We start from the raw sequence: 57,671 nt of genomic DNA, 5'->3' as shown, positions 1-57,671 counted from the left end.
CAAGCTTAAACGCAGCTAATGCTGCAGCTTCTAGTTTGTCGAAGTCTTCACATACAAAATGATGTTCAACCTCGTATAAAGTCTCAGGGTTTGAGCCATCTTCTAGCAATGAAGAAACGATGTCTTCACTTATTTCACGCCAGTTTTCCATTATTTCAATCTCGCTTTTGCATCTAGTTCAGCTATTCTTTGTGCCATTTTAGCATGGATCCGTACCGCATGATCCCTTGCAGGAATTTCTGGGTCTAAATACTCAGGCTCAAGCATATCTATATATACTTTCCCGTTGTTCCAACGGTTTAACTTTATTTGTTCGTGTGTAGAGCTCATACATACTGGGATAATCGGCACATTGGCGCTTATTGCAGTATGAAAAGCGCCTGTCTTAAATGGTAACAACCCTCGTCCATAACTTCTCGTCCCTTCAGGAAACATCCAAACAGATAGCTTAGATTCAGTGATCTTTTTAGCTGACTTTGAAAGAGTCCCAAGCGCCTTTGAGCGATTACTTCTATCAATTAAAATATTGCCTGATAACCAATACATTTGGCCAAAGAAAGGGATCCACTTTAAGCTTTTTTTGCCCATGCTCACCGTGTTTTGAGGCACAATGGCAGGTAAAGTAAACAAATCATAGTTATTTTGATGATTTGCGATGTACATTGCAGGCACTACATCTTTGGCTTTTTTATGCCTTGTTATAACCAGTTCAACCCCAATAAATCGAGACATGTAGCCATACCACCTTGCAATTGTATGGACATTGTTGGCATGAAATGGGCGTACAATACACAATAGCAATCCTACAATACCGCTAGTAATGATAAATATTGCTAATAGAAGAATTCGTATAATGGCAATCAATTTAACCACTCCAGAACTAAAATCTGGCGCATTATAGTAAAATTAGCGAACACTTGTAAGCTCAAAGAAGTGATAGTTTAAAGAATGCGAGAAGCTTGAGAGAATATGCCAGTTAAAGCATTGATTTAAAATTAAAAATAAAATGCCGCTAGGACAGCGGCATTTCACACACGATTTATCATAAGTTGCAAATAATTAGCTCATGGCACTTTGCAACTTTTTCATTGCTGATTTCTCTAACTGGCGCACACGCTCTGCTGAGACATTATATTTCTCAGCAAGCTCTTGTAGAGTTGCCTTTTCATCAGCAAGCCAACGCGCACTAACAATGTCTTGAGAACGCTCATCAAGCGTTTTCAGCGCCGCAAATAAGCGGTTATGTGATTGCTCTTGCCATTGCTCTTGCTCAACCTCTTCAGCAAGATCACTGCTGGTATCAGTTAGGTATTGCACTGGTGAAAAGCTGCTTGTCTGCCCTTCATCTTCATCAGCGGACAAGTCAAAGCCCATATCTTGGCCAGCCATGCGTGATTCCATTTCACGCACTTCCTTCTCACTTACACCAAGCTCATTAGCAACTGTCGTCACTTCATCTTGGTTAAACCAACCTAAACGCTTTTTATTTTTGCGTAGGTTAAAAAATAATTTACGCTGCGCTTTGGTAGTCGCAACTTTTACAATACGCCAGTTTTTTAGTACATATTCATGAATTTCAGCTTTAATCCAATGCACTGCAAAAGAAACTAGTCGCACACCTACACTTGGGTCAAATCGTTTTACCGCTTTCATTAATCCGATGTTACCTTCTTGGATTAAGTCTGCTTGAGGTAAACCGTAGCCTGAATAACTTTTCGCAATATGTGCAACAAATCTCAAATGAGACATGATCAGTTGCTTAGCCGCGTTAAGATCCCCTTCCTCCTGAAGGCGTGTCGCAAGTTCTTTCTCTTCCTCAGCGCCAAGCATAGGTATTGTGCTAACCGATTGAAGGTAACCTTCAACGCTCGCGCTTTGTTGCCCAGTTAGTGCTAGTGCGTATAAATCTTTAGTCATTTTTCACCTCAGTGATAAACCGTTCGTGTATGTTTAGCACTCTAACATCTAGAGTGCTAAATGCAATCTACTTTATCTATGGTATAAAATCAACCTTTTTATACCTTCATCAAAAATAGAGAATAACCATATGAATTAAAAGAAAAATAAAAACAATGATTGATAAATATCAACGATATTATTTTTTTATGACAACGCTAAACTCATCATCTTTTTACGTTTAGCGCGTTAACTAACCTGAGCTTCAGGTTGTAAATGCCTCTCTAGCAGCTGGTTATACCAATTATCTAAATTAAGCTTGCTATTTTGAGGCGAGAAAACTTTGTCGATAACACCGCTTCCGCCTCCTGCTATTGCCAAAGTACCTACATTCACGTAGGCAAGGCAAAAATTTGGCTACATTAGTATTAGACCTTATCCGGCTCTATTTCTTTAATATAACGCTGTACAGAAAGAAAAGAGCCAATAAACCCTAGTGTGACTGCAGTGCCAAGTAATACTAAAAGTTCGTTACCTACCAGGCCTTGCAATACGAAGCTACTTTGATATACGCCCACCACCGCTGAAACAGCAGACTCTAACCACCACAGCATAAGGGCGACACATATAAAAGCAACTAGCCCACCGACTATGCCATACCATACACCAGTCCAAAGAAACGGCGCCTGAATAAACGCATTGGTTGCGCCAACGAGCTTTAATACTTGTATTTCTTCTTTTTTATCCATAATGGATAATCGTATCGTATTACCAATAATTAAGATAACTGCACTAAGTAACAGGAAACCTACAGTAATAACACTTTCTTTTAGCAGTCCTAGTAGCGCATTAAGTCGCTCAAGCCATTCAATATCGAGCTTACCAAAGTCAACTTCACGTTCTTTTTCCAGCTTGGACAAAAGCTCAGCTGCGGCTTGCGGCTTTCGATATCGACTTACTGGTGTCACTAAAACAACATCGGGTAACGGATTTTCATCTAAATAATTAAGTGCTTGGCCAAAACCTGACATAGTTTTAAATTCTTCGAGTGCTTGATTTTTACTTACCAGCACGACTTTTTCTATCTCAGGGTAGAGTGCTAACCGTTTTACCAAGGTTTGCGTTTGTGCCTCGGACATCTCTTCTTTCACAAACAGCGAAATTTCTGATGCTTCTTTAAAACCACTACTTACTTGCTGAACATTTTTAACAACAACATAAAGGGTTGCTGGTAAAGTTAGGCTTAACCCAAGCACCAAAATAGTCATCAAAGAAGCCATCGGGGTACGCCACATTTCACCTAAGCTTTGCACCCCTTGACGAATGATCATTAAGCAAAAAAAGTAAAAATGGTGAAATATTGACTTTTTATCTTGTTCAATCTGATTTCCACGGCCTTTAAACAGCAAGCTCATAATAAATTCTCCGCTAGAGGATCTTGCAACATGCGTCCTTGATTCAGTGTAAAGCTGCGATACTTCATTCGGGCGATCAGGCCAAGGTCATGGGTCGCAATTAATACTGAGGTGCCATGATGGTTAAATTCCTCGAACAGGTTCAAGATTTCCATAGACAACTCAGGATCTAAGTTTCCAGTGGGTTCATCTGCGAGTAGTAACGGCGGCGAATTTACGATAGCTCTTGCAATCCCTACCCTTTGTTGCTCTCCTCCTGATAGAACACTTGGATGACATCTTAACTTGTCTAGCAAACCCACTTTGTCTAATGCAGCATGAACTCGTTTGGTGATCTGTTTATGATGTGTACCTTCGATAACTAATGGCAAAGCGACATTATCAAAAACACTATAACGTTCTAGTAGGCGATGGTTTTGAAAAATAATCCCGATGTCTCTGCGTACAAAAGGAACTTGCCTGTTAGTTACTGTGTTCAGATCTACACCGTTTATATAAACGTGTCCTGCCGATGGTCTTTCCATTACGCTAACCAGCTTCAACAATGTACTTTTACCAGCTCCACTGTGACCGGTTAAAAATGCAAGCTCTCCATTAGCTAGTTCAAAGCTCACCTTTTCAAGTGCTTTATGTCCACCGGGATAAGTTTTGCTAACTTGCTCAAATTTAATCATGCTGGCCTCTTATACTTATTATTGCCGTTGGCGCTCTGTCCTTGGCTATGGTAGCAATTAGGCAATCGACAAAGCGGGCAAATTTGCCCGCTTTATTATTGAACGCTTTACTTATTCTTGACTGAATAATGCCTCAATGAAGTCATCACTCTTGAAGGTACGTAAATCATCAATTCCCTCACCAACACCAATGTAGCGAATTGGTACTTTAAATTGATCTGCTACAGAGAAAATCACCCCACCTTTTGCAGTACCATCCAATTTAGTCAATGTGATCCCCGTCAGTCCAACTGCTTGATTAAATAGCTTAACCTGACTAATAGCATTCTGGCCTGTTCCAGCATCAATAGTAAGCATGACCTCGTGAGGTGCATCGGGATCTAATTTCTTCATTACCCGCGCTATTTTTTCAAGCTCCTGCATCAAATTATCTTTATTCTGGAGTCGACCTGCTGTATCAGCTATTAACACGTCAACATTTCGTGCTTTCGCAGCTTGGAATGCATCAAATACCACCGAAGCTGAATCTGCACCTGTGTGCTGTGCAATCACTGGAATGCTGTTTCTTTCGCCCCAGACTTGTAATTGCTCAACCGCAGCGGCACGGAAAGTATCACCCGCAGCTAACATAACCGACTTACCTTCACTTTGGAATTGCTTTGCAAGCTTACCAATTGTCGTTGTTTTACCAACGCCGTTAACACCTACCATTAAGATAACATAGGGTTTTTTGTCGGATGGGATTTCTAGCGGCTGTTCAGCCGTTTTTAGGATTTCCGACATTTCCTTTTTCATTAAGTCATACAGCGCTTCACCATCTTTGAGCTGCTTTCTATCTGCGGCGTCTGTTAGGTTATCGATTAGCTTCATGGTGGTTTCTACACCAATATCAGCCGTTAACAATTGAGTTTCAAGGTCTTCAAATAACTCATCATCAATCTTTTTACCTTTGAAGATTGAAGCGAAACCTGAGCCAATATTCGCTTTGGTTTTTAATAATCCCTTTTTAAGACGAGAGAAGAACCCTTCTTTTTTTGGCTTTTCTTGTGCTTGGCGCTCTGCCTCTTCACGCTCAGCTGCTTCTTTAGCTAGTTGCGCTTGGCGCTCTGCCTCTGCACGTTCGGCTGCTTCTTTAGCTAGTTGTGCTTGGCGCTTTGCCTCTGCACGCTCAGCTGCTTCTTTAGCTAGTTGTGCCTGACGCTCTGCTTCTGCACGTTCGGCTGCTTCTTTAGCCAGTTGTGCTTGGCGCTCTGCCTCTTCACGCTCGGCTGCTTCTTTAGCCAGTTGTGCTTGGCGCTCAGCCTCTTCACGCTCAGCTGCTTCTTTAGCCAGTTGCGCTTGGCGCTCTGCTTCTGCTCGCTCAGCGGCTTCTTTAGCCAGTTGTGCTTGGCGCTCTGCCTCTTCACGTTCGGCAGCTTCTTTAGCCAGTTGTGCTTGGCGCTCTGCTTCTGCACGCTCGGCTTGCTCTTTCACCAGTTGTGCTTGGCGCTCTGCTTCTGCACGCTCGGCTTGCTCTTTCGCCAGTTGTGCTTGGCGCTCTGCTTCTTCACGCTCAGCTTGTTCTTTCACTAGTTGTGCCTGACGCTCTGCTTCTTCACGCTCAGCTTGCTCTTTCGCCAGTTGTGCTTGGCGCTCCGCTTCTGCACGCTCGGCTTGCTCTTTCACCAGTTGGGCTTGGCGCTCTGCCTCTTCACGCTCAGCTGCTTCTTTGGCTAGTTGGGCTTGGCGCTCTGCCTCTTCACGCTCAGCTTGTTCTTTCGCCAGTTGTGCTTGGCGCTCTGCCTCTGCACGCTCAGCTTGTTCTTTCACCAGTTGTGCTTGGCGCTCTGCTTCTGCACGTTCAGCTTGTTCTTTCACTAGTTGTGCCTGACGCTCTGCTTCTTCACGCTCAGCTTGCTCTTTCGCCAGTTGTGCTTGACGCTCTGCTTCTGCACGCTCAGCTTGCTCTTTCGCCAGTTGTGCTTGGCGCTCTACCTCTTCACGCTCAGCTGCTTCTTTGGCTAGTTGGGCTTGGCGCTCTGCCTCTGCTCGCTCAGCGGCTTCTTTAGCCTGTTGGGCTTGGCGTTCAGCCTCTTCACGTTCTGCTTGCTCTTTGGCTAGTTGTGCCTCACGTTCTGCTTCTTGTTGCGCTTTATCGGATTTTCCAAAGCCTAACCAAGATAAAAACTTATTTTTTTTTCCCATATTCACTTACGACCGTGTTAGATAAATTGCATAAACCCAAAGCAAAGTGTCGATGATCTTGATACCATACTTGAAAATACCAACCTGCTTAGACTTATTGCTGCAAGTTGGATTGAATTCACACTTAATTTTGAGCTTGAAAGGCAAGCCGAGGTTGGCAACCTTAGTGCTTAGACAAAATTGTGAGCAAGTGTACCATGTTCCGTGAGGATGAAAAATCCTGATACCGTGAACCTTTAATAAAGAAGCAAATTACGTCGCTATGAGAAAATCTAAGCCCAAATCTAATCCTAAGCAATCAGGTTTCATTCGCTTAATTAGCGGAAAACACAAAGGTCGTAAATTACCTGTTCATGATGTAGAGGGACTGCGTCCAACCACCGACAGAATGAAAGAAACGGTATTTAATTGGCTTATGCAAGATGTTAGAGATGCCAAAGTGCTGGATTGTTTTGCAGGTGCAGGAAGCTTAGGCTTTGAAGCAATATCTCGGTTTGCAGCCCATGGAACATTTATTGAACTTGATAGAAAGGCAGCAACTCAACTTACAGCTAATTCGACCTTACTCAAGCTCGGTAATGTTGAAGTTATAAATCAAGATGCACTGACGGTGTTAGCGAACAATCCGCAACAACAGCAATATGATCTGGTGTTTATCGACCCCCCTTTTCGTAAAAACTTGGTCTCACCGTGCTGTGCATTGCTTGAATCAAGTCATTGGCTTAGTGAAGAAGCTTTAATTTATGTTGAGTTTGAGCAAGATGCGCAGCCAGATATTCCTTCTAACTGGAAAATAAAAAAGGAAAAGCAGGCAGGACAAGTGATTTGCCGCCTTTACCAACGATAAATTATCCGAAAAAACCTAGACCAGAGCGTCACATGACAGAGACTCTGTGTTTAGCTATAATTTAAGCTTTACATGCGGTCTTGCTTCAGATTACAATACCGCACCATTTTTGAACCAATTGGCTAGTTTTTAGCCAGATAGAGCTAAGCTCATTAATTAGGTAGGTGAATTTTTAATGCCAGTAATTAAAGTAAGAGAAAACGAGCCGTTTGACGTTGCACTACGTCGTTTCAAACGTTCATGTGAAAAAGCAGGTATCCTTTCTGAAGTTCGTCGTCGCGAGCACTATGAGAAGCCAACTGCTGAGCGTAAGCGTAAAAAAGCTGCAGCTGTTAAGCGTCACATGAAAAAGCTTTCTCGCGAAAACGCACGTCGCGTTAAATTATACTAATTAGTATTGGTCTTGTATCAATGAGCTTATTAGTTACGCTAAAAGACGCGCAAAAAGAAGCGATGAAAGCCAAAGACAAACTTCGTCTTGGTGCGATTCGTGCGGTACTTGCTGAAATTAAACAGCGAGAAATCGATAACCAAACGACACTAGATGATGCAGGAATAACTGCTGTTTTAGTTAAATTGGTAAAGCAGCGTCGCGATTCTTATACCCAGTACAAAGATGCAGGGCGTGAAGACTTAGCTGAAATCGAAGCTACTGAAATTAGCGTACTTGAGACTTTCCTTCCTAAACCACTTAGTGAAGATGAAATCATTGAGCTAATTGATGCCGTGATTGCACAAACTGGTGCAGCTGGTATGCAAGACATGGGCAAAGTTATGGGCGCTATCAAGGCAAAAGCTGAAGGTCGTGCTGACATGGGCAAAATGTCTGGTTTAATCAAACAGAGACTTACTGCCTAAGCCCACATACAAATGTATGATTGAAAGTGAACCGAGCCTTGTGCTCGGTTTCTTCGTTTTAGGCGTCACGCATATCAATGCAGCGCTGATAATACCAATTTTCTTAATTAAGTGGTCTATTTTGAGGCGAGGAAATCTTGTCGATAACTCCGCTACCGCGTCCTGCTATCGCTTTGGTACCTACATCCACATAGGCAAGGCAAAAATTTTGCTATTTAGTTGTTCTAAATGAGAAATTTTTAACGCGGTTAGCGTCAGATTTATTCCTTCAAATTGAGCAAGTATTAAGTCAAATTGGTATTACTCCTTCAAGTTGAGCAAGTATTAAGTTTAATTGGTATAACATACCGCAATTGAATTAAGTTGATTTTTTATCGCCGCAACTTGATATAATAACCCAATCACTTGGTTAACTTCGGAACGTAGATGAAAGGTAAAATCCCTAGGCAGTTTATTGATGACTTACTAGCAAGGGCAGATATTGTCGAGCTAATAGACGGTCGTGTGGGATTGAAAAAAGCCGGAAAAGACTATCAAGCCTGCTGCCCTTTTCATAATGAAAAAACACCATCGTTCACGGTATCGCGAGATAAACAGTTTTATCACTGCTTCGGCTGTGGAGCTAACGGCAACGCAATTTCTTTTTTGATGGAGTATGACAAACTTGAGTTTGTAGACGCCATTGAAGAGCTTGCTGCGCTCTTAAATTTGGAAGTTCCAAGAGAAAATGCCCCACAAGGGCCGCAACGTTCAATGGCCGAAAAAAAGTCAGATTATGACTTAATGCTACAGGCTGCCAAATTTTATCAACATCAGCTCAAACACCATAAAAACGCCTCGCAGATTATTGAGTATGTGAAAGGCCGTGGTTTAAGTGGCGAAGTTGTACAAAAATTTATGATAGGTTACGCCCCACCTGAGTGGGAATCCTTGTGTAATCAAATTGCACGAAAACCAGAACATAAACAACAGCTGCTTGACCTTAAGCTGGCCTCTGAAAAATCCGCAGGCCGTCAGTTCGACTTTTTCCGTGATCGACTAATGTTTCCAATCCGCGACAAACGAGGCCGAGTTGTCGCATTTGGCGGCAGAATAATGGGAGCGGAACAAGGACCTAAGTATCTAAACTCCCCTGAGACCCGTATTTTTCATAAAAGCTTTGAGCTGTACGGCTTTTATGAAGCCAAGCAAGCACATAAACAATTAGACAAAGTATTGATTGTTGAAGGCTATATGGACGTCGTTGCATTAGCTGAAAAGGGCATTGACTATGCCGTCGCAGCGCTTGGCACAGCAACGACAGCCGAGCATATGCAAACCCTCTTTCGAAATACAGATAAAGTTATCTGTTGTTACGATGGTGACAGAGCTGGACGTGATGCGGCATGGCGAGCACTAGAGCATGCTTTACCTAACCTCAAAGATGGTAAGTCACTCCAGTTTGTGTTTTTACCAGATGGTGAAGATCCTGATTCATTAGTTCAACAAGAGGGTAAAGAAGCATTTGAAGCACGATTAGATAAGGCAACTGATTATACACAAGTCTTATTTACCAAACTACGCGAGCAGTGTGACTTAACAAATGATGCAGGCAAATCCAAATTACTCACAGATGCGATCCCACTGATAAATAAAATTCCCAGCGAGTACTACCAAGAAACACTATTGAATACCTTGGCGCGATTAATTGGCCGAACTCGAGAGCAACTCAGTGCAAAATTAGCGAATAACAAACATCAAAATAAGATTGAGCGACAATTTAAAGTAACTCCAATGCGAAGAGCCATAGGCCTTTTACTACAACACCCAAATCTGGCACAAAGTGTAGAATATATGCCTGAACTGGCGGAAATGTCGATCCCGGGTATTCAACTCTTACTCGGCCTACAATCTTTGTGTCATCAAAATCCAGCGATCAATACGGCTCAACTGCTTGAACATTACAGAGAGCAGTCAGAATTTGATGCTTTGAAAAAGCTTGCAGTTTGGCAGCATGGGGTTGCTGAAGATAGGTTAGCTGATGAATTTAAAAATACTTTTCAGTTTATTGAAGACCAGTGTTTAAATTATCGCCTTGAGACCCTATTTATCAAAGAGAAAACCGAAGGTTTGAGTAATGATGAACGACTCGAGTGTGCGCTATTAATGCAAGCGCTTAAACGGTAGAAGTTCTAGTCAATAGTAATTTTCGGTGCTATAATGTTCTATTCACTGCGTCATCAAAATTTAGCTGTTAATTAGCTGGCGCCTGTTGTATCAACTTTTCAGAGTGGAAGCAAATTTCTCTATGGATCAATCTCCTCAGTCACAACTCAAACTTCTGATTCAGAAAGGTAAAGAGCAAGGTTATTTAACTTTTGCAGAAGTTAACGATCATCTTCCACAAGACATCATAGACTCAGATCAAGTAGAAGATATCATCAGCATGATCAACGATATGGGTATTCAGGTCTCTGAAAATGCGCCTGATGCTGACGAGTTGATGATGCAAGAAACCACAACAGATGAGGATGCTGCTGAAGCAGCAGCTGCGGCACTAGCGACAGTAGAAAAAGAAATCGGCCGCACGACTGACCCTGTTCGTATGTATATGCGTGAAATGGGTACTGTTGAGCTTCTAACACGTGAAGGCGAGATCCAAATCGCCAAGCGTATTGAAGAAGGGATCAATCAGGTACAGATCTCTGTTGCAGAATACCCTGAAGCTATTACTTACCTTTTGGAGCAATGGGATAAATACGAAGCTGAAGAAATGCGCTTAAGCGACATTGTTTCTGGCTTTTTTGATCCTAATGCTATTGAAGAAGATGAAGCACCTATTTCAGCAACACACATCGGTTCAGAGCTAAGCGATGAAGACTTAGACGACGAAGACGATGATGTTGATGACGACGATGAAGACTCAGATGATGCAGATACAGGGCCAGATCCTGAAGAAGCACGTGAACATTTTGAGCATCTTCGTACACTTTACAATAATGCTCGTGAAATATTTGAAGGTAAAGGCCGTTCACATCCTGATGCACAAGCTGCAATTCAGGAGATTGGTGATCATTTCCGTACTTTCAAACTAGTTCCTAAGCAATTTGACCGCATGGTAAATAACATGCGTGACATGATGGATAAAGTACGTGTTCAAGAACGTATCATCATGAAACAAGCGGTTCAAATAGCAAAAGTACCAAAGAAAACATTCGTTAAGCATTTTGCTAATAATGAAACTGACACCGCTTGGATTGATGCGGAAATCGCATCAGGAGAAAAGCACTCAGCAAAATTAGCTGAAGTGAAGCCAGAAATCGAACGTTGTGTAAATAAGTTAAAGGTGTTTGAAGAAAGCACTGGATTAAGCATAGAGCGTATTAAAGATATCAACCGCCGCATGAGTATTGGTGAGGCCAAAGCCCGTCGTGCCAAGAAAGAAATGGTTGAAGCAAACTTGCGTCTTGTAATTTCAATCGCGAAAAAGTATACCAACCGTGGTTTACAATTCTTGGATTTGATCCAAGAGGGTAACATTGGTCTAATGAAAGCGGTTGATAAGTTCGAATACCGTCGTGGTTATAAGTTTTCAACTTATGCAACTTGGTGGATCCGTCAGGCCATTACGCGCTCTATCGCGGATCAGGCTAGAACAATCCGTATCCCAGTGCATATGATTGAAACCATCAATAAGCTGAATCGTATTTCACGTCAAATGCTCCAGGAAATGGGTCGTGAACCTAGTCCTGAAGAATTGGCAGAACGTATGGTAATGCCTGAAGATAAGATCCGTAAAGTACTGAAGATCGCAAAAGAGCCTATCTCAATGGAAACACCAATTGGTGATGATGAAGATTCGCATCTTGGTGACTTTATCGAAGATACCACCATTGAATCACCGATTGATTCGGCGACAATGGAAAGTCTTCGTGGTGCAACCAACGAGGTACTTGCGGGACTAACAGCACGTGAAGCAAAAGTACTGCGTATGCGTTTCGGTATTGATATGAACACCGACCACACATTAGAAGAAGTAGGTAAACAGTTTGACGTAACCCGTGAGCGTATTCGTCAGATTGAAGCAAAAGCACTTCGTAAGCTTCGCCACCCTTCTCGTTCTGATCTATTAAAGAGCTTCCTAGACGTTAAAGGCTAAGAAGTAGCAAATAAGATTAAGGCCGCTATCAAGCGGCCTTTTTTATACTAATTGGATTAAATAGGTATACAAACATGGCTTGGATCCAAATTCGAATTTATGCCGATAAGGCCGACGCTGATGCCCTAAGCGATATGCTAATGGATATTGGCTGCCCTTCTGTGACATTTATGGATAGTAAAAATAACCCGGTTTATGAGCCAAAACCAGGTGAGGTAATTTTATGGCCAGAAACAACCGTCATTGGGCTATTTGAAGCCAACCATGATATGCAGGCTGTCGTCGATTACCTGCAATCACAACACGATAAGCCACTAAATTATAAACTTGAGCAGCTAGAAGACAAAGACTGGGAACGTGAATGGATGGATAACTTCCACCCTATTAAGTTTGGTGAAAGATTATGGATTTGCCCTAGTTGGCGCGACATACCTGATCCTAGCGCTGTAAATGTACTACTAGATCCTGGTCTTGCATTTGGTACAGGGACACATGCCACCACCGCACTTTGCCTCAAGTGGCTCGAACAACAAGATCTCAGCGGTAAAACCGTCGTCGATTTTGGCTGCGGCTCAGGCATTTTAGGCATTGCAGCGATAAAACTTGGCGCAGAGCGCGTGATTGGTATTGATATAGACCCTCAAGCTCTGGTTGCGAGTCGTGAAAATGCAAAGCGCAATGGTGTAGAAGAGCAACTGGAAGTCTACTTACCAGAAAACCAGCCTGATTTTAGTGCTGATATTGTAGTCGCTAACATTCTTGCACAGCCTTTAAGAGAGCTCCATGAGATTATTCTTGGCTTCTTAGGCAATGAAGGCGCGATTGCCATGTCTGGTATTTTAGAGGAGCAAGCTCAGTCTGTGGCAGATGTATACGCCCCCTTTATCCACTTAGATGACATTGCTCAAGAAGGAGAATGGACTCGAGTTAGTGGGGTTAAAAAGTAACAAGGTAAGAACTGGCTTACGTTAGCTAAGTCAACACCGCTTACCTGCACACTCGCTGTTCATAAAGTTAGTAACTTTTAACTGCTAAAGCCTGTAATTAACAGGCTTTACTCATTTTTTACAGCTTATTATTTAAACTCATATTAGAGTAAAAATTGTTTTTAGGTTAAATTTCAGCCGATTTTTCCTAACTCTCAGCTTGTTATCAAAAGTCAACCCATAAAGTTCAAAAAAAAAGCAATTATGTTCAATTTATAACCTTTGATTTTTGCAAAAAAAACCGTAAACTTAGCGCCCCTTGAGGAAAGGCGGATTAAACTGTAGTGCGTATTGGTCCATACCAACTTGAAAACAATCTTATCGTAGCACCCATGGCGGGCATCACTGACAGACCGTTCAGACAACTGTGTCGGCGTCTAGGTGCAGGACTTGCGGTATCTGAAATGTTGTCTTCAAATCCTAAAGTGTGGAAAACCGATAAATCGCAAAATCGCATGGATCACAGTGGTGAATCTGGCATTCGCTCGGTGCAAATCGCAGGAGCGGATCCAGAGCTGATGGCGCAAGCAGCACAATTTAATGTCGCCAATGGTGCGCAGATCATAGATATAAATATGGGCTGCCCCGCAAAGAAAGTGAACAAAAAGCTTGCAGGCTCAGCGCTATTGCAACACCCCAAGCTGGTAGATGAAATCATCTCTGCGGTGGTGGCTGCCGTAAAGGTTCCCGTGTCGTTAAAAATCCGTACAGGGTGGGACACAGACAACCGTAACGGCGTTGAGATTGCTCGCATCGCTGAACGTCGTGGCATTGCTTCGCTAGCAGTACATGGTCGCACAAGAGCATGTATGTATAAGGGCGATGCAGAATACGCTACGATCAGAGAAATTAAACGTTCAGTATCAATCCCTGTGGTTGCCAATGGTGATATCACGTCACCAGAGAAAGCGAAACAGGTACTGGAATACACGGGTGCAGATGCCATTATGATTGGTCGAGCCGCCCAAGGTCGCCCTTGGATTTTCCGAGAGATAGACCACTATTTGAAAACCGGTGAACACTTGCCCGAGCCTGAAATAGCAGAGGTTCGAGCAATTTTGATGGAACACTTAGTTAACCTCCATCAGTTCTATGGTGAACCAATGGGAGCGCGCATCGCACGCAAACATGTATCTTGGTATTTGCAAGCCCATGACCAAGAAGGTCAATTTAGGCGAGTATTCAATGCTCTTGAAGCGCCTGAGGCGCAAATCGAGGCATTAGAAGACTATTTTGAAACATTAGGGTAAATATATTTTTTGCCCTGCAAGCTAACTAAGAAAGAGACATAACGATGTTCGAACAAAATGTGACTTCTCCATTTATTACTAACGCTCATGTTCAGTCACAAGAGAAACCGCAACCTTTGCGCGATGCAGTTAAAAAAGCTGTACATCACTACCTAAAGCAGCTTAATGGTCAAGACGTACAAGACGTTTATGAGTTAGTTCTTTCTGAGCTTGAAGCACCTCTACTTGAAGAGGTTATGACTTATACTCGTGGTAACCAGACTCGTGCAGCGATCCTTTTAGGTATCAACCGTGGCACACTTCGCAAGAAGCTAAAAAAATACGGCATGAACTAAGCACTGCTAGTAAAATTTAGTTGATAAAAAAGCACCTTTTGGTGCTTTTTTATTGTATAAAATTCAGCAGCTAGCGGACATTTATCCTTTGCATGTCGCACTTTTCTCATCTTTAACTCGCCTTTTAACATCGTCATCTTAACAATAATGCGCTAAAATACCGGCTTTCTAAGCTAGCCCTTAACTAATCATTGAGGAAACCTGAACCATCATGGATATACATCGTCCAATTCGTCGCGCCCTTCTAAGCGTGTCAGATAAAACCGGTATCGTTGAATTCGCAGCAGCTTTAGAAGCTCAAGGCGTGGAAATTCTATCAACTGGCGGTACTTGCAAACTACTTGCAGAAAATGGCATTAAAGTAACAGAAGTATCTGATTACACAGGCCACCCAGAGATCATGGATGGTCGCGTGAAAACGCTTCACCCCAAAGTGCATGGCGGTATTCTCGGACGTCGCGGTCAAGATGAAGACGTAATGACCGAAAACAATATCTCAGCAATCGATATGGTAGTAGTCAACTTATACCCCTTCGCACAAACGGTTGCGAAAGCTGACTGTAGCCTAGAAGATGCAATCGAAAACATAGATATTGGTGGCCCGACTATGGTTCGCGCTGCAGCTAAGAACCACAAAGACGTGACCATTGTTGTCAATGCGAGTGACTATGGCCGAATCATTGAAGAAATGAAGGCAAACACAGGCTCTACGACATACAAGACACGTTTTGACCTTGCTATTGCCGCCTATGAGCATACCGCCCAGTATGACGGTATGATTGCAAACTACTTCGGCAAAATGGTTCCTGATTATACTGAGGAAGCCTCTGAAGAGACTAAATTCCCACGTACTATCAATATGCAGTTCACGAAGAAACAAGATATGCGCTACGGTGAAAACTCTCACCAAGATGCCGCTTTCTATGTTGAGAACAATATCGAAGAAGCATCTGTAGCAACCGCTAAGCAGCTGCAAGGTAAGGCACTATCTTACAATAATATCGCAGATACCGATGCCGCACTTGAGTGTGTGAAAGAGTTTGATAAACCAGCTTGTGTTATCGTAAAACATGCAAATCCTTGTGGCGTTGCTGTAGATGAGACAATCTTGGCAGCCTATGACCGCGCCTTTAAAACCGACCCAACCTCTGCTTTCGGTGGCATCATCGCATTCAACCGTGAGTTGGATGGTGACACAGCAGAAGCGATTGTTGCTCGTCAATTTGTTGAAGTAATTATTGCCCCGAGTATTTCAGAAGAAGCAGCGCAAATTGTTGCTGCAAAGAAAAATGTTCGCCTGCTTGAATGCGGCCAATGGTCTACTAAGACCACAGGCACTGACATCAAACGTGTTAATGGTGGTATCTTAGTACAAGATCGTGATCAAGGCATGGTTGGCTTGGAAGACCTGAAGGTAGTTTCAAAACGCCAACCGACCGAACAAGAGCTAAAAGATCTATTATTCTGCTGGAAAGTCGCTAAGTTTGTTAAGTCAAATGCGATTGTTTATGCCCGTGACGGTATGACAATCGGTGTAGGTGCAGGTCAAATGAGTCGCGTTTACTCAGCTAAGATAGCTGGGATCAAAGCCGCAGATGAGAACTTAGAAGTACCAGGTTCAGTGATGGCATCTGATGCTTTTTTCCCATTCCGCGATGGTATAGACGCCGCCGCAGCTGCGGGTATTACCGCAGTTATCCAACCGGGTGGCTCTATGCGTGACGAAGAAGTGATAGCCGCCGCAGATGAAGCGGGAATGGCCATGGTATTCACCGGAATGCGCCACTTCCGCCATTAATCAATAAAGCGCGAAACTGATGAGTTTCGCGCTTTTTGTTTCAGCTAATTTCCAGTATTCTGGCTACAGCATGATCATAACAGAATGAAGGAAACTAACGATGAATCTAAGTATGAAACCTCTTATCGCTGCTGCCGTGTTTACGACTCTTGTAGGCTGTAACGCGACAGAATCAAACTCAAACCAAGCAGTACCAAGCGCAATTGCAACAGCCGTTGCCAACGACAATCGTGCAGAGAAAAACACAGCTCGCGATCAATATAGAAACCCAAGTGAAACGCTTGCTTTTTTTGGTATTGAACCTGCTATGACTGTGGTAGAGATTGCCCCAGGCGGTGGTTGGTATAGCGAAATCTTAGCACCTCTTGTTCAAGGCAAAGGCACATACTACGCAGCGCATTTCCCTGCTGATTCAGATGTTGGTTACTATCAACGTTCATTAAAAAGCTACCAAGAAAAAGTGGCAACCAACCCAGATTACAGTGAAGTTAAGATCACCGAGTTTGCACCAATTACACATAGTAATATTGCACCAGCAGGCAGCGCCGATGTGGTACTAACCTTCCGTAATGTCCATAACTGGTACATGGGTAAAGGTGATGAAGGTGTGCTTAGCGCATTCAATGCTTTTAACAAAGCCCTGAAACCTGGTGGTATTTTAGGTGTAGTTGAACACCGTCTACCAGAGCACCGTGATACTGAAGACCAAAAGTCTTCTGGTTACATGAAGCAAAGTTATGTTATCGATATAGCCAAAAAGGCTGGATTTGAGCTGATTGCAAGTAGTGAAATTAACGCAAACCCATTGGATAGTGCAAACCATCCTAAAGGGGTATGGACGCTACCTCCACGCTTGGCGCTTGGTGATGAGAAAGCCGCGCAATATAAAGCGATTGGAGAAAGCGACCGCATGACCTTAAAATTCAAAAAGCTTTAATAGGAAAATTTCGCCATGAATGTACTCGTCATTGGCAGCGGTGGACGTGAGCACGCGCTTGCATTCAAAGCCGCACAAAATCCATCTGTAAAAACTGTTTTTGTCGCACCTGGTAACGCAGGTACAGCGCTTGAACCTAAGCTTGAAAATGTTGCTATCGGTGTTGAAGATATCGATGCTTTGGTCGCATTTGCTAAAGAAAACAATGTGCAATTGACTATTGTTGGTCCTGAAGCGCCATTAGTTATTGGTGTTGTTGACCGATTCCGTGAAGAAGGCCTAGCTATTTTTGGCCCGACACAAGCGGCAGCACAACTGGAAGGCTCAAAGTCGTTCACTAAGGACTTTTTAGCACGCCACCACATTCCAACAGCGGCATATCAGACTTTTGAAGAGATAGAGCCTGCGCTTGCTTACTTAAAGGCACAAGGCGCACCTATTGTTGTCAAGGCTGATGGCCTTGCTGCTGGTAAAGGAGTCATCGTGGCTATGACCGAAGCGGAGGCGGAAGAAGCTATTCGCGATATGCTGGCGGGTAATGCCTTTGGTGAAGCCGGTAGTCGCGTTGTTATCGAGGAGTTTTTAGAAGGTGAAGAGGCCTCTTTTATCGTCATGGTTGACGGTAAAAATGTACTCCCTTTTGCCACCAGCCAAGATCATAAACGCGCCTATGACGGCGATAAAGGTCCAAATACCGGTGGTATGGGAGCCTACTCTCCAGCGCCGGTGGTCACACCGGACATTCATGATCGTATCATGGCTGAAGTGATCAACCCGACGGTTGAAGGGATGGCAAAAGAAGGTCACCCATATACAGGCTTTCTTTACGCTGGTTTGATGATCACAGCTGACGGCACTCCCAAAGTTATCGAGTATAACTGCCGCTTTGGCGACCCAGAAACACAACCAATTATGTTACGTCTTCAATCAGATTTAGTTGAGCTGATTGAGGCGGCTAACCGAGAAGAACTGGATCAAACAGCAATTGAATTCGATCCACGAGCTGCGGTTGGCGTTGTACTTGCTGCTAAAGGGTATCCTGGTAGTTACCCGAAAGGAGATGCTATATCAGGCCTACAGGTAAGTTATCCTGAAGGTGAAAAAGTATTCCATGCCGGTACTAAACAAGATGGCGAACACGTTGTGACTGCTGGTGGTCGAGTTCTATGTGCAACCGCACTTGGATATACGGTAACTGAAGCACAAAAACGTGCCTACTCTCTAGTGAAAGATATTCACTGGGAAGGTGTGGAATACCGTACCGACATTGCATATCGCGCGATCGCACGTGAAAGCTAATTCACGTTAAGCTTTGCTAGGCCAGCTATTGCTGGCCTTTTTAGTTTATGTACTTCGTTCACCTTGATTTGCTATGGTATCCTACCCTTTTATGAGCATTTTTAGGGGCAAAGATGCAAGTACAAGGTACACTCAGCAAGTTAAAATCTACGCTTGTTGAACCTATTCAATATCAATTACCGGTTGGGGATAACTTAGTATCACTTAATGATTACTTCGGAAAACCCATCACGCTAACCTTCACTGGCAATATATTTTGTAGTAATTGTGGTAAAAAAACCAAAAAGAGTTATTCCCAAGGGCACTGCTATGTGTGCATGAAAAAGCTCGCAAGCTGCGACATGTGTATTATGAAGCCTGAAACTTGCCACTTCGATCAAGGCACCTGTAGAGAGCCAAAGTGGGGGGAAGAAAACTGCATGATCCCACACTATGTCTATTTAGCGAATACTTCAGGACTAAAGGTTGGGATTACTCGCCATACACAAATACCAACGCGCTGGATAGATCAAGGCGCGACGCAAGCATTACCGATTTTTAAAGTGCAGACCCGTCATCAGTCAGGGTTAGTGGAAGTAGCACTGGCGCAGTTTATTGCTGATAAAACTAACTGGCGTAATATGCTCAAAGGGATCAACCCTGAAGTAGACCTCAAGGCAGAAGCCGCTAAGCTTATTCCACAGATCCAAACCAAACTCGATGAGCTGGCCGAACTCTTTGGCGCGACAGCTATTGAAGTGCTAGATGAAGAGGTGGTCGACCTCACTTTCCCTGTGGAGCAACATCCGAGCAAAATCACTTCATTTAACTTTGACAAGGATCCCGTGGTATCTGGTGTACTTGAGGGGATCAAAGGTCAGTACCTGCTTTTTGATAACGGCGTGATCAACATCCGTAAGTTTAGCTCCTACGAGATCACCTTCTCTGACGAGTAAAACGCCTGCCAGTCGTCTTCTGTAAGCGGTTTACAGAAGACATACCCCTGAATAGTATGACAGCCTAGCTTACGTAGATAACGCTTTTGTACTGGCTTTTCTACTCCCTCTGCAACAACTTGTAAATTAAGTGCTTTAGCCATAGCAACAATTGCCGCAACAATCTCACTATTACCATACTCATCAGGCACTTTTGCAATAAAGCTAGCATCAATTTTGAGTATATCTATAGGGAGTTTAGCTAAGTAGCTCAATGCGGAATAACCAGTGCCAAAATCATCAATTGCTAGCTTTACACCAAGCTCTTTGAGCTTTTTCAAGGTGTATTTCGCCTCCAATAAATTACCAATAAAGCTATTCTCAGTGAGCTCTAACTCCAAATACTTCCCTTCGACATTGTGTTTTTTTAATGCTTGGGCGACACATTGATAAAGATCCCCCTGAGTGACATGTGACGCCGAAATGTTAATCGCTAAGCGCCTTATCTCCATTCCAGCTTGTTGCCATTTAGCTAAGTGCTGGCAAGCCTTATCTATTACCCATTGGTCAAGACGGATTATTAGCCCAAGCTCTTCTGCCAGTGGAATAAACTGGGCCGGTGATATAACGCCCAAGTTTGGGTCACGCCAGCGTAGCAAACACTCAACACTGGAGATGCGACTGCTAGTTAAACATTGCAATGGCTGAAAATGCAGCTCAAACTCACCATTTTCCAAGGCGTTTTGAAAACGACTGAGCATAGATAAACGCTCAAATGAACGTGCATTCATCGACGCTTCGAATAACTGGAAGGAATTACGCCCGACTTCTTTGGAGCGATACATAGCAACATCGGCATGCTTCAATAAAGTTTCGGTATCATGGCCATCCTCGGGGTAAATAGCCGCCCCCATCGAGGCCGTCGCAGCGACCTGCATATCACCAAGTTGAAAAGGGTGCGACAACGCCATTAAGATTTGATCTGCAAACTCAATGACCTCCGACATACCGTTCACTTCGCTCAGTAGCACGACAAATTCATCACCACCAAGTCGCGCCAACGTGTCCCCTTCATTCAAAATAGACTTTATCCGCTCACTAACCTGTACTAATAACTCATCTCCAGCGCTGTGGCCAAGAGAGTCGTTCACTTCCTTAAAGCGGTCTAAATCTATAAACATCACGCTAAGCTTTTGCTTGTAGCGGTGTGCGGATGCCAACGCCATAGAAAGTCTATCGTAGAATAAGCGACGATTAGGCAACCCGGTCAATTCATCAAAATAAGCCAAACGAGCAATTTTTTCTTCTGCATTTTTTCGCTCCGTAATATCGCTAAAAATGGCGGCGTAGAGCATGTCGTCACTGTAAGGCTCTCTGATCTCAATAATCGTGAGCCATTCAACATAGATTTCACCGCTCTTTTTACGATTGCATATCTCGCCTTGCCATACCCCTGTTTCTCTGAGCGTTTGCCACATACTCTGGTAGTAAGATTCATCATGTAAGCCAGAGCTTAATATACTGGGATTTTTGCCAAGCACTTCGTAATCTTTATAACCGGTTAGCGCACTGAATGCCGGATTGATCTGAATAATTTCGCCCGAACTTTTGGTGATCATGATGCCATCCAAAGAGGCATCAATGATACGATTGGCAAGATATAAATTCTTCTCAGATTTTTGCAGTGCAATATCTCGCTGCACCAATACCTTCTCTAATTCACTGCAATACGCAGTTTCAATTTCAGTTAGTACATTCTTCAGTGCTAATAAGCCAATAACTTTTTGAGATTCGGGACAAGTGACAACTAGATGCCGAATAGAATTTACCGTCATCATGCGGTAGGCATCAAATAAACTATCCTTTGGGGTCATTGCCAGCATCGGGTAACTTGCCAAATTCCAACATGGTTGACGCCAATCGGGGTTGAGAATGATGTAGGCAATATCTCGTTGGGTGATGATCCCATATTCATGTAAAGCATGATTATATACCAGCACCGCAGTGAGCTTTAATTCACACATGCTACTAATCACATCAGAAACGCAATCCTGGCTGTCTAACACGACAATATTTGAATCAAAGTGTTGCTCAATTGGCCGAAAGTGCAGGTAATGGTCTAGTCCTTGGCTGCGAACAATATCCGACAACGACACCACACCACAAGGAATATTATCAAGGTCAATGACTAATAGATGGCGGATCCCCAGCTGATGAAACTTAACAGTGGCTTCGCTCAATGTTTTATCTATCTGAATTTTTTGTACCGGAGAGGTCATCACAGATTTGATAGGTACTTGAGCAAAATTTGGATCATTAAAGTCGAGCTTAACGCAATCGGACTCAGTCCAAATACCGATAATATCATCAGCACGAGTAACAAAAATAGAACTCACTCGGTTTGCTTGCATTTGTGCAACCGCATCATGAAGACTCGTTTGCTCATCGCAACATAACAAGCTATTGGTAAATACTTCTTTGATCTGTAACTGACGTGAATCACCAACCATAAGCACACTCTCGCAATATTATTCCAATTTGAAGTATACTGAGCGTCGCTGTTGATAACTTGACCTTGAACAAATAATGACGATAAAAAATTATCCAATCCTACTGGTATTAGACCAAAGTATAGAGCTTATTGAGGATGATAAAGCGCTATCAGACTCTATTCATATGCTTGATGACGCCACCAAGAGCAATGCCGTCGTTATCGCATCGAATGGCAGTTGTACCAATTTACAGGGGCATGTGGTTGATACCATAGAGCTGCCTGATTTAACCAGTTTAGTGCAACAGTACCTTATTGACGAAGGACAATGTTGTGTTAGTAAAATACAATTGCAGAGTGTTCAGCAAGCTTTTGCGTTACTAAAGTAATTCACCCTCTTCTACTAACGCTTTGATGTGCGTCACGGCACTACGGCCAAGTGAAGACAGATCGTATCCACCTTCTAAGTAGGAGATAATACCTAAGCAGTGTTGTGATTTTGCTAACGCAACAACTTGTTCAGTAAACCATTGATAGTCCTGCTCAACTAGTTTTAGTCCTCCCATATCATCTTCAAGATGACCATCAAATCCGGCACTAATAAAGATAAGCTGTGGTCTAAATGTTCCTAGTTTTGGTAGCCACTGCTGTTGAAATAATGCTTTTAAATCATTGCCATCAGCACCTGCTGCCAATGGAGAGTTAATTAAGCTTTGATGGTTTTCAATCGCGGTATTAGGATAGAATGGATACTGAAATAGTGAACAAAACAGAATGCTAGGATCGTCTTTGAAAATATCTTGAGTACCATTGCCATGGTGCACATCAATATCTAAAATTGCAATCCGCTCAACCCCCTTGGCTTTTGCGTAAGCCGCAGCAATGGCGACATTATTAAAGACACAGAACCCAGAGGAAGTACTTTGATTAGCATGGTGTCCTGGCGGCCTTACCGCGCAAAATGCGGCATCGAGATTACCAGCAATAACTTCGTCTACCGCTAATATTCCAGCACCAACAGCACGCTCAATTGCTTTTAGCGAGTCAGGGCACAGCCATGTATCACCGTCTAATGACGCCAGTCCTTCATTCGGGATCTTGTCTATCACCTCTTTAATCATGGCTTGATCATGCACCAAGGCATAATGCGAGGTGTCAGCTTTAATTGCGGCTTTATGTTCTACGGCTATATCTAATCCAGAGGCCAGTAGCCTATCCGATATCGCATCTAATCTGGCCGGACATTCGGGATGTTCCTCTGTCATTTTATGCTTGCGGCAATAAGGGTGGGTGATAATTGCAGTACGCATCGTAGAATACATCCTCGCTTAGTGTATGACTCTGTTGAGTCCAGTCATTGCTCCTTTTGACTATATCAAAGCCACCTCTTAGTGGCTTTGATACTTTGGTATATCCTAATGCGCTGCAGGCGCAGCCTTAGCCTTTAATTCAAGGTTGTGAAAATCAAAACTAAAATCGGTGATTTGAGGGTTTACAAATTCCATTTCAGCTGACTCTACGCGTTGTGATTTATTAATAGTAAAGTTGATATAGGCGTCAGCCTCAAGTAACGGCTCATCCCAGCGTACCACAAAAGTATTGCCACTGAGATGCTCAAGCTTTCCTTTTAGCCGTTTAGTGTGCGTAAAATCAATTCGCAGTACATTATCAAGTTGCTCTATTATCACATCACCGTACCATGAGCTTACCAAAGTTCCGGTGTAATTTTGCAACGGCAATGATGGCTGCGGCGCCGTTACTTTGGCAATGCCTGCTTTGGCGTACTTTTCTTGCTGAGCTTTAAAATAGTCATCAGCAATAAGGTTGACCCAATCTTTATCTTCTAACCCTAGGGCATCCTCAAATACTTCATTAATAATCGCTGATAACGCAGCATACTTTTGCTGATTTGACAGTACAACAACACCCAGCTTCTTCTCTGGGATCATTGCAACCTGAGAGACCATGCCTAAAATACCGCCGCCGTGGCCTACTTTTTTATAACCGAAATAATCTTCAATCGCCCAGCCTAAGCCATAACCTCTAAACTGCTGGTGATAAAATGATGCCGCTTTTTTGGCTGGTATTCGTGTTATATGAGGGTGCCACATTTGTACTTGCTGAGCAGCTGAAAATAATTGCTCGCCGGATGGCAGCTGCCCACCAGCTAACTGAGTTTGTAGCCACTTTGTCATATCATCGACATTGGACGCAATGGCACCCGCCCCTCGAAAATCTTCAAGATAGTTAACAAAAAATGGCGTCAATTTACCCGACATAGGAATATGTCCCGTTGCCCAGTTCGTGTTATCTGATGGGATCCGAGAAAACCCTGCTTTGGAATCATCCATCTCCAATTTATTGAACATTTCTTGCTCAACAAAGTCGCGCCAGTTTTTACCACTCACTCGACTGACAACTTCACCGGCTACCACAAACATGAGATTGTTGTAGGCGTATTGACTGCGAAAGCTGGAATCTGGTTTAAGGTGTGAGATACCAGCAAGTAGTTCAGGCATGGTTTTATCTGTATCAGGCCAGATCATTAAATCTCCGGCCCCTAAACCTAACCCGCTGCGGTGACTTAATAAGTCGCGAATGGTCATTTCTCGAGTGACATAGCTATCGTAAAGCTTAAACTCAGGAATATGCTGAACAACTTTATCATCCCAGCTTAATTTTCCCTGATCAACCAACATTGCCAGTGCTGCGGCAGTAAAAGCTTTGGTATTAGATGCGATCCCAAAAAGCGTATCAGCATTGACGTTAGCAAGCTTGTGTAAATGTGTGACCCCAAAGCCTTTGGTCATCACAACTTTGCCATCTTCAACAATACCTATCGCTAAACCCGGTATATTGAACCGCTTCATCGCTTCTTCGACGGCACTTTCCACATCTTGTAAATTTACAGCTGCACTTGCAGGCGGTGTCAGTATACTTGCAGCAACCAAACCAGTTGTGATGAGCCATTGTTTTATTTTCATTACTATTCCTTGGATTTATTACAGCTCAACCATTTAAATGCGAGCGTGAACTTTATATTAATCGCAGCGTGACTGATAAATCGCTAACTCTTGTTTTTGTCTATCTTTATTTTCATCAATCCTATGGGGCTGCTGTAATATAACGTTTTGATATTCAGATGGAAAGTGATGTTCTTTGCTCCCTTCAAGTACGTGCTGAACATACCAATCAAAAGGCAACTCATCATCAATAAAGGTATTGGCAATGTAGCACCAAGCCTCCACAACGCTACCATTTTGCATTACGACAGGTACACTGCGGCAGTCATAGCGCTCGCCTTCAATTTCATCCAAACGTCGCTTCTCTTGCAGGTTCAGCGTGTATAACACCCCATAAACTCGACTGTTAAGTCCTGAGCATGGCACGATATTGCACTTTGCTGAGCCATCTGTACTTAACATATCAAAGGTCAACCGATACCCGTTTAGCACGCCAGTTCCCAATAGCTCAGCTTCAGGCAATCGTGATAATAACCGAGCCGTGGACATATTCGAACCAAAGCTAAAATTAATTATGTTTTTGTCATTCATTACACCACCAGCCTTATTGCGAGTAATAACATGATCACACCGATCCCGCGATCAAACCAATGTCCAGCTAGCTGAAAAAAGTGCCTGACATTTTTTTTTGATAAAATAACAGCCAGTAAAGAGAACCATAACCAAGTTGCCAACGCCATGTATATGCCATAAAACAGCTGCACACTACTTGGAGTACTTGGCTCTATGACCAAAGTAAAAAGCGATAAAAAGAACAGCGTCGCCTTTGGGTTCAGCGCATTAACTAAAAAGCCACGCTTCAACGCATTCCAATTAGACTCAGTAACAGTGTGCTCAGTCATATTTTCATGCTCTGAACTGGGTTTTGCATATCGCAACGCTTGGACACCAAGATAAGCCAGATATAGCGCGGCTATATATTTCACTACTGTGAACAAGGTTTCAGATTGAGATAGCAGTAACGCTACGCCCAATAAGCAATAACTGACATGTACTAAAATACCCAAGCCAACCCCAAAACTTGTCCAAAGCGCATTTGCTCTACCTTGCTGTACACTTTGCTTGAGCACTATCGCAAAATCAGGACCTGGGCTTGCTACTGCAAAAAAGTGAGCAAGCGCGATTATGATAAATTCATCAAGATAAGCGGGCATGAACATGTTCCTGTAAAGCAAGTAAGTCTATACGCTCAGAGCTATCCATCATCATCTTAATTTGCTTCTTGGCTTTTTTAAACTGGCCGACCAAATGTGGTTTGAGATGTTTATGACCATCCTTTGCACCTTTAAAATGGCACACCAAGGCGTGGACGAATATGCTTTGCTGCTCAGTCAGTGCTGCCTGACGATTTGCGTACTGATTATAACAAGAGCCACACCCTCCCCTAAAGTGATACACCGTATTAGAAACCATCACGCCAAAACCAAAAAAACCGGCAAGCACATCACTTGCAGCATCCAGCTGTTCCTGCCCTCCCGGCGGTAATACTCCCCGCTGTAAAATCAGTACCTTTGCTAGCACCCCAGCTAGGCTCGCAACAAGATCCTGTGGCTGATTAATTTGATTCGGATTATAAGACACCGCTATCGGAGTTGAAGCCTCTGAAATGACAGCTTGATCACCACGCCACCGCCCAGCTACCTGCAATTTTGCCATATGCGTCGTTTGCATTTGTGCTGGCGATACCAGATGAATTGGCCATTTTTGTAAACCTGCATATGACTTTACTCGGGAAAAAACAACAGCAGCCATTTCTTCAATACTCGAAACAGGATCGGGGAAAAAGTGTGGGGTCGGTGTAATAATCTGCGTGTCGCTTAAAAAGTATTCTCCATCAAAGTGTTCAAATGCCCAAATAAAGGTATCGACCAACCACTGAGTTTCTTCTTCACTGAGTAACGGGGAGAATTTAAATAAGGACAGCATGCTAATAATTCACTCTTTTGTGGAATAACCCCAGATAAATAGCATAAACTCTACGACTAATGCAAAAACATGGAGTTTCACATGCCTCACTTTATTCTCGAACATTCGGATAATTTACCAATAGAAACCGAAGCCTTAGTATCACAAGTACAGCAATTCGCTTGTGCGTGTGGTCTTTTCGATCCAGCTTCAGTTAAAACACGTGCAATGTCATTCGAGCATTTTCAACTAGGTGATGGCAAACAAGGATTTATTCATTTACAGATCCATTTAATGGCGGGTAGAACAATAGAGCAAAAGCAGGCGCTTACCGAAGGGGCGTTAACACTGTTGCAAGCTAAAGTATCCAAACAGTTTGCGCTGAGCGTGCATTGTTACGATTTATTACCTGAAATCTATCGCAAAAACTAATTTATTATTCGAGCTATTTAACTATGAAATTTCCATGTAGGTTAGAGAAGTTTTTGAGCCATGTTGCTGAAATGCCTCGCAGTAAGGTCAAAATCAATATTAAAAAAGGTCTAGTTACCGTCAATGGTAACGTCGTCAAAAAAGGCGATATCCAAGTTACCTTAGCAGATCATATAACATTTGCAGGTGTTCACCTACAGTACCTTGGCTTACGCTATTTTATGCTCAATAAGCCTAAGGGCTATGTATGTGCAAATAGCGATGAGTTACACCCAACAGTCTTTGACTTGCTCGATGAGCCTAACTTAAAAGATTTTCATGTGGCAGGTAGGTTAGATATCGACACAACTGGTTTAGTATTGCTCACCAACGATGGAGATTGGTCACATCAAATTACCTCCCCTAAAAAGCAAAAGTTTAAAACTTATGTTTTAGAAAGTCGTGATGAATTGACCGACACAGCTTTGATCCAGCTCGAGCAAGGTGTTGAACTTCATGGCGAAAAACAAGCTACGTTACCGGCAAAAACAGATCAAATAGATAAATACGCATTACGCTTGTCTATTTGTGAAGGAAAATACCACCAGGTTAAGCGAATGCTTGCCGCTGTAGGTAATCAAGTTGTTGAACTACATCGGGAAAATATAGCTGGTATCACACTTGATCCAACGCTTGCAGAGGGTGAATACCGCACACTCACCGATGAAGAAATTAGCATAATTAATGCAAATTAACTCTCAAATTTCCGGTGTATGAGTAAATATCATCTCGAAATAGTCCGTGTAGCATATTAACCCACTTACAACTTCCCCCTAAACATGCTAAATCATTTAATAGAGTATTTTTAGGGGGCTATCCTGTGTTTTCCAATTTCACACTTAGAGCAAAAATAATTACCTTTGCAGCGGCAATATTTGTTTCTTTGCTTGCCGTCGCCTTTGTTGGTCTTCAAGCACTACGCCATGCCAGTGAGAGCGATAATATTGCTCGCATCAATCAGCTGATGAAAAGTACGGTTAACATAGTGAAACAATTTGAACATTTTGCACAACAGAACCTATTGACCGAACAACAAGCCAAAAAAATGGCAATTCAGGTCCTACGAGAGAACAAATATCACGACTCTGAATACGTTTATGTTGTTAATGATAAAATGGATTTTGTTGCAACCCCCCATGATCCTCAGCTTCATAGCACTAGCTTTAACGATTTTAGGGATGCTTCAGGAAAGAGCATAGGTGGTATGGTCAAGCGCCTGGTGGGTAATGAGGTTGATCAGATCATTACTTATCATTGGACATCATTACGGGACGGTGAAATTGTCGATCTTACCTCGGTAGTTCAGAAAACACCTCGGTTTGGCTGGTATGTTGGCACCGGAATAAGTTACAAAGAAGTCAATGAACGCTACTGGGATACTGCTATCTGGTTAGTTGCATTGTCTTTAGTAGTGGCAATTATACTGACCACGGCGCTAGCACGATTTGGTTTGTCTTTGAGTCACAAGTTGGGGGCAGAAATAAACGATGTATTGACCATTGTAAAGCATGTTTCTAGAGGAAACCTCACCACCCCTATTAATACCGCTAGCTGTAAAGACTATAGTATTTTAGCCGCAATGGCTTACATGCAAGACGGCCTAAAGGGAGTCGTTGAAGGGTTAAAACAAGCAAGTTGCGCATTGCAGACGCAAACGTCAGACAGTGAATCACGTTCAATTCAATTGGAGCAGCTCACCCATAGCCTCAGTTCAGAAACACAAATGGTTGCTTCTGCAATTACTGAGCTTACTGCATCAGCTCAAGCCGTTGTTGAACATGCTCAACAAGCAGCAGGCTCAGTACAAGAGGCTGAACGCCAAGGAAATGCAGCGGATAAACTCACAGCTCAAGCCGCGCAAGAGATTGCATTATTAGAGCAGCAAATTGACAGCGCTGGTAATAACATCCAAGTACTCGACGAAGAAGTATCAAATATAGCGAACGTCCTAACCGTTATTCAATCCATTGCTGAACAAACTAATTTGCTGGCACTAAACGCTGCCATAGAGGCTGCAAGAGCGGGTGAACAAGGGCGAGGCTTTGCCGTAGTTGCTGATGAGGTCAGACAGCTTGCACAACGAACACAAACCAGTACCGAAGAAATTCGCAATATGATCACCAAGCTGCAAAGTGCAACACAGGATGCAAAAGCCTCGGTAAACCTTAGTATTGCAACCAGTGAAAAGACCGTTAGCATGTCTTCTGATGCCTCTAAAGCACTAGTTCAAGTCGCCGATTCTTTAAAATCTATTTTACATATGAGTCATCAAATAGCACAAGCCGCGCAAGAACAGCTCAGTGCAGGTGAAGATACGGCGCAGCGAGTCGTCACAATATCAGATACTGCGTCTCAAACTGCTAGCGTTTCAGAAAAAGCCCACAAAGCAACTGATACCATTAAAGCGCTTTCTAGCAATTTAGAAATTGAGGTCGCAAAATTCAGAATATAACAATATGAATTTATTATTTTTTTTAATAAACTAGCTCAAATTCTGATTTATCAAGGCTATTACTTAAAAAAAATCTTTAATTTTTCATTCACCTTGTGTTTATTTGGTGTTAAGTTTGTACTGGTCGGAATTGTCGGTTAAGTAGTCTGGGCGACTTTCCGAAATTGCGTTTAGCGCAATTAGAGTATCAACCTCAAACACTTTGATTGCTTGCACGTCAAGTAAATTCAATAAGGACTATGTAATGCAAAAGCTAAATTTGAAAGAATGCAAAAAGGTTTCTGGTGGCGGTATTTACGAACCAACCGACCCTAACGCACAAAAAGAAACTAGCAAAGACTAGTGTGGTGCTATGAAGAAAAATTTCTCATTAGGAGACCTACTGATACCTTATGCAATTGTAGCAGTAGGTCTCTTAGTCTTATATGACATTCGTTTTCACTTCTACATTATTTATGTGCTTATTGTCTTAACAGTCTTTATTTTAGGGGCTCGATTAAAAGACGTTAATATTTGCGCACTCTCCCTGTTAGCAGTTGTTCCCTTTACCCTAGAAACTGCGGTTTTTTCGTCTGGTTTGATTAGTTTAGACTCTTCAGACAAAGACCAACGGCTCCTTCAGAATACTCTTATTTTTGGAACTCACTTTTTAATTGCGTTAATGGTAGTTTTTCCATTGACTTATCGTGTCGAGATCACCAAAAAGCTGTTCCCAAAATTAAAAACACGCTACACCTTTGCCGATGCAATTATGCCTTGGCTGGCGATTTTTAATGTTTTTATGAGCTTCGCAGCCTTAATTGAAAATTATTTTAGAAATGCCAAAGGCGTCGAAATGACCATTTTCTTTTATAGTTTTGATGTTAGCGGGTACTTAATTTACAGTGCTAATTGTCTAATACTACTTATTTTAGCCGCAATTACCTACAAAGAAGAATATGACTACGCCCTCCCCAGTCTGCGTAAAAAGCGCTAGACACCTGTTAGGAGTAGCAAAGCACTAAGTTTGCTACTTCTTCAGTGATATTTTTCCCTTGTATAGCGTTTTGTTATCAAAGATAAAGAGTATTATGAAGTCGTCGTATGCTTACGCTATTATTACCCTGCATTTTCGAGCCGAACCGTCGACACAGTGGGTTTGCGTCGATTACAAACGAATAAGTAACTGTTTCGGTATCGTTTAGCTTCTTTTTTTGCATCAGTTGCCAATGCCGCCACTTGATGGGAGTTAAAGCAGTGCTGTAGATCTGGACGCACTAAACCGATTGATAAAGTCAATAATGGTACAAACTGCTTTTGTCCTTCGCGGTTTGTTGCCCAATAGCCTCCCGCGTTGACATGCTCAGGGGTAAAAAAAGCTGTGGATTTAGTTTCAAACTCAGCAATAATCTCATGACATAGTGCTTGCGCATCATGATTATCAAATACCACCATAAAGTCATCCCCCCCTATGTGACCTACAAAACTTGGGCTGTGGGCACAAACATCCATGGTCACCTCAGCTAAAAGCTTAATGACACTGTCACCGCTGGCGTACCCATATAAATCGTTAAACTGTTTAAAATGGTTTAAATCAATATAAGCCAAAGAAAAGTCATGATTCGAACGCAGTCTTTGCTCTATCGCTTCGTTAATCGCGACGTTACCAGGTAGCATGGTTAATGGATTAGCATGCTGAGCATGACGTATTTTTTCCTCGGTAATGTGCTTTAGTATGTCTCTAAGCGGCGCTAAGCCAAGATAACAGCCATTTCTGGTGATAATAATATGGCGACGAATATCAAATTCGTGATCGGTAATTTGCTTACTGACGGAGTCAAGCTCTTGCTGTTCATCAACCACCAAAGGCTGCTTGTCCATTAATTTAATCACTGACTTTTTGTCAAATAGCGCGTGACCATAAGGTGCTGCAAAAACTTCTGTTAATTGATCTCGATGTAGCAACCCTATTGGCTCTCTCACATCATTCACAACCGCGATGCTAGCCAAGTTTCGATCTTGCTCAAATAACCTATGTGCATCAATACATTGTGTACACTCATGGATAGCATTTATATCTTTGGCCAGCCAACCGATAGCCATAGACTGCTCGAACCGCCCAGGTACAGCCGACGGATCTGAGTGTAGTGACTTAAACACCTCAAGCTCAGTAGGCGGTTTCATTTCAGGTTTAGCAAGTAAAAAGCCCTGTGCATTAACAATACCCAACTGTTCAATTAGCTTTAGTTCTTCAGCTCGCTCAATTCCCTCTGCAATCACTTTAGTGCTGGTGGCTTTTGCCAACTCTATTATCGACTTCAAGAACTCTCTTTTCACTACACTCTGATCGCAATGATCGATAAAATACCGATCGACCTTAACGTAATCAGGACATAGCTCTGACCACTTTCTTAGTCCCGAATACCCGGCTCCCAAATCGTCAATTGCAATTTGAAATCCAAGCTCTCGATAATGTGTAATAGTGGATAGCAACAAATGTGCATCATCTACTTTATCTTGTTCTGTGACTTCAATTACAACACGTTTTGGGTCAAGCCCGTAAATTTCCGTGAGGTGACGTGTTTCACCTTTGGGGTGGGAAGGATCTAGTAACGCTTTGGGACTAACATTTAAAAATAATTTACCGGGTAAGTTGTGCGACACGAACTGCTTAATCGCACTATCACGACAAATAATTTCTAGCTCAGATAATCGCTCTTGCTGACTTGCGATTGCAAACAATTTATCTGGAGACTCCAGTGATGAACCCGGAATACCACGGCTTAGTGCTTCAAATCCTAAAATTTGACGCCTCGCAAGATCATAGATGGGCTGAAAAAGTGTAGATATCGCTTTTTCTTTTATTATTGTATTGAGTAGTATCGTGCGCGAAGACTTCACAGGATCAGGCTCACTGTAAAAACATAATCGCGCACGGTAGCAACTGTGTATGACAGTTACATGTCAATCGGGTGAAATGTACCCAATTTAAAGTTGAATTTACTTCACCTTTAAATTGGGTGAGTATTAAGACAAGGTAGTGTCGCTTACTTCAGTGCTCTTTCAACTTGATCAAAATGCGCTATTACTTCAACAATTTCCATCTCTGCGCTTTTATAATCTTCAGGCCCTTTAAAGCCATTCATAGCTATCGCTTGAACTGTCGCAGGGTGAACTAATAGGTCTTTGGCATGGTAACAAACTGGGTCGTCGAATTTTGGTAACTTACCATCCGCATGATAACCACTTTCAATTTCTTCCAAAGGTAATGTTGGGATGATATCTGCTGCCTTGTCTAAAGCATCAAGATAGGTCTGACATTGAGGATACTTAGCGACGAATTCGTTCAATAGAGTGCGTGATAAATTCACCAACTCTGCTGACTGAGCCTCTAAGGCTTTATCTTCTTTCTCTACACGAATATTGGCTAATAGTGCCTCGGCTTGCGTTTTATACATACTTAGCGAGTCAGTCGCTTCCTGCACGGCAGGCGCTACTTTTTGCTCTGGCTGAGGCTGCTCTGAGCATGCTGTAACTAAGGCTAATACACTAACTGCCATCATGAGTTTGTACATGATAATCTCCTTTATTGATAACGATTATCATTATACAACAATGTAATTTTTTAGAAACAATTATATGCTAACAAAAAAAGCGGCTAAGTTAGCCGCTTTTGATATTTAACCTGAGGTTTGGATAAGGAGTGTTCCAACTCACTGTTGCTAAGCCACAACTTAGTTTTTCCTTGTCTACCCAGAGAGTTTTAGAGAAAACACCGCTCCCGCGTCCTGCTCTCGCTAAGGTACCTACATCCTGTAGGCAAGGCGAATTTACGAACCAACAGCTGGCTATTGGAAGTGAATTCAACGCAGTTAGCGCTAAAACTGGCTGCTAGAAAGGCATTAGTTATCCGCAGCTCAGGTTATTTACTCTATAGTCTGTAGTTAAGGCATGGCGTCTAAATCCGCACCTTCTTTTTCAACTTCTACTGGGATCAAGTCTTCTTTGCTCACACCCATTGCAACTGCAACAGAACTGGCAACATAAACTGATGAGTAAGTACCGATGAAAACACCAAATAACAGGGCGGTGGCAAAACCATGAATGGTTTGACCACCCCAAACAAATAGTGCTACCAACACGAGAATCGTCGTGATTGAGGTGACTAATGTACGGTTAAGTGTCTGCGTCAAAGAGATATTAATAATCTCTAATGTGTCATCAATTCGGACTTTGCGGAAGTTTTCACGAATACGGTCTGACACAACGATTGTATCGTTCAAGGAGTATCCTATTACGGCGAGTATCGCTGCTAAAATTGTTAAGTCAAACTCAAGACCAAGAATGGAAAATAATCCCATCGTTAAGACAACATCGTGGAAAAGTGCTGCCACAGCACCTACAGCAAAACGCCATTCAAATCGAAAAGCAACATAGATTAAGATACAGATAAGCGCGGTTAGCATCGCCAAACCGCCCTGCTCTTTAAGATCTTCACCCACGCTTGGCCCGACAAACTCAATACGACGCATAATAACGCTTTCATCTGCTTGTTTAAGTGCAGCTATCAATTGATTACCAAGTACTTCAGCCTTAACATCATCGCCTCTTGGCGCTAGACGTACCAGCACTTCTTGGCTAGACCCGAACAACTGTACCGAGGCATCAGCAAAACCATTTTCGGCCAACACGCTACGCACCTTGGCTAAATCAGCCGGTTGTGAGAAGCCAACTTCAACCGCGGTACCGCCGGTAAAGTCTAAACCAAAGTTTAATCCTTTGACCATAAACGAGCCGATTGACGCTAAAATCAATAACGCCGAGAAAGCCATTGATAGCTTTCTTGCCGACATAAAACGGATAGTGCTTTTTAAATTCAATAATTGCATGTCCGTCTCCTAGATTGATAGCTTGTTAATACGTTTACCACCGATCGTAGCGTTGATTACCGCACGCGTACCAACAATCGCTGTAAACATTGACGTGATAATACCGATAGCTAACGTTACCGCAAAACCTGCAATTGGACCTGTACCAACAGAGAATAGGATCACCGCCGCGATGAGTGTCGTGATATTGGCATCGAAGATTGTACTAAATGCGCTATCATAACCATGGTGTACCGCTTGTTGCGGGCTGCGCCCTTCTGCTAATTCCTCACGAATACGCTCAAAAATCAGAACGTTAGCATCAACAGCCATACCAACTGTTAATACGATACCGGCAATACCTGGCAGCGTAAGTGTGGCACCTGGGATCATCGACATTACACCCACAATCATAATTAGGTTAGCAGCAAGCGCTAGGTTTGCTACCAGACCAAAACCTTTGTAGTACAGCAACATAAAGGCAAGAACAAACGCAAAACCAAGAACAACCGCCGTCATACCAGCTTCAATGTTCTCCTGACCAAGGCTTGGACCTACAGTACGCTCTTCAACAATTTGAATTGGCGCTACCAACGCACCTGCGCGAAGTAGTAAGCTTAGGTTATGTGCCTCTGCCGGACTATCAATCCCAGTAATACGAAAAGAGCTATTTAAACGCGCTTGTATCGTCGCCACGTTAATCACCTCTTCGACTTTGATAGGTGGTAACGCTTTGCCATTTTCGTCTTTCTTGCCTGATGGCTTGTACTCGATGAAAACCGTCGCCATACGTTTACCAATGGCACGTTTTGTAAAGGCGTTCATCTTTGCGCCACCTTTACTATCTAGCTTGATATTAACCTGTGGGCGCTGATATTCATCCATTCCAGATTGCGCACCTGTGATGTGAGTACCCTCAAGAATAACGCGCTTTTTAAGCACCACAGGGTAGCCATCTTTATGCAGAATAACTTCTGTGCCTGGTGGCACTCGACCTTGTGCAGCTGCGCGAACATCGGCATTTTCGTCTACTTCACGAAACTCCAGTGTCGCCGTCGCACCAAGAATCTCTTTTGCACGAGCTGTATCTTGAACACCTGGCAATTGTACGATAATACGTTCACCGCCTTGACGTTGTACGTTTGGTTCAGCAACACCTAGTTGGTTGATACGGTTACGAATAATCGTTTCGTTCTGCTTAATCGCATATTCACGAAGCTCTTTGTACTTGACATCGCTAAGGCTTGAGAAGAAAGCAAGGCTGTCACTGCTGTCATTGATAAAGTCATTACCAGGATAGCGCTTTCGCAAGAAACTTAATGCCGCATCTTTGTCTTCTTCAGAACGCATAGTTACTTGCACACGTTCACTATTAGATACTCGTCTAACAGTGCGATAGCGTAGCTTTTCCTCTCGCAAGTCGCTCTTAAAGTCTTGCTCCATTTGCTCTAGTGCATTGTCCATCGCTGTGACCATATCCACTTCCATTGTGAAGTGAACACCACCACTTAAATCAAGACCAAGTTTCATTGGATTTGCACCTAAGTCTTTTAACCACTCAGGTTGTGCAGGGGACATATTAATAGCGGAAATGTAGTCTTCACTTAGAGTATTGCGCAGAATATCTTGCGCTTTAAGCTGATCTTCAACGTTTTTGAAGCGGACAAGGATTTGGCCATCTTCAAGCACAGAAGATTTCACGCCAAGGTTATTCTTTTGCAGGGTTTCGTTGACTTGATCTAATACGCTGAGTGTCGCATCCGCTCCTTTTGTGCCAGATACCTGGATGGCCGGATCGCGACCATACAGGTTAGGTGTGGCATAAAGAATACCGATAGCTAACACAGCGAGAACAAGTAAGTACTTCCACATTGGATACTTGTTTAACACTGGACTATCCCTTTATTGTTTTTCTTATAGAGACTTCATTGTACCTTTAGGAAGTACTGCTGAAATCGCTGATTTTTGCACTGTCACTTCAGCTTGGTCGTTTAGTGCGATTACAACAAAATCCTTATCATCGGCTACCTTTGTGATTTTCCCCACAAGTCCACCTTGAGTTAGTACTTCGTCACCTTTGCCTAATGCGCCCATTAGGTCTTTGTGCTCTTTAACACGTTTAGCTTGTGGACGGTAAATTAAAAAATAAAATACCAGACCAAAAATACCTAACATGATTAGCATTTCCATACCGCCACCTGCTGGTGCAGCCGCTGCACTGCTAGCATGCGCGCTTGAGATAAAAAAGCTCATTTCACTTCCTCGTTTATAAAATTAATTATTTTCTGTCAAACCAACGTCAGCCAACTCTGGCACCGGTATGCCACGGCGCGCATAAAAGTCTTCGACAAATTCGTCAAATGTGCCTTCTGACAAGGCGTTTCTCATTCCTTCCATCAAACGTTGATAATAACGTAAGTTGTGGATGGTATTGAGTCGAGCGCCTAAAATTTCATTACACTTATCTAAGTGATGTAAGTACGCTCGAGAGTAATTCTGACAAGTGTGGCAATCACACTCTGCATCCAATGGGCTGGTATCCGTTTTGTGTGCTGCATTACGGATTTTTACCACACCACCGGTCACAAATAAGTGACCATTACGAGCGTTACGCGTTGGCATTACACAATCAAACATGTCAATACCACGGCGCACTGCCTCAACCAAATCTTCTGGTTTGCCCACGCCCATCAAGTAGCGTGGTTTTTGCTCAGGCATTTTATATGCACATTGATCAAGAATATTGATCATGTCCTCTTTTGGCTCACCAACAGATAAACCACCTAGTGCATAGCCATCAAAACCTATTTCTTCTAAGCCCTTTTGCGACTCAGCACGAAGCTCAGGATACATACCGCCTTGAATAATACCAAACAACGCTGACGGGTTATCACCATGTGCTTCTTTAGAGCGCTTTGCCCAGCGTAAGCTCAGCTCCATTGAATCTTTAGCTTCTTTCTCTGTTGCTGGATATGGGGTGCATTCATCAAAAATCATGACGATATCTGAGCCTAAGTCACGCTGCACCTCCATCGCTTTTTCTGGCGACAACATAATCTTTTCACCATTAACAGGAGATTTGAATAGCACACCTTCTTCAGAAATTTTACGCATCGCACCTAGGCTAAATACTTGGAAGCCGCCAGAATCAGTCAAGATAGGCTTATCCCAGTTCATAAAATCATGCAGATCACCGTGCTGTTTGATGATCTCCGTGCCTGGGCGTAGCATCAAGTGGAAGGTATTGCCTAAACAGATGTGCGCGCCCGTTTCTTTAAGCTCGTCTGGGGTCATGCCTTTTACTGTGCCATAAGTGCCAACCGGCATAAACGCAGGAGTTTCTACTACACCACGGTCGAAGATTAAGCGACCTCGGCGAGCTTTGCCTTGTTTGCGATCTAATTCAAATTTCATTGTTACCTCGTTGTCAGAAAAACAGTCCAACATTGATTAAAAAACATGCTAACCCCATATTTAGGGCGGTGATCTTCCGATTCTACCAAGATTAACGGCTCAATTCTAATATTGGGATAAAAAACCCAAAGTCTATATCACGCCGACAACTTTACAGTCAGAAAAAGCAAAATGCCCAGTAATACTGGGCATTTTAATAGCTGTATGGTGTAAATTACTTATCTTGCTTTTGCAAGAACATAGCATCACCGTAACTGAAAAAGCGGTATTGCTTTGCGATTGCAGTTTGGTAGGCATTCATAATATGTTCTTGCCCTGCAAATGCACTCACTAGCATGATTAATGTCGATTCTGGCAAATGAAAGTTAGTCACCATGGCGTCAACCACATTAAAGCGGTAACCCGGGTAAATGAAAATATCGGTATCGCCGTAAAGCGGAGCAATCTCGCCGCCATTCGCTTTTGCGGCAGATTCAAGTGAGCGCACTGACGTAGTCCCTACCGCTATAACTCTCCCTCCTCTCGCTTTCGCCGCTTTAATCGCCTGAACAACGTCTTCTGAGACTTCGATGTATTCTGAGTGCATGACATGCTCTTCCACCGAATCTACTCGCACAGGCTGAAATGTACCTGCACCAACATGTAAAGTCACAAAAGCCATCTCAACGCCTTTATCCTTTAGCTTGGCCATCAACTCATCGTCAAAGTGCAGTCCAGCTGTAGGCGCTGCAACAGCGCCAGGCTTCTCTCCATAAACAGTTTGATAACGCTCTTTGTCTTCATCATCATCAGGTCTGTCTATGTATGGTGGTAAAGGCATATGGCCAATTTTATCTAAAATCGCCAACACGTTTTCTTCGCCTTCAAACCTTAACTCAAATAACTCACCATGACGCTGAACCATTTCAGCGGTTGCTTGGCCTTCAAGCTCAATTTTAGTACCAGGCTTTGGCGACTTACTTGCTCTAACATGAGCGAGTACTGTCCGCTCATCAACGACACGCTCGACTAATACCTCTAATTTTCCACCACTGGCTTTTTGCCCAAACATGCGAGCAGGGATCACTTTTGTGTTATTAAAGATGATTAAATCTTCAGGGTTAATAAGCGCTACAATATCTTTAAAAATCTTGTGCTCGATTTCACCACTATTGCCATTTAAGGTAAGAAGACGACTGCTAGAACGCTCCTTCATTGGGTGTCTTGCAATCAACTCATCAGGAAGGTCAAAACTAAAGTCTGCTACGCGCATGGAAAAGCCTCATTTCGAAAATTGCGCCAAGTCTAGTGCGGTGTTTTAGCGAAATCAAGTGCTTGTAACCTTGCGTAAATACCTTTAACCTAGCGGGTCTAAAATGGCGTTCACTTAAAAGATTTTACGAAGTTAAAACACAAAGTGCTGTACAATCTTTATTCTTTAAGTTGAAACAATAGCTTATGCCTTTTAGCGCACATTTTATACCGTCAACCGTTGTAATCGTATGCCAGTATCTGGTGAGGTTTTTTTATTGTGTCTAGACAACTAACGTTGCTCATTGTTAACGCCAGTACTCACGAAACGCAAACTTTAACTAAAACGCTCAGCGTATTAGATGTCTTTACTATTATTACTAAATCTGACTCACAAGATGCTTTGAGTTTACTAAAAACTCAACCCGTCGACTTAGTGATTACCGGCCTCAACATCGGTAAAATTGATGGCTGGCGCTTTTCTCGTATGATACGTTCAGGCTTGCTCGCTACCTCAAAAAGTACGCCTATCGTACTTATTCCGCCAACTTATTGTGAGCGTATCGCTGAGACGACCGCGCGCAGCTACAGTATAGATGCTGTGCTACCGTTTGAGCGACAAGATATGCTGCCGCAGATCTTGGCAAACGTATTGTCGACACATCTAGATAAAAGTAGCCGGCTCAACTTACTACTCCTTGAACCGGACCAAAATAAAGCTGAAAAAATTTGTGCGCATCTATCACATAATTTCTCTTGTACGCATGTAAATACAGCAAACAGTGCCCTATCGCTATTTCTTCAGGGTAACTATGCTATCGTCTTAATGGACACAACGACCAACCTTTCTGGCTCCGCTGACGAACTCGTAGAGAGCATTCTAAAACATAAACCTAGTCAAGCAATTGTGACCATTATTGACAAACGTGATGCCGATCATGCTGAGCAACTATTACTACTTGGCGTAACCGACTTTGTTCGGGCACCATACGATATGCCATTTTTAAGTAAAGTATGTGATCACGCCGCACGGCGAGAAGACTTTATGGTGAGTTACGCTGAGTTTGCAAATAAGGTTGAACAGCTAAGCAGAAGTGAAAATCGTTATAAAGATTTGTTTTCCGCACACCAAAGGATCCTCCTTCATTTAAGAACGGTTGTGGTTGAACTTGATTTAGAAGGCGCGATTCGATTTATTAACCCAGCATGGGAATACCTGTCAGGGTTTGGGATAAAGTCTAGTTTGCATACCCAACTACATGACTATATCGCCAAAGAGGAACTAGTAACGCTGCAAACCGTAATGCAAGAAATGCAAAATGGTGAGCGACAGCATGCTCAAATAGAATTACAGCTACGTCATAAAAACGGTCATCTCATTTGGGTGGAGTGCCGTTTGCAACTTATCAAAAATACATCTAGCTCCGTAGCTATCACTGCGACGCTTGATAACATTCATGAGCGTAAACAAGCAGAGTTGCAACTCAGACATTTAGCATTACACGATACACTGACAGGTTTGCATAATCGCTATTATTTTGACCAGCAGCTTAATCAACTGTGTAATGAAGTAAAGTCTACAAATGATATTGAGCATGCCCTGATTTACATCGACTTAGATCACTTTAAAATCATTAATGACAGCAAAGGTCATCAACAAGGCGATATTGTTCTAAAAGAAGTGTCAGAACTGTTTGGGGATGAAATTGGAGAACAGCACCTTACGTTTCGTATTGGTGGTGATGAATTTGCAATTTTACTCAAACATACCGCTTTACTCGATGCCCATATGTATGCGGAAAGTATTTGTATGGCCATTGAAAAGCATAAGTTTCATTTCGAAGATAATGCCTACTCTATTAGTTGCTCGATTGGCTTGACCCAAATTAACAGTGACAATGCTGATCCCAATGAGTGTTTGAAGCAAGCTGATATTGCACTTTATATTGCAAAAAATCTGGGACGTAATCTAGTTCATTGTTACAACAAAGAAGATGAGCAGAACCAAACACTACAAATTGGCTTAGAGTGGGGTCACAGTGTCAGACAAGCGCTACAAAATGACAGTATAGAACTTCATTATCAACCTATTTGGGACTTCAAAAAGCAACAAGTTGCGTATTACGAAGCCTTACTCAGGTTGAAAATCAATGATGAAATCGTGTACCCCAATCAGTTTATCCCCGCATTGGAGCTTTTAAACGATACTTTTCTAATGGATCAATGCGTTATCAGAACTGCGATCAAGGCACTTTCAGAGTTTGATGTGCTCAGCCAAGTGGCGATTAACTTGTCTGCACACTCTTTCTTAGATGAGAGACTGCAACCACATATTCAAGCCTGTCTCACTGAGTATCAGGTAAGTGCGAATCGCGTTATATTCGAGATCACAGAATCAGCCAGTATTAATAATTTAAATGCAACACAGTCTATGATCAAAAATCTAAACGACTTAGGCTGCCATTTTGCTATTGATGATTTTGGAACAGGCTTTAGTACTTTTAGCTACCTAAAACAGCTTCCTGCACAGCATGTTAAGATTGACGGCTCCTTTGTACGAGACATGTTAAATGATCCTATCGACTTGGCTTTGGTCAAGGCTGTAAACGATATCAGTCACTCACTAGACAAGTGTTCGGTAGCTGAATACGTCGAGAATAAAGATATATTTCATAAACTTAGAGAGATTGGTGTGGATTATGGTCAAGGCTATTTTATCTCGAGGCCACTTCCCATCGAGCAGTTGGAGTGCAGCCTAAAAACTATTTTATCCCTAAAAACAGAGCAGTAACAACTTTATACTAAAGGTTACTTTTACTTCTTGCAAAGTTCACTATAATTAAAGATATCAGTTTAAAATGTCATCAATTTTTAAGGTAACACCTTAAAAATACAGACATTCAAAGGATTGAGCTACATCTTGCTATGGACTTCAAGGGGTAAATTATGCTGTCATTATCGCTTTTTTTAATACTTGCAAACTTGCTCATCGCATATCAGTGCTACCGTTATGCTAGTGCTAAGGGATACCCAGTAAAGTTATTCACGGGGCTTGGACTGCTACCCTATTTTAACTTGGTCGTGTGGGTATACTTACTCTTTCTACCGAACTTGACTACGGCCAAAAATATTGAACAAGCGTAACACTAGATTACTCAATTTGACGTCTATTCTGCAATGAGTAATCCGTGTCGATAACACCAGCATCGCTGCCTGCTATCGCCAAAGTGTCTACGTCCATTCAGACAAAGTACGTTGGAAAGTACTATATTTAATAAAAACAGCATGCCGCTACTCTTGGCATGCTGTTTTTATTAGGGTTCCCGATATAGCGCAGGACGATAACCTGAACTCGGCAAAAAGGTGATGCTCTAGCCACTATCCCTAACCACATCATGACATTTGCTTTGCACTAAGAAATATTTTTTGGCTAGAGTAATATTCCGCTGTAAAGCTTAGGTACTTTTGTTGATTAGCCTATTTCTAACTCTAAGTTCAGGTTATACCAATTTTCTTAATTACGTGGTCTATTTTGAGGTGAGAAAATCTTGTCGATAACACCGCTTCCGCGTCCTGCTCACGCCGAGGTACCTACGTCCTGTAGGCAAGGCAAAAATTTTTTATTTAGTTGTTCTAAATAAAAAATTTTTAACGCGGTTAGCGTCAGATATACTCCTTCAAATTGAGCAAGTATTAAGTCAAATTGGTATTAGTTAGAAGCGGTAGCTAACAGCCGCTTCTTGTAGCTCTGTTGCACTTTTCTTTCCAGTCACACATTGCTGTATCAATGATTTTGGATAGATACGTATTTGTTTGCTATTTGTGTTATTTGGTTCGCTGTAGATAAAACTAATATATTCATCATCAGGCAAGCTGCGTAAGCCGGCACCGTAATCACATAGACTGGTTGCTAAACTCATCGTAAGCGCTTCTTCGAGTGCTCGCTGCTGCTGTACTCTTTCCTTTTCCCTTTTCGCTCGAGATGCTTCTAGACTGCTCTTGAGTTTATCTTTTAAGGCTTTTAATTCGGTGTCTTTATGCGAGAGTTGCACAATACGTTTTTCGACTTCTTTTAAAGACTCACTAAACTTCTGGCTGTCGGCTTCCTGCTCATGCATTTTCGCAAACTCAAGTTCAGCCTTTTCGCGCTCAAGTTCTCTGAGTCTGATCCGGTTTTCTCTTTCTTGCTCAACAGCTTCTCTTACTTTTTCAGCACCCGCTCTTACTTTATCAGCAACATCGGCATAAGCTTCAGAGAAAGCCTCAGCAATTGGCTCTGAGACTTCTACTTCAGCAATCGCGATGTCTAAGTCTGGTAATTCAAACTCACCAATAGCGGCAACGTCGTCAAGGTTCTCTATATGTGATAGCCACTCTAGTCGATGTCGACGTTTCAATACTAATTCAAACACTGCTCCTTGGTCATGAAGGTAGTAACCAGAAACGCTGCGGACTTGATCTTGTGTGTCATGCTGTAGCGCACTAGTTAGTACACGTTCAAAAATAGCCACTTCACGCTGTAAAGGTGGATTTGGCGACTCAGCCTGGACAAAGCTTGCACATAATGTTGCAGCTGCGCCTAGGCACAATGTAATTAACTTCATGGTTTACCTCGATACTGTGCTAAATTCTGCGTTGGTGTCTGCTCTACTTGCTCTGCAAGTTCATTTAGTTGCAATCTAAGTAGTGCTTGATCTTGCGCACGTTGCGCTTGGATAAGATCAACCAAGTTATTCATTGCTAAACTTCGTTCTTTGCGATTTTGCTCCACAACTTGGGTCACTAATCTGGAGAGTGCTTCTTGCTCTATCGGTTTCACTTCATCAAACTGGGATAAGACCTTCTGAATTACCTCTTGTTGCTTGGCCAACTGCATTTGTTGCGCAGTCATTTGCTCGTGTAACCCCAAGTTTTGTAACCATAAACCTGCAACTCCCAATCCTACGACCAACCAAGCAGCTACAGTCGACAAGGACCAAGTATCAGTATTTGACTGCTGAGTAAGTTGTGGTGGTGGTGTTTGCACTTGGTACGTCTTGGCATGTTGCTGCCATTGCGTTGCAGCTTGGAGCATGTCACGGTATTCACTGTTATTACGCAGCGCTGCTAATTCATCCTCTGTGATTGGCTTTCCCTCTAACCACTTTGCAAACAAAACATCCAATTTAGCCATGATCACGCACCTCTAGTTGCCCTTTCATTTTGCTAAGCGCGTTATATAGTCGCGCCTTTACCGTGTTAGTCGATAGTTCAAGTTGCATAGCAATCTCTTCGAATGTGTAGTGCTGGAAAAACTTTAGTTCAACCACAATCCGTTGCTCAAAAGGAAGCTGTTTTAGTGCATCATAAATTTCTTGATTACTCTGCTGTTGAGCCACTCCAGCATCAGGTCCAGCTTGAAGTACCTCCGGCTCTTTCCCTTCAATTGATTCGAATTTCCGTTTACGCATATGGTCAACAATCCTTGCATGGGTAATTTTAAATACCCAAGTTGAAAACTGAGAGTTACCATTAAATGTATGTAAATTACGGTGCATACTGATAAATACATCTTGTGCTATATCCAGCGCATCTTGCGGCTCACCCACGAGCCTTAAGCACTGGTTGTATACTCGACTGTGATGCTGTTTACATAATGATGCCCAAGCACCTTGATTGCCTTGTAGTGCTCTTTTTATTAATTGTTTTTCGCTATTAAAAAACACTCAGCTCACTCATTAATTCTTTTATCAGTTAATCGCTGCAAGTATTAAAAAAGTTGTATCAATAGAGAATTTTTTGAAAAAAGCACCATTACTGGTGCGATAGATAGGATTGAATCTTACTTCATACTGTCAGCTTTGGCTTGACACTGTGATGAAATATAGCCTCTAACAAAATCACTAAACAGTCTAAAATCCCTTATCCGTCCAGTGGTACGGCGCCATATTAAGCCTATTTCCCTATAGGCATGATCCTGTGGGGGCGTTGCAATAAGGGGCTTACCTTGTAAAATTCCAGCATTAATGGCCATTTGTGGTAAGAAGGTGACACCATTTTTGTATTCGACCATGCTCAGTAATGTATGCAGATTTGCCGCCTCAAATGGATTGATACACGCACTACGATTTAAGTGGCAAGCGCTCAATGCGTGCCCCGTCATACAGTGTTCTTTTTCCAACAAAAAGACGCTTTGCTCTGGTAATAAATTAAAATCTTCTATTGGCTCTGGCACACTATAATCTGCATGACGAACTAAGCTAAAGTGATCTTTGGCTAAGACTTGAGTATGGAACTTATCCGTTCGATATGGCAATGCAAGCATCGCCATATCGATATGCCCATGCTCTAACTTATCTAATAGGTTATCACTGGTGTCTTCAACTAGCACTAGGTTAAGTGCTTCAAACTCTTTCTTACAAGCTTGATAAAGGGGTGCTGCAATAAAACTCGCGATAGTTGGGATAATACCTAAAGTTAGCTTACCAGAAAGTGGGTTTTTATAGCTTTTGGTCAGCTCTTTCACACTCATGGTGTCATCGATAATTTTCCGTGCTCGCTCTACCACTTCTTCGCCAATGTCAGTAAACATTAGGCTGCGATTTTCACGCTCAATAAGCTGACACCCAAGTGTTTCCTCAAGGTTTTGTATCGCGCTACTTAGCGTCGACTGACCGATAAAGCAAGCTTCGGCTGCTCGGCCAAAGTGTTGATGCTGATGCACCGCAAGAAGGTATTGTAGTTGTTTGATACTGGGTAAATTCGTCACAAGCTTTACTCTTTATTTTCAACAGCACAAATAAAAAGACCCCAACACCAAAGGTGTTGAGATCTTTTCAAGCTAAAAGTCTGTCTTTTTGAAAAGGTGTGGTTTGCTTTTAAACGCCAAACACTAATCTCAAAATGTAGAATATAACAATAGCAAGGGCAGCACCAACTGGCAATGTAATTACCCAAGAAACTACGATGTTACGGATAACACCCATATTCAATGCGGCAATACCACGAGCCATACCTACACCTAAAACTGCACCAACTAAGGTTTGAGTTGTCGAAATAGGGAGACCGGTACCAGAGGCGATAACAACTGTTGAGGCTGCTGCAAGCTCTGCTGCAAAACCACGGCTCGGAGTAAGGTGCGTAATACCTTCACCAATGGTCTTAATTACTTTTTTACCAAGAATCGCAAGACCAGCAACAATACCCAAACCACCTAATGGTAAGATCCACCACGCAAGCGCCGCTTTCTTTGCAATTTCACCATCATTTTCAACAATATTTACTACTGCTGCTAGAGGACCGATTGCGTTTGCTACATCATTTGAACCATGTGCGAATGCCATACAACACGCTGTCAGCACCATCAGAATAGCAAATACTTTTTCAACGTTATTAAACTGCATTTGCTTATCTGCATTTGGATCCATCTTCAATTTAGAAATTGCAAATTTACCGATGATACCAATCACGATAGCGATACCGATTGCCAGCGCAAAACCTTCAAAAGTACCCATGTTGATACCGATGTGTTTTAGTCCCTTCTTAATGGTAACTAATGACATCACAAAGCCCGCTAGACCCATATAAATAGGGACGAAACGCTTGGCATTTTCTAGTGGTTTATTGGTATCAAAGATAAGCTTTTGTGCGCTCATGAAAATAAGATAGGCGATAAAGCCTGAAATAGCTGGAGTAATTATCCAACTACCAACTATCCCTGCAACCTTGCCCCACTGGATAGCTTCACTACCTACCGCGACCAGTGCGAAACCAATGATAGCACCGATAATTGAGTGCGTAGTTGATACCGGCCAGCCCAACATAGAAGCTAATAATAACCAGCTACCTGCGGCAAATAATGCTGATATCATCCCCAATATCATAAGTTCAGGAATATCAATAAAAGGAGTAGAGTCAATGATCCCTTTTCGGATCGTTGATGTTACTTCGCCACCCGCAAGATAAGCACCCGCGAATTCAAAGATCATAGCAATAATAATTGCTTGTTTGATGGTAAGTGCTTTTGAACCTACCGAAGTACCCATCGCATTAGCAACATCATTTGCGCCAATACCATAAGCCATGAAGAAACCAACTGCTGCGGCAACTAAAACCAATACCGTGCCGTAGGATGCAATAAAATCCATAACAAACCTTACTTTATTTTCAAAGATCGATTTTTATTAACGAGCTAACATCAGCTCAAGACGTGAACCAACGCGCTCTGCAATATCCGCAAGACCACCTACCCACTCGATGATTTTGTATAAGAACATCGCATCAATCGGGTTTAGCTCGCCTTCAACAGCACGTAGCTCTTGACGAATCTTTATTTGCATTTCATCGGTATCTTGCTCAATAGCATCTAACTCAACGAGCATTTTTTCAACGAGTGTAACCTCACGGCCTTTAAAGCCAGTCTCAAGTAACTCGTCAAGCTCATTGATTGCTTCAGATGCTTGTTTAGTCGCGTCTACACAACGAGTGACGTAAGCAAGAAAGTCTTTTTGAATGGATTCAGGGATCACCATTTCACGACCGATAACGCGACCGGCGATATCTTTCGCTTTGTTGGCAATCTTATCTTGGTGAGTAATTAGTTCCAGTAAGTCAGTCCGTTCTACTGGCATAAATAAACCGCGAGGCAACTGTAAGCGAACTTCACGCTTAAGTTCATCTGCTTCACGCTCAAGGTTTCGGATTTCAATGCGAATTGCATCCGCTTCCGCCCACTCCCCTTTGAAGACATGGTTAAAAAATGGGATCAAGGCCGCACTGGCCTGATGGACTATTTTTATATGCTCTTCAATTGGCTTAATAGGAGATTTAGCAAACACTCCTAAAAACGCGTTACTAGGCATAACTGACCCTTAAATCATATTTGTATGCATGTGCAAAGAGTAATTTTACAGCATTGAGCGCCGTTGTGAACGGTTTTATTACAAGTTTAGATGAACTTAGCATGAAATTGCGCGCTCAATGCGCGCAACTACTTGATAAGCATCACAAGGTTTTTGCGATATCTTCTTGAGATGTATGACGAATATCTTTGCCATTTACAAAGTAAATTACATATTCTGCAATATTCTGGCAGCGATCACCGATACGCTCTAATGAACGTACGGACCAAATTAAGTCCATAATTTTTGGAATAGAACGTGGGTCTTCCATCATATAAGTCATTATTTGACGTGTGACAGCTTCATACTCGCGGTCGACCTTTGCGTCCGCTTTGTGAACCTCAAATGCTTTTTGCGCATCCATACGCGCAAACGCATCTAATACATCGTGCAGCATCTGCGAGACTTGGCGTCCCATGTTATCAATGTTTACCAATAAATCTTGCTGATCTTTGGTAAATGAATCGAGTGCTACTTTTGCAATTCGCTCAGCCTCATCACCGATACGCTCAAGATCCGCGATGGTTTTTGCAATCGCAACGACTAAACGTAGGTCACTGGCAGCAGGCTGTCTTTTGGCGATAATTCGCGTGCACTCTTCGTCAATGTTGACTTCCATGGCATTGACTTTGTAGTCGTTCTGACTGACCTTTTTCGCCTTTTCAGCATCATTGTGATTAACCGCATCAAGCGCTGTGTTTAGTTGCTGCTCTACCAGTCCACCCATACTGAGTACGTGATTTCTCACGTTTTCTAGCTCTTCGTTAAAGCGGCCAGAAATGTGCTTATTAATATTGTGTTCCATAATATTCTCCTAGCAAGCGCGTCTTAACCGTAACGACCAGTAATATAGTCTTCAGTTTTCTTTTTAGACGGCGTGGTGAATAGAGTATTGGTATCTGCATACTCGATTAACTCACCCATATACATAAACGCAGTTTGATCAGATACACGCGCAGCTTGCTGCATGTTATGTGTAACGATAACTACAGTATACTTGTTTTTCAGATCGTTAATGAGCTCTTCAATAACTAGCGTAGAAATTGGATCCAGTGCCGATGTTGGTTCATCAAGTAACAGCACCTCTGGTTCAATCGCAATTGAGCGAGCAATAACCAAACGCTGCTGCTGACCACCTGATAAACCAAATGCACTGTCATGAAGTCGGTCTTTGACTTCGTCCCAAAGCGCAGCGCCGCGCAGTGATTTTTCAACCACTTCGTCTAACTTACGCTTGTCTTTGATACCTTGTAGGCGCAGGCCGTAAACCACATTCTCATAAATAGATTTAGGGAATGGATTTGGCCTTTGAAACACCATGCCCACGTTGCGACGCAACGCTGCAACATCGACGCTCTTATCATAAATGTTCTGTCCTTGAAGATTGATTTCTCCTTCAATACGACAGCTATCAACCAGGTCGTTCATGCGGTTAATACAACGCAGTAATGTTGATTTACCACAACCTGATGGACCGATAAATGCGGTTACCTGCCCTTTTGGGATCAACATGTTGACGTTGCTAAGAGCTTGTTTATCACCATAGTAAAGATCTAGGTTCTTGATCTCTAGTGCGGTGAGTTCTGGACTTAAATTTGCTAAATCAAGCTTGTTGTTAGCATTTGCTTGATTGACTTCTGGCGCTACTGTAATCATGTTTTTACCTGTTAAAAATCTTTACTATTAATGCTCTAGTGATCTGAACTTTTCGCGTAAGTGGTTACGAATACCGATAGCGGTAATGTTTAGTGCAATAATCACCGTAACCAGCAAGAACGCAGTTGCATAAACCAAAGGTCTTGCTGCTTCAACATTCGGGCTTTGGAAACCTACATCATAAATATGGAAACCTAGGTGCATAAACTTACGATCCAAGTGAATATAGGGGAAGTTTCCATCTAGCGGTAGTGTTGGTGCCATCTTTACCACCCCCACCAGCATCAGTGGTGCTACCTCACCAGCAGCTCGTGCTACCGCAAGGATAAGGCCGGTCATAATTGCTGGGCTTGCCATTGGTATAATGATCCGCCAAAGCGTTTCCGCTTGAGTTGCGCCAAGAGCTAATGAACCATGACGTACTGAACTTGGAATACGTGACAAACCTTCCTCTGTAGAAACAATAACTACAGGTAACGTTAAAATTGCCAACGTTAACGCTGACCAGATAACCCCTGGCGTACCAAATACAGGGCTTGGCGCTGCTTCAGGGTAGAACAGTTCGTCAATTGAGCCACCTAACATATAAACGAAGAAACCAAGACCAAATACACCATATACAATAGACGGTACACCTGCGAGGTTTATCACTGCGATACGTATCATCTTAGTGATCGCATTTTTTGCCGCATATTCATGCAAGTAAATTGCTGCGACCACACCAAATGGCGTCACAATCACCGCCATCAACATCACCATGAATACCGTACCGAAGATTGCAGGAAAAACCCCACCTTCGGTATTTGCTTCACGCGGATCGTCGCTTACAAACTTGCTAATTTGTACCAAGTAATGACCTACTTTAGCGAAAAAGCCCATATCATTTGGGAACCACACATCCAGCACTTGATACAATGGAAGTGTTACTTCTTCACCACGCATGTCGCGGACAACGACTTGGTCACGCTTTGCTTGCTTTCTTAGCTCAAAAAGGCGCTTCTCAAATACTTTGTAATCTTCACGCAACTCTGCACGACGAGCATTTAGCTCAGTTAGCCTCTCATCAGTCAGTTCGTTATCTAAATGATATGATTTTTCTTTTAAGCGTAAACGCTCAAGTTCATAGTTAATGTGGCCGATTTCACTGTTTTGTAGATCTAGTGCTTCTTCATTTAGGTCTACGGCGCGCTCTACTAACTCATGCAGTTTCTCAACTGGTTGCTCCACAACGGCATTGCCATCTTCTAAAACACGGACAACATAGCCATAGAAGTTACCATTTTTACTGCGCTCAAATACAGCCAGATCAGCTGGTACTGTTTGACGCTTTATATCAGTGGACAAGACCCATCTAAAGTCAAGCTCCACATATTCACGGTTACCTGTTTTAACTAGCAAACGCTCTACATATTCGGCCTGATAGTCAGATAAGTCGTAACCTGCGGCCTCAAGTCGAGACTTTGGTACCATTTCGCGATCATAAATTTCACCGATCACTGTTTGCTGCGCAACGGATCCCTCTAATTGCATTTCTACCACTTGTGATGGCCAGAAAAAGCTAAGCCCTTTCCACGCTATCATTGCCAAGAGTCCAATGACCGAAATCAAACTAATACTGACCGCGCCACCTGTCATCCAGATCCACGGAGAACCTGACTTAAACCACTGCTTTACCATGTCATGTCACTCCAATTACATTGAACTATATTTTTCACGCAGCTGCTGGCGGACAAATTCAGCAACGGTGTTAAATACGAAAGTAAAAATAAATAATACAAAGGCAGCTAAGAACAAGATGCGGTAATGTGAGCTTCCCACTTCAGATTCTGGCATTTCAACCGCGATATTCGCTGCAAGCGTACGCATACCTTGGAATATACTCCAGTCCATAATTGGCGTGTTCCCCGTTGCCATTAATACAATCATGGTTTCGCCAACTGCGCGTCCTAAACCCATCATCACAGCAGAGAAGATACCAGGACTTGCTGTCAGTAATACAACGCGAACCAAAGTTTGCCACTGCGTAGCACCGAGTGCCAGTGAGCCATTTGAAAGGTGCTTGGGTACGCTAAATACCGCATCTTCAGCAATCGAGAAGATAGTAGGAATGACCGCAAAGCCCATTGCGATACCTACTACTAGGGAGTTACGCTGGTCAAATGTTAGGCCTAGCTCATTAGTTAAATATTGGCGCACATTACCGCCAAACAACCAAGACTCAATACCGCCGCTCATGGCAAACGAGAGCCAACCAACAATCAGTACCACTGGGATAAGCAAAATTGAATGCCAACCTTCAGGCACAACGTGTCTTATTTTTGCGGGTAATTTAGTCCAGCCAAATGCCGTTGCAATCATTGCTATTGGTAATAACACCAATAGAGCAACCACTGCTGGTAGATGAGTTTCAATTAAAGGAGCAAGCCAAAGACCCGCTAAAAAGCCCAAGATAACCGTAGGTAGTGCTTCCATAATTTCTACCGTTGGTTTAACGACTCGACGCAACTCACTGGACATAAAGTAAGCCGTGTAAATAGCTGACGCTAGCGCTATAGGTACTGCAAATAACATAGCGTACATTGCTGCTTTAATCGTACCGAATGAAATTGGTACTAGGGAAAATTTAGACTCAAAGTCATCGCTAGCTGATGTGGATTGCCAAGTGTAAGCAGGCTCTGGGTAACCTTCGTACCACACCTCTTGCCATAATGCAGACCACGTTACCTCTGGGTGTTCATTATGCAGTTCAACAACCGTCAAGGTATCATCAGCGAGTAGTAAAGCCGAGTTCGCACGTGGTGCAACAGCAAATTTTTGTATTGCTTTATCCGTCACTTTACCTTGCCATAAGTGTGCTTCACTGGTGGTGTAATACAGACCAAGTTCACCATTTTCATTGGTTGTGAAAAAAGTGCGACGATAAAACTCACTGAACAAGTTTACTCTTTTACTCTTGGGCGTCTCAAATGAGCGTATTTTGTCAAATTGACGTCCATTATCGGTATTGATTTCAAACCATTGAGACACTTCACCATTATCATTAGCAAGCATCAGCGAGTTTGCACCAGCGAGCAAATTCATATTGACTAAGTTGGCATTTTCTTCATTTGCCGCGAGTAATTGGAATAACTCTACTTCTGAAGCATACCGTGTATCAAACACATAGACTTGGTTAGCAGAACGAACAAAGGTGCGTGATGTGTCTGGTGAAATCAGTAGCTCGTCAACACGACCGTCTATATCCAACTCCGTGCGCTCAACCGCCCATTCAACTTCACCAGTGAACATATTCTCTTCAGCAACGTAAGAAGCAAAAATTACACGCTTGTCAGCTGTTTGCGCAACCACTGCAGTTTTGTCTTCAAAATGGCTAAACGCAAATTTGCGGATTGCTTGACCTTGCTCATCTACAATAAGTTGCTTGGCGTTTAGTGGGTAACTTAGACGTGGTGTCAATACACGTTGATTACCGGGAAAGCTGACCATAAACATGGGCTTGACTAGCTGTACTTGTCCATTATCAAGACCAAATGCATACTGACCCAAAAATGGGGCACTTTCCGCAAATGCAGTTACATTACCATCTAGATCAACGTTAAGCGAGTCCAGTAGCTTACCAGCACCTTCGCCTTTGATTTGATAATAATCAACCGTACCGCTGCGGCTAAGTAAATAGGCAATTTCAGTTTGTTCTTCAACGCCGATACCTAGGTATTTCTGCTCTTGCACTAGCTGAATGTCCATTCTTTTTTCAACCTTTGCAGATTCAAAAATGGGCTGAACAACATACAGTAAGTAAAAGAAGATAAGTAAAAGTGCGATTAAGACCATTACTCCACCGGAGGTAATGCCAAATTGTGCAAACCTGTCTTTGAATAGACGGCTTCTATCCGTTTTAAAGGATGGCTTTTGCGGATTGGAAGTCATCAATATACCCTTTGGTTTTAAAATTGCGGGCATTATATTTCATCAAGATGACAGTTGTGTTACACCCAATACACAATTGCACGTTATTCAATTACCTTAGGGCAGAGTTTTATTATCAAAAAAAACAAACCAAACTGAACAAAAAGCAACCTCCATGTTAAGTTAGAGTAAAGGCCTAAATTTCGTTGCATTTCTTTACATTAAGTGTTTCCAGAGACTGGACAAAGCCAGTATTTAGACTAGTCTAAATCATGCGCCGAATTCGTTTTTTCGCCTACGGGCGCCACAAAAAAAGAGACATGATATGAAGCAGTTAATATTAACACTTATAGGTAAGGACCAGCCGGGTCTCGTCGAGAAAATATCATCTACCATTCTTTCTCACCATGGTAATTGGTTAACGAGTAATTTAAGTCATTTAGCAGGTCACTTTGCAGGTATAGTGCAAATTGAAGTCGCTGAAGAACATTTGCAAGAAATACAAGAGGCACTGTACGCACTACCTGGTTTAGAGGTAAAAATAGAGTCAGGCGAAGCGTCAGCAACACAGGCAGAGCCCGACACGCTCAATTTAGTGATTACTGGTAATGACAGACCGGGAATAGTCCAAGAGCTCGCGACTGTTATTCGCCATAAAGGGGCGAATATTACCCACCTCACATCGAAACAACGCAGTGCACCGAATTGGGGACTCCCTATTTTTAGCGCTTTTGCCACAGTTACTTTACCTGTTGGCATGGTGAAAGAAAACGTCGTAGATGCACTTGAATCAATCACTAGTGATTTGATTGTCGACATAGAAGAGAGCTAAAAGCTGCACTATACTCAAGATAGTCTTATGGCAAACACAACAGGCGCGTCGTGTTTGTCATAATAGTGTCATACACCCTGCTTAAGCTGTAGAAAAGCTGTACCTATGGAAAGCACAATGCAGGCCGTATCTTTAGAGCATAAAACCATCACATACTTTGCCAAAGAATTAAGCTGGCTCTCGTTTAACGAACGCGTTTTACAAGAAGCCAAGGATCCCGCTAATCCGATCATCGAACGGATCCGATTTCTTGGTATCTTTTCCAATAACTTAGATGAATTTTTTCAAGTACGAGTCGCAGACGTTAAACGTCGTATCCTGCTAAATAACTTACCTGATACTAACTTTGACGAAGATGAGGCACTACTTGCTGACATTCAAAAAAAAGTACTAGAACTCGGTAAAAAGTTCAATGCTATATACACTCAAATATTGAAGGACCTGAATGAGCATAATATTCACGTTGAACAGCCTGAAGCCTTATCTGATTTCCATAAAAATTGGTTAGCAAATTATTTCAAAGATCAAGTTTTGCCACACTTGCTACCGATGATGATTAATGAGAGTAAAGACTATTCAGACAATATTAATGACACCATGACTTATCTGTTCGTTGAGCTCAATGGTGAAAAGCAGCACCATGCTTTTTTAGAGGTTCCGACTGATCGCCTAAACCGCTTTGTACAGCTCCCTCCTGAAAAAACACGCCGACATAAAACGATTGTTTTACTGGATGATGTCGTGCGCTTTTTTATTGCCGACGTGTTCAAGAGTTTCTTTAAATTCGAACGTATCGACGCTTACTCGATGAAACTCACCCGAGATGCTGAATACAACTTAGACGACGAATTAGAAGAAGGCGTACTTGATACGATGTCTAAGGGCCTCAAACAGCGCCTTTATGCTGAACCTGTGAGGCTTGTATACGAAGAGACAATGCCTGAAGAAATGCTTAAGCTGATGAAAAAACGATTAGGTGTTACCGGCCAAGACGCTATGATCCCAGCAGGTCGCTATCGTAACTTCAGAGACTTTATTTCATTTCCAAATGTTGGCCGTGGCTACTTAGAAAATAAACCATTACCGCCACTACAAAGCGCAGCTTTTAGCAAATATAGCAGTGTCTTTAGAGCAATATCTGCTCAAGATATTTTGCTGTATTATCCGTATCACACCTTTAATCATATGCTTGAGTATGTGCGTCAAGCTGCATTCGATCCACGAGTGACCCAAATAAAGGTAAATATCTATCGTGTTGCAAAACAGTCTCGGCTGATTGCCTCTTTGGTCAGTGCAGCAAAAAACGGTAAAAAAGTTACCGTAATGGTTGAGCTAAAAGCGCGCTTTGATGAACAAAATAACATTGAGTGGGCAAAGCTTATGAGCGAGTATGGCATCAAAGTGATGCTCGGGATCCCGGCACTCAAAGTACACAGCAAGCTGTGTGTGGTACACCGCAAAGAAAAAGGAAAAATAGTAAAGTACGCGCATATTGGTACTGGTAACTTCCACGAAAAAACGGCGCGTATCTACACCGACTTTAGCTTATTCACTAAACATCCCGATATTACAGAAGAATGTGATAGTGTCTTTCGTTTTATCGAAAGTAGTTATTTACCATTTAAGTTTGACCACCTAATGATTTCACCACTTAATGCTCGTAGTAAAATTACTGAGTTAATTGATGATGAAATCAAACACTCAGAGCAAGGGCGAAGCGGAAAAGTAACAATAAAAATTAATAACTTAGTCGATAAACAGCTTGTTGATAAACTATATGAAGCATCTCGAAAAGGGGTAAAGATCCGCCTGATTGTGCGCGGTATGTGCGCGCTTATACCGGGGTTACATCAATTTAGCGATAACATCAAAGTCATTAGTATTGTCGATAGGTTTTTAGAACACCCTAGAGTAATGATATTTGATAATAATGGCGAGCCACGAGTGTTTATTTCATCTGCTGACTGGATGACCCGCAACCTTGACCACCGCGTTGAAGTGGGCACCCCTATTTATGCAGAGCATTTGAAAAAGCTTATCATCGACGTCATTGAGTTGCAGTTTAAAGATAGAACGAAAGCAAGAGTCATTGACGCTGAACAGAAGAATCTGTACGTTCGCCGTGGCAACCGTAAAAAAATTCGTTCTCAAATTGCGATTTATGACCATTTAAGAAAATGGGAATCACAGCAATTAACAGGAACTAAAGAGTAAACTTGTTAGGATTAATGTATGCGCGACTACCCTTCTATTGCAGCTGTGGATTTAGGTTCAAATAGTTTTCACCTTGTTGTTGCAAGAGAAGTTGATGGTCGCTTACAACTGCTCCATAAAGAGAAACAAAGAGTTTACTTGGCCTCTGGTCTGGACAGCAACTTTAATCTCAGTGACGAAGCTATCGCAAGAGCACTAGATACCTTGTCACAATTTGCGACAACTTTGCATGGTTTTCCAAAAGAGTCTGTTCAAGTAGTAGCGACTTATACATTACGAAATTGCAAAAATCTCAATTACTTTCTTGCCAAAGCAAAACAAGTTTTTCCCTACCCGATTAATGTAATTTCTGGTCAAGAAGAAGCGCGTCTTATTTATCAAGGTGTAGCAAATTACGAACATGATACGCACAACCGCTTAGTTATCGATATAGGCGGTGGCAGTACAGAACTGGTGATAGGACAACACCTGACCCATAAGCTTTTGAGTAGTCGTAATGTGGGCTGTGTGACCATGAATAAAGCATATTTTGCTGATGGTAAGTTATCAGCAAAACGCTTTAAAAAAGCAGAGATCAAGGCCGAACAGCATATCGAGAGTATTGCTGCTAGCTACTTAAAACTTGGCTGGAATACAGTGATAGGCACCTCTGGAACTATCAAAACTATTGCAGCTATGGTCGCTGAGTTAACCGCAAGTGATGAGATAACACTTGCAAAGCTTGAGCAAATAAAGCAACTCTTTATTGACGCTCAGCATATTAATAACGTCACTTTAAAATCACTGCCAGAAGAAAGAAAAGTCAGTATTTCAGGCGGCC

Annotated in this window: 51 protein-coding genes (2 of these 51 cut by a window edge); 22 read left to right on the top strand and 29 right to left on the bottom strand. The window is 42.5% G+C overall.

What is annotated here, in order from left to right:
- From rraB to ftsY, 6 genes are all read right to left on the bottom strand, one after another.
- Positions 1-151, bottom strand: partial view of a ribonuclease E inhibitor RraB gene (rraB, locus tag HUZ36_RS08480; protein ID WP_125252097.1) — the start only. The gene continues 185 nt to the left of window position 1, outside the view; 151 of the gene's 336 nt are visible here — the first part of the coding sequence; the start codon lies at positions 149-151; the stop codon falls past the left edge of the window.
- Positions 151-864 (bottom strand): 1-acylglycerol-3-phosphate O-acyltransferase, encoded by a 714-nt coding sequence (locus HUZ36_RS08475; protein WP_176032580.1) that lies wholly within the window; start codon positions 862-864, stop codon positions 151-153. Before HUZ36_RS08475 ends, rraB begins: the two co-directional genes overlap by 1 nt.
- A gap of 195 nt (positions 865-1,059) precedes the next feature.
- Positions 1,060-1,917 (bottom strand): RNA polymerase sigma factor RpoH, encoded by an 858-nt coding sequence (gene rpoH, locus HUZ36_RS08470; protein WP_125252099.1) that lies wholly within the window; start codon positions 1,915-1,917, stop codon positions 1,060-1,062.
- A gap of 407 nt (positions 1,918-2,324) precedes the next feature.
- Positions 2,325-3,311 (bottom strand): permease-like cell division protein FtsX, encoded by a 987-nt coding sequence (gene ftsX, locus HUZ36_RS08465; protein ID WP_128731627.1) that lies wholly within the window; start codon positions 3,309-3,311, stop codon positions 2,325-2,327.
- Entirely contained in the window at positions 3,308-3,985 is a 678-nt protein-coding gene (gene ftsE, locus HUZ36_RS08460) for a cell division ATP-binding protein FtsE (RefSeq protein ID WP_125252101.1), read from the bottom strand. The genes ftsX and ftsE overlap by 4 nt, the downstream gene beginning before the upstream one ends.
- Before the next feature lie 111 nt (positions 3,986-4,096).
- Positions 4,097-6,169, bottom strand: coding sequence for a signal recognition particle-docking protein FtsY (gene ftsY, locus HUZ36_RS08455; RefSeq protein WP_176032579.1), 2,073 nt, complete (start codon positions 6,167-6,169; stop codon positions 4,097-4,099).
- A 262-nt stretch (positions 6,170-6,431) separates the two neighbouring features.
- Here ftsY and rsmD point away from each other — a divergent pair, with 262 nt between their 5' ends.
- The 12 genes from rsmD (at position 6,432) to HUZ36_RS08395 (ending at position 19,552) form a co-directional block, all read left to right on the top strand.
- Positions 6,432-7,016 (top strand): 16S rRNA (guanine(966)-N(2))-methyltransferase RsmD, encoded by a 585-nt coding sequence (gene rsmD, locus HUZ36_RS08450; protein ID WP_125252103.1) that lies wholly within the window; start codon positions 6,432-6,434, stop codon positions 7,014-7,016.
- A gap of 175 nt (positions 7,017-7,191) precedes the next feature.
- Positions 7,192-7,407: a 30S ribosomal protein S21 gene (rpsU, locus tag HUZ36_RS08445; protein WP_010362466.1), complete on the top strand. Its 216-nt coding sequence runs from the start codon at positions 7,192-7,194 to the stop codon at positions 7,405-7,407.
- A 20-nt stretch (positions 7,408-7,427) separates the two neighbouring features.
- On the top strand, positions 7,428-7,874 hold the full coding sequence (locus HUZ36_RS08440) for a GatB/YqeY domain-containing protein (protein WP_125252104.1): 447 nt from the start codon (positions 7,428-7,430) through the stop codon (positions 7,872-7,874).
- A 426-nt stretch (positions 7,875-8,300) separates the two neighbouring features.
- Positions 8,301-10,040 (top strand): DNA primase, encoded by a 1,740-nt coding sequence (gene dnaG / locus HUZ36_RS08435; protein WP_176032578.1) that lies wholly within the window; start codon positions 8,301-8,303, stop codon positions 10,038-10,040.
- A gap of 121 nt (positions 10,041-10,161) precedes the next feature.
- Complete coding sequence (rpoD, locus tag HUZ36_RS08430) at positions 10,162-12,012, top strand: RNA polymerase sigma factor RpoD (protein ID WP_128731181.1); 1,851 nt, start codon at positions 10,162-10,164, stop codon at positions 12,010-12,012.
- 74 nt (positions 12,013-12,086) lie between these two features.
- The gene (gene prmA, locus HUZ36_RS08425; RefSeq protein ID WP_125252107.1) at positions 12,087-12,959 is read left to right on the top strand and encodes a 50S ribosomal protein L11 methyltransferase; all 873 of its coding nucleotides are present in this window, start codon (positions 12,087-12,089) and stop codon (positions 12,957-12,959) included.
- A gap of 323 nt (positions 12,960-13,282) precedes the next feature.
- The gene (gene dusB / locus HUZ36_RS08420) at positions 13,283-14,248 is read left to right on the top strand and encodes a tRNA dihydrouridine synthase DusB (protein WP_125252108.1); all 966 of its coding nucleotides are present in this window, start codon (positions 13,283-13,285) and stop codon (positions 14,246-14,248) included.
- Between the two features lie 44 nt (positions 14,249-14,292).
- The gene (fis, locus tag HUZ36_RS08415) at positions 14,293-14,583 is read left to right on the top strand and encodes a DNA-binding transcriptional regulator Fis (RefSeq protein ID WP_010374122.1); all 291 of its coding nucleotides are present in this window, start codon (positions 14,293-14,295) and stop codon (positions 14,581-14,583) included.
- 211 nt (positions 14,584-14,794) lie between these two features.
- On the top strand, positions 14,795-16,381 hold the full coding sequence (gene purH, locus HUZ36_RS08410) for a bifunctional phosphoribosylaminoimidazolecarboxamide formyltransferase/IMP cyclohydrolase (protein ID WP_125252109.1): 1,587 nt from the start codon (positions 14,795-14,797) through the stop codon (positions 16,379-16,381).
- A 100-nt stretch (positions 16,382-16,481) separates the two neighbouring features.
- The gene (locus tag HUZ36_RS08405; RefSeq protein ID WP_128731179.1) at positions 16,482-17,318 is read left to right on the top strand and encodes a class I SAM-dependent methyltransferase; all 837 of its coding nucleotides are present in this window, start codon (positions 16,482-16,484) and stop codon (positions 17,316-17,318) included.
- Between the two features lie 15 nt (positions 17,319-17,333).
- Positions 17,334-18,617 (top strand): phosphoribosylamine--glycine ligase, encoded by a 1,284-nt coding sequence (purD, locus tag HUZ36_RS08400; RefSeq protein ID WP_176032577.1) that lies wholly within the window; start codon positions 17,334-17,336, stop codon positions 18,615-18,617.
- Positions 18,618-18,730: 113 nt separating this feature from the next.
- On the top strand, positions 18,731-19,552 hold the full coding sequence (locus HUZ36_RS08395; protein WP_125252112.1) for a DUF2797 domain-containing protein: 822 nt from the start codon (positions 18,731-18,733) through the stop codon (positions 19,550-19,552).
- Here HUZ36_RS08395 and HUZ36_RS08390 read toward each other — a convergent pair.
- The gene (locus HUZ36_RS08390; RefSeq protein ID WP_147389910.1) at positions 19,525-22,041 is read right to left on the bottom strand and encodes an EAL domain-containing protein; all 2,517 of its coding nucleotides are present in this window, start codon (positions 22,039-22,041) and stop codon (positions 19,525-19,527) included. The two genes, HUZ36_RS08395 and HUZ36_RS08390, sit on opposite strands and share 28 nt — an antisense overlap.
- A gap of 76 nt (positions 22,042-22,117) precedes the next feature.
- Here HUZ36_RS08390 and HUZ36_RS08385 point away from each other — a divergent pair, with 76 nt between their 5' ends.
- A complete protein-coding gene (locus HUZ36_RS08385) occupies positions 22,118-22,411 on the top strand; it encodes a DUF4144 family protein (RefSeq protein WP_128731177.1) in 294 nt (97 codons plus the stop codon).
- On the opposite strand, the gene HUZ36_RS08380 is transcribed toward HUZ36_RS08385, so the two are convergent.
- The 5 genes from HUZ36_RS08380 to HUZ36_RS08360 form a co-directional block, all read right to left on the bottom strand.
- Positions 22,403-23,332, bottom strand: a complete 930-nt coding sequence (locus HUZ36_RS08380) for a histone deacetylase family protein (protein WP_176032576.1) — start codon at positions 23,330-23,332, stop codon at positions 22,403-22,405. The two genes, HUZ36_RS08385 and HUZ36_RS08380, sit on opposite strands and share 9 nt — an antisense overlap.
- Positions 23,333-23,437: 105 nt before the next feature.
- The gene (locus HUZ36_RS08375; RefSeq protein ID WP_176032575.1) at positions 23,438-25,006 is read right to left on the bottom strand and encodes a serine hydrolase; all 1,569 of its coding nucleotides are present in this window, start codon (positions 25,004-25,006) and stop codon (positions 23,438-23,440) included.
- Positions 25,007-25,063: 57 nt separating this feature from the next.
- The gene (locus HUZ36_RS08370) at positions 25,064-25,576 is read right to left on the bottom strand and encodes a gamma-glutamylcyclotransferase family protein (protein ID WP_128731174.1); all 513 of its coding nucleotides are present in this window, start codon (positions 25,574-25,576) and stop codon (positions 25,064-25,066) included.
- Positions 25,576-26,199: a LysE family translocator gene (locus HUZ36_RS08365; protein WP_176032574.1), complete on the bottom strand. Its 624-nt coding sequence runs from the start codon at positions 26,197-26,199 to the stop codon at positions 25,576-25,578. Before HUZ36_RS08365 ends, HUZ36_RS08370 begins: the two co-directional genes overlap by 1 nt.
- Entirely contained in the window at positions 26,183-26,971 is a 789-nt protein-coding gene (locus HUZ36_RS08360; RefSeq protein WP_128731172.1) for a hypothetical protein, read from the bottom strand. The genes HUZ36_RS08365 and HUZ36_RS08360 overlap by 17 nt, the downstream gene beginning before the upstream one ends.
- Positions 26,972-27,052: 81 nt before the next feature.
- Here HUZ36_RS08360 and HUZ36_RS08355 point away from each other — a divergent pair, with 81 nt between their 5' ends.
- From HUZ36_RS08355 to HUZ36_RS08340, 4 genes are all read left to right on the top strand, one after another.
- Positions 27,053-27,382: a 5-carboxymethyl-2-hydroxymuconate Delta-isomerase gene (locus HUZ36_RS08355; protein ID WP_125252120.1), complete on the top strand. Its 330-nt coding sequence runs from the start codon at positions 27,053-27,055 to the stop codon at positions 27,380-27,382.
- A 23-nt stretch (positions 27,383-27,405) separates the two neighbouring features.
- Positions 27,406-28,116 (top strand): pseudouridine synthase, encoded by a 711-nt coding sequence (locus HUZ36_RS08350; RefSeq protein WP_176032573.1) that lies wholly within the window; start codon positions 27,406-27,408, stop codon positions 28,114-28,116.
- Between the two features lie 125 nt (positions 28,117-28,241).
- Positions 28,242-29,873 (top strand): methyl-accepting chemotaxis protein, encoded by a 1,632-nt coding sequence (locus HUZ36_RS08345; RefSeq protein ID WP_176032572.1) that lies wholly within the window; start codon positions 28,242-28,244, stop codon positions 29,871-29,873.
- A 352-nt stretch (positions 29,874-30,225) separates the two neighbouring features.
- On the top strand, positions 30,226-30,849 hold the full coding sequence (locus HUZ36_RS08340) for a hypothetical protein (protein ID WP_225740673.1): 624 nt from the start codon (positions 30,226-30,228) through the stop codon (positions 30,847-30,849).
- A 122-nt stretch (positions 30,850-30,971) separates the two neighbouring features.
- On the opposite strand, the gene HUZ36_RS08335 is transcribed toward HUZ36_RS08340, so the two are convergent.
- The 7 genes from HUZ36_RS08335 to queA form a co-directional block, all read right to left on the bottom strand.
- Positions 30,972-32,753 carry a bifunctional diguanylate cyclase/phosphodiesterase gene (locus HUZ36_RS08335; RefSeq protein WP_176032571.1) on the bottom strand — a complete coding sequence of 594 codons (1,782 nt, stop codon included), beginning with the start codon at positions 32,751-32,753 and terminating at the stop codon, positions 30,972-30,974.
- A gap of 146 nt (positions 32,754-32,899) precedes the next feature.
- Complete coding sequence (locus HUZ36_RS08330) at positions 32,900-33,427, bottom strand: hypothetical protein (RefSeq protein ID WP_176032570.1); 528 nt, start codon at positions 33,425-33,427, stop codon at positions 32,900-32,902.
- 369 nt (positions 33,428-33,796) lie between these two features.
- Positions 33,797-34,741 carry a protein translocase subunit SecF gene (gene secF, locus HUZ36_RS08325; protein ID WP_125252124.1) on the bottom strand — a complete coding sequence of 315 codons (945 nt, stop codon included), beginning with the start codon at positions 34,739-34,741 and terminating at the stop codon, positions 33,797-33,799.
- Positions 34,742-34,750: 9 nt separating this feature from the next.
- Positions 34,751-36,610, bottom strand: a complete 1,860-nt coding sequence (secD, locus tag HUZ36_RS08320) for a protein translocase subunit SecD (RefSeq protein ID WP_176032569.1) — start codon at positions 36,608-36,610, stop codon at positions 34,751-34,753.
- A gap of 24 nt (positions 36,611-36,634) precedes the next feature.
- Positions 36,635-36,973: a preprotein translocase subunit YajC gene (gene yajC / locus HUZ36_RS08315; RefSeq protein ID WP_125252126.1), complete on the bottom strand. Its 339-nt coding sequence runs from the start codon at positions 36,971-36,973 to the stop codon at positions 36,635-36,637.
- A 21-nt stretch (positions 36,974-36,994) separates the two neighbouring features.
- Positions 36,995-38,134, bottom strand: a complete 1,140-nt coding sequence (gene tgt, locus HUZ36_RS08310; RefSeq protein WP_125252127.1) for a tRNA guanosine(34) transglycosylase Tgt — start codon at positions 38,132-38,134, stop codon at positions 36,995-36,997.
- 214 nt (positions 38,135-38,348) lie between these two features.
- Positions 38,349-39,386 (bottom strand): tRNA preQ1(34) S-adenosylmethionine ribosyltransferase-isomerase QueA, encoded by a 1,038-nt coding sequence (queA, locus tag HUZ36_RS08305; protein ID WP_125252128.1) that lies wholly within the window; start codon positions 39,384-39,386, stop codon positions 38,349-38,351.
- A gap of 258 nt (positions 39,387-39,644) precedes the next feature.
- Here queA and HUZ36_RS08300 point away from each other — a divergent pair, with 258 nt between their 5' ends.
- Together HUZ36_RS08300 and HUZ36_RS21710 are read left to right on the top strand one after the other, a co-directional pair.
- Entirely contained in the window at positions 39,645-42,155 is a 2,511-nt protein-coding gene (locus tag HUZ36_RS08300) for a GGDEF/EAL domain-containing response regulator (RefSeq protein WP_176032568.1), read from the top strand.
- A 155-nt stretch (positions 42,156-42,310) separates the two neighbouring features.
- Positions 42,311-42,508 carry a hypothetical protein gene (locus HUZ36_RS21710; RefSeq protein WP_125252130.1) on the top strand — a complete coding sequence of 66 codons (198 nt, stop codon included), beginning with the start codon at positions 42,311-42,313 and terminating at the stop codon, positions 42,506-42,508.
- A gap of 569 nt (positions 42,509-43,077) precedes the next feature.
- Here the strand turns inward: HUZ36_RS21710 and HUZ36_RS08295 are convergent.
- From HUZ36_RS08295 to HUZ36_RS08250, 10 genes are all read right to left on the bottom strand, one after another.
- Positions 43,078-43,968 carry a hypothetical protein gene (locus tag HUZ36_RS08295; protein WP_147390848.1) on the bottom strand — a complete coding sequence of 297 codons (891 nt, stop codon included), beginning with the start codon at positions 43,966-43,968 and terminating at the stop codon, positions 43,078-43,080.
- Positions 43,965-44,537: a hypothetical protein gene (locus tag HUZ36_RS08290; protein ID WP_128731165.1), complete on the bottom strand. Its 573-nt coding sequence runs from the start codon at positions 44,535-44,537 to the stop codon at positions 43,965-43,967. The genes HUZ36_RS08295 and HUZ36_RS08290 overlap by 4 nt, the downstream gene beginning before the upstream one ends.
- Complete coding sequence (locus HUZ36_RS21700) at positions 44,530-45,069, bottom strand: RNA polymerase sigma factor (RefSeq protein WP_125252133.1); 540 nt, start codon at positions 45,067-45,069, stop codon at positions 44,530-44,532. The genes HUZ36_RS08290 and HUZ36_RS21700 overlap by 8 nt, the downstream gene beginning before the upstream one ends.
- 116 nt (positions 45,070-45,185) lie before the next feature.
- Positions 45,186-46,112 (bottom strand): hydrogen peroxide-inducible genes activator, encoded by a 927-nt coding sequence (locus tag HUZ36_RS08280; RefSeq protein ID WP_128731164.1) that lies wholly within the window; start codon positions 46,110-46,112, stop codon positions 45,186-45,188.
- 109 nt (positions 46,113-46,221) lie between these two features.
- Positions 46,222-47,490 carry an inorganic phosphate transporter gene (locus HUZ36_RS08275; RefSeq protein WP_125252135.1) on the bottom strand — a complete coding sequence of 423 codons (1,269 nt, stop codon included), beginning with the start codon at positions 47,488-47,490 and terminating at the stop codon, positions 46,222-46,224.
- Positions 47,491-47,526: 36 nt separating this feature from the next.
- Positions 47,527-48,204, bottom strand: coding sequence for a TIGR00153 family protein (locus HUZ36_RS08270; RefSeq protein ID WP_125252136.1), 678 nt, complete (start codon positions 48,202-48,204; stop codon positions 47,527-47,529).
- A gap of 142 nt (positions 48,205-48,346) precedes the next feature.
- A complete protein-coding gene (gene phoU / locus HUZ36_RS08265) occupies positions 48,347-49,048 on the bottom strand; it encodes a phosphate signaling complex protein PhoU (protein ID WP_010607158.1) in 702 nt (233 codons plus the stop codon).
- Positions 49,049-49,071: 23 nt separating this feature from the next.
- On the bottom strand, positions 49,072-49,899 hold the full coding sequence (gene pstB, locus HUZ36_RS08260) for a phosphate ABC transporter ATP-binding protein PstB (RefSeq protein WP_125252137.1): 828 nt from the start codon (positions 49,897-49,899) through the stop codon (positions 49,072-49,074).
- Between the two features lie 27 nt (positions 49,900-49,926).
- Positions 49,927-51,576 (bottom strand): phosphate ABC transporter permease PstA, encoded by a 1,650-nt coding sequence (gene pstA / locus HUZ36_RS08255; RefSeq protein WP_176032567.1) that lies wholly within the window; start codon positions 51,574-51,576, stop codon positions 49,927-49,929.
- 15 nt (positions 51,577-51,591) lie between these two features.
- Positions 51,592-53,826 carry an ABC transporter permease subunit gene (locus HUZ36_RS08250; RefSeq protein WP_176032566.1) on the bottom strand — a complete coding sequence of 745 codons (2,235 nt, stop codon included), beginning with the start codon at positions 53,824-53,826 and terminating at the stop codon, positions 51,592-51,594.
- 304 nt (positions 53,827-54,130) lie between these two features.
- Here HUZ36_RS08250 and HUZ36_RS08245 point away from each other — a divergent pair, with 304 nt between their 5' ends.
- From HUZ36_RS08245 to HUZ36_RS08235, 3 genes are all read left to right on the top strand, one after another.
- Positions 54,131-54,637, top strand: coding sequence for a glycine cleavage system protein R (locus HUZ36_RS08245; protein ID WP_176032565.1), 507 nt, complete (start codon positions 54,131-54,133; stop codon positions 54,635-54,637).
- A 117-nt stretch (positions 54,638-54,754) separates the two neighbouring features.
- On the top strand, positions 54,755-56,851 hold the full coding sequence (gene ppk1 / locus HUZ36_RS08240; protein ID WP_176032564.1) for a polyphosphate kinase 1: 2,097 nt from the start codon (positions 54,755-54,757) through the stop codon (positions 56,849-56,851).
- 18 nt (positions 56,852-56,869) lie between these two features.
- On the top strand, positions 56,870-57,671 hold the 5' portion of the coding sequence (locus HUZ36_RS08235; RefSeq protein ID WP_176032563.1) for a Ppx/GppA phosphatase family protein. The gene runs 674 nt beyond the window's last position; 802 of the gene's 1,476 nt are visible here — the first part of the coding sequence; the start codon lies at positions 56,870-56,872; its stop codon lies off the right edge, out of view.

It is taken from the genome of Pseudoalteromonas sp. McH1-7 (genome assembly GCF_013366255.1).
In the GTDB taxonomy this organism is placed as follows: Bacteria; Pseudomonadota; Gammaproteobacteria; order Enterobacterales; family Alteromonadaceae; genus Pseudoalteromonas; species Pseudoalteromonas peptidolytica.
The sequence above is the reverse complement of the archived record's forward strand: the minus strand, read 5'-3'. Positions and strand labels throughout refer to the sequence as shown.

What these genes read in the sequence shown, in the direction of transcription:
- HUZ36_RS08375 (WP_176032575.1), bottom strand. Translation starts at nt 25,006, where the DNA reads ATGAAAATAAAACAATGGCTCATCACAACTGGTTTGGTTGCTGCAAGT.
- HUZ36_RS08360 (WP_128731172.1), bottom strand. Translation starts at nt 26,971, where the DNA reads ATGCTGTCCTTATTTAAATTCTCCCCGTTACTCAGTGAAGAAGAAACT.
- HUZ36_RS08250 (WP_176032566.1), bottom strand. Translation starts at nt 53,826, where the DNA reads ATGACTTCCAATCCGCAAAAGCCATCCTTTAAAACGGATAGAAGCCGT.
- rpoD (WP_128731181.1), top strand. Translation starts at nt 10,162, where the DNA reads ATGGATCAATCTCCTCAGTCACAACTCAAACTTCTGATTCAGAAAGGT.
- secF (WP_125252124.1), bottom strand. Translation starts at nt 34,741, where the DNA reads ATGCAATTATTGAATTTAAAAAGCACTATCCGTTTTATGTCGGCAAGA.
- HUZ36_RS08275 (WP_125252135.1), bottom strand. Translation starts at nt 47,490, where the DNA reads ATGGATTTTATTGCATCCTACGGCACGGTATTGGTTTTAGTTGCCGCA.
- HUZ36_RS08390 (WP_147389910.1), bottom strand. Translation starts at nt 22,041, where the DNA reads ATGGTTGGTGATTCACGTCAGTTACAGATCAAAGAAGTATTTACCAAT.
- rsmD (WP_125252103.1), top strand. Translation starts at nt 6,432, where the DNA reads ATGAGAAAATCTAAGCCCAAATCTAATCCTAAGCAATCAGGTTTCATT.
- HUZ36_RS21710 (WP_125252130.1), top strand. Translation starts at nt 42,311, where the DNA reads ATGCTGTCATTATCGCTTTTTTTAATACTTGCAAACTTGCTCATCGCA.
- HUZ36_RS08340 (WP_225740673.1), top strand. Translation starts at nt 30,226, where the DNA reads ATGAAGAAAAATTTCTCATTAGGAGACCTACTGATACCTTATGCAATT.
- phoU (WP_010607158.1), bottom strand. Translation starts at nt 49,048, where the DNA reads ATGGAACACAATATTAATAAGCACATTTCTGGCCGCTTTAACGAAGAG.
- dnaG (WP_176032578.1), top strand. Translation starts at nt 8,301, where the DNA reads ATGAAAGGTAAAATCCCTAGGCAGTTTATTGATGACTTACTAGCAAGG.
- purD (WP_176032577.1), top strand. Translation starts at nt 17,334, where the DNA reads ATGAATGTACTCGTCATTGGCAGCGGTGGACGTGAGCACGCGCTTGCA.
- HUZ36_RS08245 (WP_176032565.1), top strand. Translation starts at nt 54,131, where the DNA reads ATGAAGCAGTTAATATTAACACTTATAGGTAAGGACCAGCCGGGTCTC.
- fis (WP_010374122.1), top strand. Translation starts at nt 14,293, where the DNA reads ATGTTCGAACAAAATGTGACTTCTCCATTTATTACTAACGCTCATGTT.
- HUZ36_RS08365 (WP_176032574.1), bottom strand. Translation starts at nt 26,199, where the DNA reads ATGCCCGCTTATCTTGATGAATTTATCATAATCGCGCTTGCTCACTTT.
- ftsY (WP_176032579.1), bottom strand. Translation starts at nt 6,169, where the DNA reads ATGGGAAAAAAAAATAAGTTTTTATCTTGGTTAGGCTTTGGAAAATCC.
- HUZ36_RS08385 (WP_128731177.1), top strand. Translation starts at nt 22,118, where the DNA reads ATGACGATAAAAAATTATCCAATCCTACTGGTATTAGACCAAAGTATA.
- ppk1 (WP_176032564.1), top strand. Translation starts at nt 54,755, where the DNA reads ATGCAGGCCGTATCTTTAGAGCATAAAACCATCACATACTTTGCCAAA.
- yajC (WP_125252126.1), bottom strand. Translation starts at nt 36,973, where the DNA reads ATGAGCTTTTTTATCTCAAGCGCGCATGCTAGCAGTGCAGCGGCTGCA.
- HUZ36_RS08330 (WP_176032570.1), bottom strand. Translation starts at nt 33,427, where the DNA reads ATGTACAAACTCATGATGGCAGTTAGTGTATTAGCCTTAGTTACAGCA.
- HUZ36_RS08370 (WP_128731174.1), bottom strand. Translation starts at nt 25,576, where the DNA reads ATGAATGACAAAAACATAATTAATTTTAGCTTTGGTTCGAATATGTCC.
- queA (WP_125252128.1), bottom strand. Translation starts at nt 39,386, where the DNA reads ATGCGCGTAGCAGACTTTAGTTTTGACCTTCCTGATGAGTTGATTGCA.
- HUZ36_RS08440 (WP_125252104.1), top strand. Translation starts at nt 7,428, where the DNA reads ATGAGCTTATTAGTTACGCTAAAAGACGCGCAAAAAGAAGCGATGAAA.
- HUZ36_RS08295 (WP_147390848.1), bottom strand. Translation starts at nt 43,968, where the DNA reads ATGAAGTTAATTACATTGTGCCTAGGCGCAGCTGCAACATTATGTGCA.
- tgt (WP_125252127.1), bottom strand. Translation starts at nt 38,134, where the DNA reads ATGAAATTTGAATTAGATCGCAAACAAGGCAAAGCTCGCCGAGGTCGC.
- HUZ36_RS08270 (WP_125252136.1), bottom strand. Translation starts at nt 48,204, where the DNA reads ATGCCTAGTAACGCGTTTTTAGGAGTGTTTGCTAAATCTCCTATTAAG.
- pstA (WP_176032567.1), bottom strand. Translation starts at nt 51,576, where the DNA reads ATGGTAAAGCAGTGGTTTAAGTCAGGTTCTCCGTGGATCTGGATGACA.
- rpoH (WP_125252099.1), bottom strand. Translation starts at nt 1,917, where the DNA reads ATGACTAAAGATTTATACGCACTAGCACTAACTGGGCAACAAAGCGCG.
- HUZ36_RS08395 (WP_125252112.1), top strand. Translation starts at nt 18,731, where the DNA reads ATGCAAGTACAAGGTACACTCAGCAAGTTAAAATCTACGCTTGTTGAA.
- HUZ36_RS08405 (WP_128731179.1), top strand. Translation starts at nt 16,482, where the DNA reads ATGAATCTAAGTATGAAACCTCTTATCGCTGCTGCCGTGTTTACGACT.
- purH (WP_125252109.1), top strand. Translation starts at nt 14,795, where the DNA reads ATGGATATACATCGTCCAATTCGTCGCGCCCTTCTAAGCGTGTCAGAT.
- ftsE (WP_125252101.1), bottom strand. Translation starts at nt 3,985, where the DNA reads ATGATTAAATTTGAGCAAGTTAGCAAAACTTATCCCGGTGGACATAAA.
- pstB (WP_125252137.1), bottom strand. Translation starts at nt 49,899, where the DNA reads ATGATTACAGTAGCGCCAGAAGTCAATCAAGCAAATGCTAACAACAAG.
- ftsX (WP_128731627.1), bottom strand. Translation starts at nt 3,311, where the DNA reads ATGAGCTTGCTGTTTAAAGGCCGTGGAAATCAGATTGAACAAGATAAA.
- HUZ36_RS08380 (WP_176032576.1), bottom strand. Translation starts at nt 23,332, where the DNA reads ATGCGTACTGCAATTATCACCCACCCTTATTGCCGCAAGCATAAAATG.
- HUZ36_RS08290 (WP_128731165.1), bottom strand. Translation starts at nt 44,537, where the DNA reads ATGGCTAAATTGGATGTTTTGTTTGCAAAGTGGTTAGAGGGAAAGCCA.
- HUZ36_RS08350 (WP_176032573.1), top strand. Translation starts at nt 27,406, where the DNA reads ATGAAATTTCCATGTAGGTTAGAGAAGTTTTTGAGCCATGTTGCTGAA.
- prmA (WP_125252107.1), top strand. Translation starts at nt 12,087, where the DNA reads ATGGCTTGGATCCAAATTCGAATTTATGCCGATAAGGCCGACGCTGAT.
- HUZ36_RS08355 (WP_125252120.1), top strand. Translation starts at nt 27,053, where the DNA reads ATGCCTCACTTTATTCTCGAACATTCGGATAATTTACCAATAGAAACC.
- rpsU (WP_010362466.1), top strand. Translation starts at nt 7,192, where the DNA reads ATGCCAGTAATTAAAGTAAGAGAAAACGAGCCGTTTGACGTTGCACTA.